At 63.9% G+C, this 56222-nt stretch carries 52 protein-coding genes (2 of these 52 running past the window's edge); 31 read left to right on the forward strand and 21 right to left on the reverse strand.

Features of this window, described 5'->3' with window-relative positions; genetic code table 11:
• A protein-coding gene (locus FJ418_RS15230) for a glutamine synthetase family protein (protein ID WP_140866838.1) crosses the window boundary here: on the forward strand, positions 1-1351 show its 3' portion. The gene continues 56 nt to the left of window position 1, outside the view; the window shows 1351 of its 1407 coding nt (coding positions 57-1407); its start codon lies off the left edge, out of view; the stop codon is at positions 1349-1351.
• Between the two features lie 48 nt (positions 1352-1399).
• Positions 1400-2173, forward strand: coding sequence for a UdgX family uracil-DNA binding protein (locus FJ418_RS15235; RefSeq protein WP_181166947.1), 774 nt, complete (start codon positions 1400-1402; stop codon positions 2171-2173).
• Here FJ418_RS15235 and FJ418_RS15240 read toward each other — a convergent pair.
• The 4 genes from FJ418_RS15240 to FJ418_RS15255 form a co-directional block, all read right to left on the reverse strand.
• Complete coding sequence (locus tag FJ418_RS15240; protein ID WP_140866844.1) at positions 2170-3444, reverse strand: glycerate kinase; 1275 nt, start codon at positions 3442-3444, stop codon at positions 2170-2172. The two genes, FJ418_RS15235 and FJ418_RS15240, sit on opposite strands and share 4 nt — an antisense overlap.
• The gene (locus tag FJ418_RS15245) at positions 3441-3944 is read right to left on the reverse strand and encodes a heme-degrading domain-containing protein (RefSeq protein ID WP_140650681.1); all 504 of its coding nucleotides are present in this window, start codon (positions 3942-3944) and stop codon (positions 3441-3443) included. The genes FJ418_RS15240 and FJ418_RS15245 overlap by 4 nt, the downstream gene beginning before the upstream one ends.
• 75 nt (positions 3945-4019) lie before the next feature.
• A complete protein-coding gene (guaD, locus tag FJ418_RS15250; RefSeq protein ID WP_140866847.1) occupies positions 4020-5333 on the reverse strand; it encodes a guanine deaminase in 1314 nt (437 codons plus the stop codon).
• 2 nt (positions 5334-5335) lie between these two features.
• Positions 5336-6562 (reverse strand): urate hydroxylase PuuD, encoded by a 1227-nt coding sequence (locus FJ418_RS15255; protein WP_140866850.1) that lies wholly within the window; start codon positions 6560-6562, stop codon positions 5336-5338.
• A gap of 155 nt (positions 6563-6717) precedes the next feature.
• Between FJ418_RS15255 and FJ418_RS15260 the strand changes: the two genes are divergently transcribed.
• The 3 genes from FJ418_RS15260 (at position 6718) to FJ418_RS15270 (ending at position 10238) form a co-directional block, all read left to right on the forward strand.
• Positions 6718-7638: a LysR family transcriptional regulator gene (locus tag FJ418_RS15260; protein ID WP_140545059.1), complete on the forward strand. Its 921-nt coding sequence runs from the start codon at positions 6718-6720 to the stop codon at positions 7636-7638.
• A gap of 390 nt (positions 7639-8028) precedes the next feature.
• Positions 8029-8991, forward strand: a complete 963-nt coding sequence (locus FJ418_RS15265; protein ID WP_140866853.1) for an LLM class flavin-dependent oxidoreductase — start codon at positions 8029-8031, stop codon at positions 8989-8991.
• Positions 8988-10238, forward strand: a complete 1251-nt coding sequence (locus tag FJ418_RS15270; protein ID WP_140866856.1) for an LLM class flavin-dependent oxidoreductase — start codon at positions 8988-8990, stop codon at positions 10236-10238. The genes FJ418_RS15265 and FJ418_RS15270 overlap by 4 nt, the downstream gene beginning before the upstream one ends.
• Positions 10239-10244: 6 nt before the next feature.
• Here the strand turns inward: FJ418_RS15270 and FJ418_RS15275 are convergent, their stop codons facing one another.
• Positions 10245-11075 (reverse strand): PhzF family phenazine biosynthesis protein, encoded by an 831-nt coding sequence (locus tag FJ418_RS15275; protein WP_140866859.1) that lies wholly within the window; start codon positions 11073-11075, stop codon positions 10245-10247.
• Positions 11076-11298: 223 nt separating this feature from the next.
• Between FJ418_RS15275 and dps the strand changes: the two genes are divergently transcribed.
• A complete protein-coding gene (gene dps / locus FJ418_RS15280; RefSeq protein ID WP_140866862.1) occupies positions 11299-11787 on the forward strand; it encodes a DNA starvation/stationary phase protection protein Dps in 489 nt (162 codons plus the stop codon).
• Between the two features lie 30 nt (positions 11788-11817).
• On the opposite strand, the gene xdhC is transcribed toward dps, so the two are convergent.
• The 4 genes from xdhC to uraH all read right to left on the reverse strand — a co-directional run bounded on the left by xdhC (position 11818) and on the right by uraH (position 17090).
• On the reverse strand, positions 11818-12720 hold the full coding sequence (xdhC, locus tag FJ418_RS15285; RefSeq protein ID WP_140866865.1) for a xanthine dehydrogenase accessory protein XdhC: 903 nt from the start codon (positions 12718-12720) through the stop codon (positions 11818-11820).
• A 153-nt stretch (positions 12721-12873) separates the two neighbouring features.
• A complete protein-coding gene (gene xdhB / locus FJ418_RS15290) occupies positions 12874-15237 on the reverse strand; it encodes a xanthine dehydrogenase molybdopterin binding subunit (RefSeq protein ID WP_140866868.1) in 2364 nt (787 codons plus the stop codon).
• Positions 15237-16712: a xanthine dehydrogenase small subunit gene (gene xdhA, locus FJ418_RS15295; protein WP_140866871.1), complete on the reverse strand. Its 1476-nt coding sequence runs from the start codon at positions 16710-16712 to the stop codon at positions 15237-15239. The genes xdhB and xdhA overlap by 1 nt, the downstream gene beginning before the upstream one ends.
• Positions 16713-16715: 3 nt before the next feature.
• Positions 16716-17090: a hydroxyisourate hydrolase gene (gene uraH / locus FJ418_RS15300; RefSeq protein WP_140866873.1), complete on the reverse strand. Its 375-nt coding sequence runs from the start codon at positions 17088-17090 to the stop codon at positions 16716-16718.
• 168 nt (positions 17091-17258) lie between these two features.
• Between uraH and puuE the strand changes: the two genes are divergently transcribed.
• From puuE to FJ418_RS15320, 4 genes are read left to right on the forward strand one after another with little or no spacing between them, the layout of a single operon-like run.
• A complete protein-coding gene (puuE, locus tag FJ418_RS15305; protein WP_140866876.1) occupies positions 17259-18683 on the forward strand; it encodes an allantoinase PuuE in 1425 nt (474 codons plus the stop codon).
• Between the two features lie 21 nt (positions 18684-18704).
• Positions 18705-19580 (forward strand): bifunctional allantoicase/(S)-ureidoglycine aminohydrolase, encoded by an 876-nt coding sequence (locus FJ418_RS15310; protein ID WP_140866879.1) that lies wholly within the window; start codon positions 18705-18707, stop codon positions 19578-19580.
• Positions 19577-20068 carry an ureidoglycolate lyase gene (locus tag FJ418_RS15315; RefSeq protein WP_140866882.1) on the forward strand — a complete coding sequence of 164 codons (492 nt, stop codon included), beginning with the start codon at positions 19577-19579 and terminating at the stop codon, positions 20066-20068. Before FJ418_RS15310 ends, FJ418_RS15315 begins: the two co-directional genes overlap by 4 nt.
• Before the next feature lie 15 nt (positions 20069-20083).
• Entirely contained in the window at positions 20084-20677 is a 594-nt protein-coding gene (locus tag FJ418_RS15320) for a nucleoside deaminase (protein ID WP_140650711.1), read from the forward strand.
• A 10-nt stretch (positions 20678-20687) separates the two neighbouring features.
• Here the strand turns inward: FJ418_RS15320 and FJ418_RS15325 are convergent, their stop codons facing one another.
• The gene (locus FJ418_RS15325) at positions 20688-20999 is read right to left on the reverse strand and encodes a BrnA antitoxin family protein (RefSeq protein ID WP_140647137.1); all 312 of its coding nucleotides are present in this window, start codon (positions 20997-20999) and stop codon (positions 20688-20690) included.
• The gene (locus FJ418_RS15330) at positions 20986-21240 is read right to left on the reverse strand and encodes a BrnT family toxin (RefSeq protein ID WP_140647138.1); all 255 of its coding nucleotides are present in this window, start codon (positions 21238-21240) and stop codon (positions 20986-20988) included. Before FJ418_RS15330 ends, FJ418_RS15325 begins: the two co-directional genes overlap by 14 nt.
• A 186-nt stretch (positions 21241-21426) precedes the next feature.
• Between FJ418_RS15330 and FJ418_RS15335 the strand changes: the two genes are divergently transcribed.
• The 10 genes from FJ418_RS15335 (at position 21427) to FJ418_RS15380 (ending at position 34473) form a co-directional block, all read left to right on the forward strand.
• A complete protein-coding gene (locus tag FJ418_RS15335) occupies positions 21427-23412 on the forward strand; it encodes a CocE/NonD family hydrolase (RefSeq protein ID WP_140866885.1) in 1986 nt (661 codons plus the stop codon).
• A gap of 147 nt (positions 23413-23559) precedes the next feature.
• Positions 23560-25149: an ABC transporter substrate-binding protein gene (locus FJ418_RS15340; RefSeq protein ID WP_140866888.1), complete on the forward strand. Its 1590-nt coding sequence runs from the start codon at positions 23560-23562 to the stop codon at positions 25147-25149.
• 100 nt (positions 25150-25249) lie between these two features.
• A complete protein-coding gene (locus FJ418_RS15345) occupies positions 25250-26209 on the forward strand; it encodes an ABC transporter permease (protein WP_140647141.1) in 960 nt (319 codons plus the stop codon).
• A gap of 40 nt (positions 26210-26249) precedes the next feature.
• Positions 26250-27071: an ABC transporter permease gene (locus tag FJ418_RS15350; protein ID WP_140647142.1), complete on the forward strand. Its 822-nt coding sequence runs from the start codon at positions 26250-26252 to the stop codon at positions 27069-27071.
• Positions 27071-28771, forward strand: a complete 1701-nt coding sequence (locus FJ418_RS15355) for an ABC transporter ATP-binding protein (protein ID WP_140866891.1) — start codon at positions 27071-27073, stop codon at positions 28769-28771. The genes FJ418_RS15350 and FJ418_RS15355 overlap by 1 nt, the downstream gene beginning before the upstream one ends.
• Before the next feature lie 115 nt (positions 28772-28886).
• On the forward strand, positions 28887-30476 hold the full coding sequence (locus FJ418_RS15360) for an ABC transporter substrate-binding protein (RefSeq protein WP_140866894.1): 1590 nt from the start codon (positions 28887-28889) through the stop codon (positions 30474-30476).
• Between the two features lie 80 nt (positions 30477-30556).
• The gene (locus FJ418_RS15365; RefSeq protein ID WP_140702219.1) at positions 30557-31396 is read left to right on the forward strand and encodes an alkaline phosphatase family protein; all 840 of its coding nucleotides are present in this window, start codon (positions 30557-30559) and stop codon (positions 31394-31396) included.
• A 395-nt stretch (positions 31397-31791) separates the two neighbouring features.
• Positions 31792-32358 (forward strand): sigma-70 family RNA polymerase sigma factor, encoded by a 567-nt coding sequence (locus FJ418_RS15370; RefSeq protein ID WP_140702217.1) that lies wholly within the window; start codon positions 31792-31794, stop codon positions 32356-32358.
• Positions 32355-33023 carry an anti-sigma factor gene (locus FJ418_RS15375; protein WP_140866897.1) on the forward strand — a complete coding sequence of 223 codons (669 nt, stop codon included), beginning with the start codon at positions 32355-32357 and terminating at the stop codon, positions 33021-33023. Before FJ418_RS15370 ends, FJ418_RS15375 begins: the two co-directional genes overlap by 4 nt.
• On the forward strand, positions 33013-34473 hold the full coding sequence (locus FJ418_RS15380) for a S8 family serine peptidase (protein ID WP_140866900.1): 1461 nt from the start codon (positions 33013-33015) through the stop codon (positions 34471-34473). Before FJ418_RS15375 ends, FJ418_RS15380 begins: the two co-directional genes overlap by 11 nt.
• Positions 34474-34516: 43 nt before the next feature.
• Here the strand turns inward: FJ418_RS15380 and FJ418_RS15385 are convergent, their stop codons facing one another.
• From FJ418_RS15385 to FJ418_RS15395, 3 genes are all read right to left on the reverse strand, one after another.
• The gene (locus FJ418_RS15385; RefSeq protein WP_140866903.1) at positions 34517-35863 is read right to left on the reverse strand and encodes an FAD-binding oxidoreductase; all 1347 of its coding nucleotides are present in this window, start codon (positions 35861-35863) and stop codon (positions 34517-34519) included.
• A gap of 236 nt (positions 35864-36099) precedes the next feature.
• Positions 36100-36594 carry a DUF417 family protein gene (locus FJ418_RS15390; protein ID WP_140784941.1) on the reverse strand — a complete coding sequence of 165 codons (495 nt, stop codon included), beginning with the start codon at positions 36592-36594 and terminating at the stop codon, positions 36100-36102.
• A gap of 347 nt (positions 36595-36941) precedes the next feature.
• A complete protein-coding gene (locus tag FJ418_RS15395; RefSeq protein ID WP_140784942.1) occupies positions 36942-37964 on the reverse strand; it encodes a substrate-binding domain-containing protein in 1023 nt (340 codons plus the stop codon).
• 358 nt (positions 37965-38322) lie between these two features.
• Here FJ418_RS15395 and FJ418_RS15400 point away from each other — a divergent pair, with 358 nt between their 5' ends.
• The 5 genes from FJ418_RS15400 (at position 38323) to ugpC (ending at position 44829) form a co-directional block, all read left to right on the forward strand.
• Entirely contained in the window at positions 38323-39678 is a 1356-nt protein-coding gene (locus tag FJ418_RS15400) for an ABC transporter substrate-binding protein (RefSeq protein WP_140650735.1), read from the forward strand.
• 166 nt (positions 39679-39844) lie between these two features.
• Complete coding sequence (locus tag FJ418_RS15405; protein ID WP_140647153.1) at positions 39845-40858, forward strand: sugar ABC transporter permease; 1014 nt, start codon at positions 39845-39847, stop codon at positions 40856-40858.
• A gap of 1 nt (position 40859) precedes the next feature.
• Positions 40860-42014: a carbohydrate ABC transporter permease gene (locus FJ418_RS15410; RefSeq protein ID WP_140650738.1), complete on the forward strand. Its 1155-nt coding sequence runs from the start codon at positions 40860-40862 to the stop codon at positions 42012-42014.
• A gap of 4 nt (positions 42015-42018) precedes the next feature.
• Positions 42019-43683 (forward strand): alpha-glucosidase, encoded by a 1665-nt coding sequence (locus tag FJ418_RS15415; protein WP_140866907.1) that lies wholly within the window; start codon positions 42019-42021, stop codon positions 43681-43683.
• A gap of 33 nt (positions 43684-43716) precedes the next feature.
• Positions 43717-44829 (forward strand): sn-glycerol-3-phosphate ABC transporter ATP-binding protein UgpC, encoded by a 1113-nt coding sequence (gene ugpC / locus FJ418_RS15420; RefSeq protein ID WP_140702207.1) that lies wholly within the window; start codon positions 43717-43719, stop codon positions 44827-44829.
• Positions 44830-44910: 81 nt separating this feature from the next.
• Here ugpC and FJ418_RS15425 read toward each other — a convergent pair whose 3' ends face one another.
• On the reverse strand, positions 44911-45144 hold the full coding sequence (locus FJ418_RS15425) for a DUF680 domain-containing protein (RefSeq protein WP_140866910.1): 234 nt from the start codon (positions 45142-45144) through the stop codon (positions 44911-44913).
• A gap of 70 nt (positions 45145-45214) precedes the next feature.
• Entirely contained in the window at positions 45215-45421 is a 207-nt protein-coding gene (locus tag FJ418_RS15430) for a DUF680 domain-containing protein (RefSeq protein WP_140866913.1), read from the reverse strand.
• Positions 45422-45956: 535 nt separating this feature from the next.
• On the opposite strand from FJ418_RS15430, the gene FJ418_RS15435 reads away from it, so the two are divergent.
• From FJ418_RS15435 to FJ418_RS15460, 6 genes are read left to right on the forward strand one after another with little or no spacing between them, the layout of a single operon-like run.
• Positions 45957-46466: a PqqD family protein gene (locus FJ418_RS15435; RefSeq protein WP_246680617.1), complete on the forward strand. Its 510-nt coding sequence runs from the start codon at positions 45957-45959 to the stop codon at positions 46464-46466.
• A gap of 38 nt (positions 46467-46504) precedes the next feature.
• Positions 46505-47581 (forward strand): serine kinase, encoded by a 1077-nt coding sequence (locus FJ418_RS15440; protein WP_140866916.1) that lies wholly within the window; start codon positions 46505-46507, stop codon positions 47579-47581.
• Positions 47550-48302 (forward strand): glycosyltransferase, encoded by a 753-nt coding sequence (locus FJ418_RS15445; RefSeq protein ID WP_181166949.1) that lies wholly within the window; start codon positions 47550-47552, stop codon positions 48300-48302. The genes FJ418_RS15440 and FJ418_RS15445 overlap by 32 nt, the downstream gene beginning before the upstream one ends.
• Before the next feature lie 46 nt (positions 48303-48348).
• Positions 48349-49101 (forward strand): glycosyltransferase family A protein, encoded by a 753-nt coding sequence (locus tag FJ418_RS15450; RefSeq protein ID WP_140866919.1) that lies wholly within the window; start codon positions 48349-48351, stop codon positions 49099-49101.
• Complete coding sequence (locus tag FJ418_RS15455; RefSeq protein ID WP_140866922.1) at positions 49101-49778, forward strand: glycosyltransferase family A protein; 678 nt, start codon at positions 49101-49103, stop codon at positions 49776-49778. Before FJ418_RS15450 ends, FJ418_RS15455 begins: the two co-directional genes overlap by 1 nt.
• Positions 49778-51277, forward strand: a complete 1500-nt coding sequence (locus FJ418_RS15460) for a nucleotidyltransferase family protein (RefSeq protein WP_140866925.1) — start codon at positions 49778-49780, stop codon at positions 51275-51277. The genes FJ418_RS15455 and FJ418_RS15460 overlap by 1 nt, the downstream gene beginning before the upstream one ends.
• Here the strand turns inward: FJ418_RS15460 and FJ418_RS15465 are convergent.
• The 5 genes from FJ418_RS15465 to FJ418_RS15485 form a co-directional block, all read right to left on the reverse strand.
• Positions 51265-52011, reverse strand: a complete 747-nt coding sequence (locus FJ418_RS15465) for a ferredoxin reductase (RefSeq protein ID WP_140866928.1) — start codon at positions 52009-52011, stop codon at positions 51265-51267. The two genes, FJ418_RS15460 and FJ418_RS15465, sit on opposite strands and share 13 nt — an antisense overlap.
• A 23-nt stretch (positions 52012-52034) precedes the next feature.
• Positions 52035-52646, reverse strand: a complete 612-nt coding sequence (locus FJ418_RS15470) for a molybdopterin-dependent oxidoreductase (protein ID WP_140866931.1) — start codon at positions 52644-52646, stop codon at positions 52035-52037.
• Between the two features lie 113 nt (positions 52647-52759).
• A complete protein-coding gene (locus FJ418_RS15475) occupies positions 52760-54298 on the reverse strand; it encodes a DegQ family serine endoprotease (RefSeq protein ID WP_140866934.1) in 1539 nt (512 codons plus the stop codon).
• A gap of 186 nt (positions 54299-54484) precedes the next feature.
• Positions 54485-55216, reverse strand: a complete 732-nt coding sequence (locus FJ418_RS15480; RefSeq protein WP_140866981.1) for an MBL fold metallo-hydrolase — start codon at positions 55214-55216, stop codon at positions 54485-54487.
• Between the two features lie 14 nt (positions 55217-55230).
• A protein-coding gene (locus tag FJ418_RS15485) for a diphosphate--fructose-6-phosphate 1-phosphotransferase (RefSeq protein ID WP_140784954.1) crosses the window boundary here: on the reverse strand, positions 55231-56222 show its 3' portion. 175 nt of this gene lie beyond the right edge of the window; only the last 992 of its 1167 coding nucleotides appear in the window; its start codon lies off the right edge, out of view; it ends in the stop codon at positions 55231-55233.

Below are 56222 nucleotides of genomic sequence, written 5' to 3' on the forward strand. Positions count from 1 at the left end.
GAAAGCCTTTCTCGACGCGCATCCCGAGATCGAGGCTTTCGACATCGTGCTTACCGACGCCAACGGCATCGGTCGCGGCAAGATCGTGCGCCGGCACGAGCTGATGGGCATTTTCGAGAGCGGCCGGCATCTTCCGATCTCGATCCTCGGCCTCGACATCACCGGCGAGGACGTGCACGAAACCGGGCTGGTCTGGGACACCGGCGACGGCGACCTGCGCGCATGGCCGATCCCAGGCACGTTGGCGCCGCTCTTCGGCACCAAACCGCCGCGCGGCCAGGTGCTGATGTCGATGCACCACCTCGACGGCGAGCCGATGACCTCAGACCCACGGCTGGTGCTGGCAAGGCAGGTGGAACTGCTGGCGGCACGCGGCCTGCATCCGGCCGGCGCCTTCGAACTCGAATTTTTTCTCCTTGCCAACGAACGCGACGCGGACGGCAAGGTGCAAGCCGCCCGCGCGGTGCTCGACGGCCGCCGTTCGGCCAAGACCGAGGTCTATTCGGTCGACCATCTGCATGGCATGGAGCCGCTGTTTTCCGACATCTACGCGGCCGCCGAGGCGCAAGGCATCCCGGCCGAAACCGTCATTTCCGAATACGCGCCCGGCCAGTACGAGTTGACGCTCAACTACCGCAAGGACGTGATGCGGGCAGCCGACGACCTCGTCATGCTGAAGCGGCTGGTGCGGGCACAGGCGCGCCGGCACGGCGTCACCGCCTGCTTCATGGCCAAGCCGATCGAGGCCTATGCCGGCTCGGGCATGCATTTCCATGTCTCGCTGCAGGACGATGCGGGCCGGAACGTCTTCACCGAGGCCGCCGGTGAAAAGTGGTCGCCAACACTGCTCAATGCGCTTGGCGGCCTCATCCACACCATGGCGGAATCGATGCTGGTGTTTGCCCCGCATGCCAATTCATGGCGGCGCTTCGTCGCTCAATCCTACGCGCCGGTAGCGCCGACATGGGGCGTCAACAACCGCTCGGTGGCGCTGCGCGTGCCGGCGGGCGACGCCAAGAACCGCCGCATCGAGCACCGGCCGTCGGGCGTCGACGCCAATCCTTACCTGATCGCCGCAACGGTGCTGGCCGGCATCGTCAAAGGCCTGGATGAGGGTCTGGACCCCGGCCCCGAGACGACCGGGAATGGCTACGAGCAGGCCCCGGAGAAGTCGACCATGCCGGCCGACTGGCGCGCCGCGATCGAGGCGGCCAGGGGCTCCGATTTCCTGAAATCAGCGCTCGGCGCCGACCTGCATCGCACCTTCGTGGCGATCAAGCAGGCGGAATATCTGCGTGTCGCCCGCACCGTCAGCGAGCTGGATTATCATCTCTATCTGCACGAGGTTTGAGCACAGGGCCTGACAGGCGCGGCGATCGCGCTTTGGCGACGGCAGGAGATGCCGAAGAAATATTGGCGGAACCTTCCCGTGGCCTCGCTCATTCCAGGTTTGATAGCAGGAGCAGACAGAGCCACGTCAGAGATGATCGCCCGGATGCCAACCACCCCAGCACCGCACCATGCCAAGGTGAAGGTCAAGCATTGGCCGACGCCCGAGCCGGCCGATGTGGTGGCGCCTGAAGCCGAAGACATTCCGGAGTTGCGCGAAGAGGCGAAAGGCTGCCGCCGCTGCCCGCTTTGGCATGACGCAACGCAGACCGTGTTCGGCGAAGGACCGGAAAGCGCGGACGTGGTCTTCGTCGGCGAACAGCCAGGCGATCAGGAGGATCTGGCCGGCAAGCCATTTGTCGGCCCGGCCGGCAGAATATTCGACAGCACCCTGGACGACGCCGAAATCGATCGCCGCAAGGTCTATGTGACCAATGCGGTGAAGCACTTCAAATTCGAACCGCGCGGCAAGAGGCGCATCCATTCGAAGCCCAATGCCGGCGAAATCCAGGCCTGCCGCTGGTGGCTGGACAAGGAGCTCGACCTCGTCAAGCCGAACCTCGTGGTGGCGCTCGGCGCGACGGCGGCGCAGTCGCTGCTCGGCAAGGCCGTGCCGATCACCAAGATGCGCGGCGATGTGATCGAGCGCGAGGATGGCTTGCGCGTGTTTGTGACCATCCACCCCTCCTTCATCCTGCGCATCCGCGATCGGGAGGACAAGGAGGCGGAGAGGGACCGGTTTTTGCAGGATATGCGGAAGGTGAAGCAGTTGATGGCTGCTTAGGCCTTCGCTATCTGACTGATCAGAATCGCCCTCAGATCATTCACGTTCGTTCCGGTCGGACCCGGGACAAACAAATCCCCGACCGCATTGAACGCCGTCCAGGCGTTGTTGGCGGCAAGCATTGCCTTGGCGTCGGCGCCTGCCGCCCGCATGCGCGCCACGGTCGAGCCGTCGGCGAAGGCGCCGGCATTGTTCTCGGAGCCGTCGATGCCGTCGGTGTCGGCGGCCAACGCATGTATGCCGTTCACGCCGTCGATGCCGATGGCGAAGGCAAGCAGGAATTCCGAGTTGCGGCCACCCTTGCCCTTGGCGCGCAAGGTCACAGTGGTCTCGCCACCGGAGAGGATGAGCACGGGCTTGGCGAAGGGGCGATTGCGGGTCGCCACCTCGCGCGCGATCGCGGCATGCACGCCGCCGACCTCACGCGCCTCGCCTTCGATCGAATCCGACAGGATGACGGCCTCGATGCCTTGCCGTTTCGCTTCGGCGGCAGCCGCTTCCAGCGACACGCCGGCCGAGGCGGTCAGGTGCACCTCGTTGCCGGCGAAGCGCGGATCGTCCGGGCGCGGCGCGGCCGCCGCCGACGACTGAATGTGCGCCATTACCGAAGCCGGCAGCTTCATGCCATAGGCGGCGATCGACGCCAGCGCATCCTCGCGGCTGCCTGTGTCGGGAATGGTCGGTCCCGAAGCAACCAGCGCCGGGTTGTCGCCGGGGATGTCGGAGACAACCAGCGACACCAAGCGCGCCGGATGAGCGGCCGCGGCCAGGCGTCCACCCTTGACGGTCGAGACATGCTTGCGGATAGTGTTCATCGCCGCGATCGGCGCGCCGGAGGCAAGCAGCGCCTCGTTGACAGCGATCTCGTCGGCGAGCGTCAATCCAGCAGCCGGCGATGGCAGCAGGGCCGAGCCGCCGCCGGAGATCAGCGCTACCACCAGATCGTCAGCGGTTAAGCCCTGTACCTTCTCAAGCAGCCGGCGCGAGGCTTCCAGGCCGGCGGCATCCGGCACCGGATGCGCCGCCTCGATGATTTCGATACGCTCGCATCTGGCACCGTAACCGTAGCGGGTGACGACAAGGCCGTCGATGGGACTGTCCCAGAGCTTCTCGAAGGCTGCCGCCATCTGCGCCGAGCCTTTTCCCGCGCCGATGACGATGGTGCGGCCTTTCGGCTTCGCCGGCAAATGACTGCGGATCGTCTTTTCCGGGTCGGCGGCGGCGACGGCGGCGTTGAAGATCGAGGTCAGGAAGCTTTTCGGGTCGGTCATTTTTCTTCCGGCGGCAGCGCGAGCCCGCTCGCATCGATGCCAAGATGAGCGCAAAGCGCGTCGACCACGACGCCATGATCCTCGCGTTCCGGCAGGCCCGAGACCGCGATGACACCGATGACGCCGGCACCTTTCACTGTGACCGGGAAGCCGCCGCCGGCCAACACATAGTCCGCGATATCCAGGCCTTCACCGATTTTGAAGGTGCGGTCCGGTCGCTGCTGCTCCAGCACCAGGCGATAGGTGCTTCTCAGATAGCGCTTCACGACGTTGATCTTGCGCCGTGCCCAGTCGGGATTGGAAGCATTCGAGCCCGGCATCGCGGCGTAGAAGAGCGGCCGGTCGAAGGTCCTGATGTCGACGATAACAGGCAGGTTTTCCTTCAGCGCCCGGTCCCTAATGGCAGAGCCGATCTTGAAAGCGACGGCCTCGTCGAAGGCCGGGAAGACCAGCGTGGCTTCCTGTTTCTTGATCAGAGCGATGTCGTCGGCGGTGGCCATGGCGTTCCCCTGTCAGCGTCGAGGCACGCTTTGGCCGATGACTGACGCCGGGTCAAGCCGAGAGCGCATCAAAGCTCACGCCGCAATGGCGCTCTTTGCCGACCGCCCCGCCACATAAACCTCGCGCACGGCGCGGTCGTCGCCCAGCGTCTGCAGCAGGAAGAGTTCTTCCGCCAGCGTTTCCACCGTCTCCATCCTGAGCCGCGTGCCCGGCGTGGCGTGAGCGTCGAGCACGACGAGATCGGCATCGGTGCCTTCGTCCAGCGTGCCGACCTTGTCGGCCACCGACAGCGCCTCGGCATTGCCGCGCGTCAGCTGCCAGAAGGACTGGAAAGGGTTGAGCTTCTCACCGTTCAGCGCGATGACCTTGTAGCCTTCATCCATGGTGCGCAGCATCGAATAGTTGGTGCCGCCGCCGACATCGGTGGCGGCCGCGATCCTGAGCGGTGCCTCGCGCCGACGATAACGCTGATAGTCGAACAGGCCGGAACCGAGGAAGAGATTGGAGGTCGGGCAGAACACCGCGACCGAGCCCGATCGCGACAGCGCATCCGCCTCGCGTTCCGACAGGTGGATGCAGTGGCCGAACAGGCTCTTCTTACCGAGCAGGCCGTAATGTTCATAGACGTCGGTGTAGTCGCGCGACCAGGGATAGAGCTCCTGGGTGAAGGCGATCTCGGCGTGGTTTTCCGACAGATGCGTCTGCATGTGGAGATCGGGATATTCGCGGCACAGCGCGCCGGCCATCTCCATCTGCTCGGGCGAGGAGGTGATGGCGAAGCGCGGCGTGATGGCATAGAGCTGGCGGCCCTTGCCGTGCCATTCGGCGATCAGCGCCTTGGTATCGTCATAGCCGGTCTGCGGCGTGTCGAGCACGCCGTCCGGCGCATTGCGGTCCATCATCACCTTGCCGGCGATGTTGAGCATGTTGCGTTCATGCGACTCGGCGAAGAAGGCTTCGGCGGAAGATTTGTGCACCGAGCAATAGGCAGCGACCGTCGTCGTGCCATGCCGCAACATCTCGTCGAGGAACAGCCTGGCGATGCGGCGCCCGTGCTGCGCGTTCTGGAATTTCGATTCTTCCGGAAACGTGTATTTGTTCAGCCAGTCGAGCAGCTCGGCGCCGTAAGAGGCGATGATCTGCATCTGCGGCACATGCACATGGGCGTCGAGGAAACCCGGCAGGATGAGATGCGGACGATGGTCGATCGTCTCGACACCGGCGCCCGCCTTCTTCAAGACCTCCGCATAGGAGCCGGCGGCAACGATCTTGCCGTTGTCGATCAGCAACCCGCCGTCCTCCTCGTAGCGCCAGGCGGAATGGTCGTCTATCGCTTCGGGCCAGCGCAGGAAAGACAGCGTGCGGCTGCGCAGAAGTTTCGATGTCATGCTCACTTTCCGGCGCCTTCGAACCAGGCGACCAGAAGGGCGCGTTCCTGGTCGGTTATATGGCTGACATTGGCGGGCGGCATGGCATGCGCCCGGCCAGCCTGGATATAGATCTCGCGCGCATGCTCGGCGATGCGCTCGTCGGTGTCGAGCAGCACGCCCTTCGGCGCATGGTAGATGCCTTCATAGACCGGCTCTTCCGTATGACACATGGAGCAGCGCCCGAGCACGGTGTCGCGCACGGCCGGGAAGTGGGCCGAAGCGATGTAGACCTGGGCGGCGGCCGACGCGGCGGAAGCCTTCGGCTCGCCGGTCAGCACTTTCGGCACGGTCGACAGCCAGATGATAATCATGAACAGCACAGCGGCGCCCAGCCAGGTCCAGGTCGGGTTGCCCTTTCGCGCATGCACCGTGTTGAAATAGTGCCGGATCAGCACGCCGATGATGAAGACCAGCGAGGCGATGACCCAGTTGAACTGGGTGCCGAAAGCCAGCGGATAATGATTCGACAGCATCAGGAACAGGACCGGCAAGGTCAGGTAGTTGTTGTGCAGCGAGCGCTGCTTGGCGATCTTGCCGTATTTCGGGTCTGGCTTGCGGCCGGCGATCAGGTCGGCGACGACGATCTTCTGGTTGGGGATGATGACCATGAAGACATTGGCCGACATGATCGTGGCGGTGATGGCGCCGAGATGCAGGAAGGCAGCGCGGCCGGTGAAGAGGTGTGTAAGCCCCCAGGCGATGAACACCAGCACGCAGTAGAGCACCAGCATCAGCCCGGTATCGCTTTTACCCAACGGTGAGCGGCAGAGCAGGTCGTAGACGATCCAGCCGACGCCGATGGTGGCCAGCGACAGAAGGATGCCGACCGGCACCGAGATGTTGAGCACATTGGGATCGATCAGGAAGAGATCGGCGCCGGCATAGTAGACCACGCAGAGCATGGCGAAGCCCGACAGCCAGGTGGCGTAGGATTCCCATTTGAACCAGGTGAGGTGTTCCGGCATCTCGGCCGGCGCCACCAGATATTTCTGGATGTGGTAGAAGCCGCCGCCATGCACCTGCCATTCCTCGCCGAAGGCGCCGGCAGGCAGGCTGGGACGCTGGCGGAGCCCAAGATCGAGGGCAACGAAATAGAAGGACGAGCCGATCCAGGCGATGCCAGTGATGACATGCAGCCAGCGGACCGCAAAACTCAGCCAGTCCCAGAAAATCGCGAAATCCGTCATCGAGTGGCCCCTGGGAACTCGTCCTTGCCGATGAGAGGGACTTTACGGGCTGGCGCGCAAACGAAAAGAGGCGAGGTGCGCGATGACTTTCAAAAAAAAATAAAAAATACTAGGGTTGCTTTGCCCAGCCTTTTCAGAGCCACGGAAGCCGCCGCATGGCCTATCTCGACAACATTGCCGTCTTCGTCCGTGTCGTCGAGCTCGGCAATCTGTCGGCGGCGGGGCGCGACATGCGCATTTCGCCGGCGGTCGCCTCCAACCGCATCAAGGAGTTGGAAAAGCATCTCGGGGTCAGGCTGTTCAACCGCACCACAAGGCAGTTGATGCCGACCGAGCACGGCACGGTGTTCTACACCGGCGCCAAGCAGGTGCTGGACGCGATCACCGAAGCGGAAGCCGCGGTCGCGGCACTTTCCGGCCAGCCGCGCGGCACCATCAGGGTCACGGCGCCGCTCGGCCTCGGCCGGCGGCTGATCGCTTCCGGCATTCCGGATTTCCACGACAAATACCCCGATATCGAGGTGCGGCTCAGGCTCTCCGACCACAATGTCGATATCATGAAGGAAGGCATCGACGTCGCCTTCCGGCTCGGCATCATCGAGGATTCGAGCCTCAGGATGCGCGGCATCATGGAATGCGAGCGCGTGCTGGTGGCGGCGCCGAAATATCTGGAAGCGCGCGGCGAGCCGGCCGAGGCGCAGGAACTGATCGGCAAGAAGCACGACTGCCTGATGCTGCGTTATGCCGGCGCGCGCGAATATGTCTGGACGCTGCAGACGCCGAACGGACCGCAAAAATTCGAGGTGCACGGTCCCTACGACACCGACGACGGCGACGTGCTGACCGGCTGGGCCTTGTCGGGGCGCGGCATCATCAACAAGCCGCGTTTCGAGGTCGAGCCGTTCATCCGCGACCGGCGCTTGAAGGTGATCCTGCCCCAGGCGCCGCCGACGCCGGTGCAGTTCGCCGCCGTCTATCCGCACAAGAAGCTGCAAGACCCGAAGGTGCGGCTGTTGCTCGACTTCATGGCCGAGCGTTGCCAGCGGCTGATCAAGGACCTCTTGGCCGGAAAGTAAGGGCTGGTAGCGTTGTGTCGCGATTGGCCGAAGCATCCGTGACGTCGTCATCCACGGGCGGAGCGACGCGAAGCGGAGCACGGACCCGAGAATCCATCCGTGACTTTGATCGTAGGGTGCGGAGCAGAATTCTGCACCGTCGCAACGCTTCGAAGTCACGGAATAGATTCTATGGTCTGCGCCGCGTCTGCTCCGCCATAGAATGACGACGTGATGGGCGTTCAGGCTAATCGTCTTCGGGCCGTCAAGACCTCCATCTCGACACACGTGAAGGCTGGCTGGCAAGTGACAGTCCGGTGGCCCACTTGCTCCCGTTGCCTTGCGCGAAAGCGAGCCTAGGTTGGTAGCGAAAACGGCTGCCGATTTTCAAGGCGACCGAAGGACCGCACCATGCATCTCGCCATTTCGCTCAACATCGCCGCCGCCGACGGACAAGACGTCCTCGACTTCGGCCAGATCACCGCCTTGGTGCGGAACGCGGAGGCGGCGGGCGTGGACATGGTCATCATTTCCGACTCCGCCGATAAGCCATCGAGCAGCCCGTTCGAAGCGACCACGCTGCTGGCCGCCCTGGCGACGGTGACCGACAAGATCGGGCTCGTCGCCAGCGCCTCGACGCTCGCGCATCAGCCCTACAACCTGGCGCGCCGCTTTGCCTCGCTCGACATCATCGGCCATGGCCGCATCGGCTGGAACGCCACGACGGCGCAGACCCCGCGCGAAGCTGCGAATTTCAGCCGGCCGGAAGGTTTCTCCGACGATGATTTTCGCCGCCGCGCCTGGGAGTTCATCAACATTGTGCGGCTCTTGTGGATCGGCTGGGAGCATGACGCCTTGTTGTTCGACAAGGCATCAGGCCGCTTCCACGATCCGGACAAGATGCACCCGGCGAACTTCACCGGGGAATTCTTCTCGGTGCGCGGGCCGCTCAATGTCGCCCGTTCGCCGCAAGACGTGCCAGTGCTGGTGATGTCCGGCTTGGCAGGGACCGAGCTCGATTTCGCCAGCCGCCGCGCCGATGTCGTGCTGCTGGACAAGCTTGAACCGTCGGGCGCGATAGCGACCCGCGATGAGATCAAACGCAGGGCGCACGAAGCAGGGCGCGACCCGGTGACGATCAAGGTGCTGGCGATGGCCGATGCGGGGCCGGAACACGATGGCCGTAGTCTGGAGGACCTATGCCTGTCATCCGGCTGCGACGGTATCGTTCTGACTGTACAGCCTCGGGCTGCCGCCCTGGAGGCTTTTGTCGAGCGATTGCTGCCGGAACTCAAGCGACACGAATTTGCCAAGGCACAGCCGGGCAAGACGCTGCGCGATCGCCTTGGGTTGAGTGAGGATAGCGAGCCATGAGCGCGCGTCAGATGAAGCTCGGCCTGTTTTTGTGGGCGACCGGCCATCACATCGCCGCCTGGCGTCATCCGGACGCGCATGTGAGAGCCGGCATCGACATCGACCATTACATAAAGCTGGCGCAGACGGCCGAAGCGGCGAAGTTCGACATGGTGTTCTGCGAGGACGCCGCCGGCCTGCGCGAGGCCAATATCAACATCGCCAGCCAGACCTCGCGCTCGATCGGCTTCGAGCCGATCAGCCTGCTTTCGGCGCTGGCCGCGCAGACCGAGCGCATCGGCCTCGTGTCCACGGCGTCGACCAGCTACAACGAGCCCTACGGCCTGGCGCGGACTTTTGCCTCGCTCGACAATCTGAGTGGCGGTCGGGCCGGTTGGAACCTCGTCACCTCGGCCAGCCCGATCGAGGCCGCGAATTTCGGCGCGACGGGCTTGCGGCCGCATGCCGACCGTTATGCGCGGGCGCGGGAATTCGCCACGGTGATCACCGGGTTGTGGAACCGGCGCGTCGCCGGCCATGACCGCGAGAGCTTTTCGGTGCGCGATCCACTCGACATCCCGCCCTCGCCGCAAGGCGCGCCGGTGATGGTGCAGGCGGGCGCCTCCGACGACGGCAAGGATCTTGCCGCGCGCACCGCCGATGTCGTGTTCTCGGCGGCGCAGACTTTCGAGGAAGCCAAGGCCTTTTACGACGACCTCAAGGGACGGCTCGCCGCCTATGGACGACAGCCGGACGACGTGAAGATCATGCCTGGCGTCGCGCCGGTCGTGGCCGCCACGAAAGCCGAGGCGCAGGCCAAATACGACGCGCTGCAGGAATTGATCCCCGACGATGTCGGCGTGGCGCTGCTCTCCAGCTACCTCAGCATTTCCGACCTCGGTCGCTATCCGATCGATGGGCCGCTGCCCGAACTGCCGGAAGGCGAAGGCATGAAGAGCCGGCAGGCGCTGGTCATCGAGCAGGCGCGTCGCGATGGCCTGTCGATCCGCCAGCTCGCGCGCTATTTTGCCGGCGCGCGCGGCCATTGGCGGATCGTCGGCACGGCAGAGCAGATCGCCGACGAGTTGCAGGCCCGCTTCGAAGGCGGCGCCGCTGACGGTTTCAACGTCATGCCGTCCTGGTTCCCGGGCGAGCTCGACGCCTTCGCGACGCTGGTCGTGCCGGAATTGCAGCGGCGCGGGCTGTTCCGCAGGGACTATGAAGGCCGCACGCTGCGCGAACATCTCGGCCTCAAGCGGCCGATCTAAGTTTGCTCAATCCATCAGCCGGGCTGCTCCGGACACCCTGATCGAGCTGCCGGCGGCCGGCGGAATATCGGCATGGAGGCGCGAACGCATGCCCATGTCCTCGCCCTGGACGATGTCGATCGAGCCGCCATGCGGCCAGCCGAGATCGCGCAGATAGCCGGCAAAGGCCGCGGTCGCCGCCCCTGTCGCCGGATCCTCATAGACGCCGCCGGAAGCGAATGGATTGCGCGTGTGGAAGAGGCGCGGCGTCTCGGCGTGGGCGAGCAGGATCGTGACCAGGCCCTCGCGCCGCATGAAGGACTGGCCTTGCCTCAGATCATAGGCCATGGCGGCCAACGCCTCGCGCGACTTCAGCGCCAGCACGAGATGATCGGCGCCGCCATGGATGAGCGCCGGCGGAATGGCGGGATCGAGATCGCCCGGCTCATAGCCGAACAAGGCGAGCGCCTCGCCGGCCAGTTCCGAGGGAGCCGCCCGGCTGTGCGTCGGCGGCGACTGCAGGGCTGCGGCAAAGTTGGCGCCATCGCGAAAACCTTCGACGGTGATGTTGGCCTGGTTGAGGGTCAGCCTGAAAGTGCCGTCGCCGAACTTTCCGACCAGCGCGGCGCCGAGCGCGATGGTGGCGTGGCCGCAGAACGGTACTTCCGACTCCGGCGAAAAGTAGCGGACGCGCCATTGATCGCCTTCGGGCGCGGCAAAGGCGGTTTCCGAAAAGCCGACTTCGGCCGCGACGCGCTGCATGTCGGCCGCATCGGGCAAGGCTTCGCCAATCACCACGCCGGCCGGATTACCGCCGGTGTTGCCGTCTGAAAATGCTGCGATCTTCAATACATCCATGTTCCTGGCCTCGTTGTGCGTGGGCGCAACAAACACGTTTCGGGCCGTCTTGGGAAATGAAGAAAGCGGCGAGCAGCGGTGAGCGCCAGTCACATCTGCGATCGGAGCCAGCGCTTCAATCCAATGCGGAACGAAATTCGACCCATCGCCGTTTTGACGATTGGCGGTCGTTCGGGCCGTCCTTCAGTTCCCAGCCATCGATGCAGCGCGACAGGAGCCAACCATGGACGCCATCGTCACCAAGAACGACCTCAAAGCCGATGCCAAGAAGGAATCGATCGACCTGCTCAACGCCAGGCTTGCCGACGCCATCGACCTGGCCCTGATCACCAAGCAAGCGCACTGGAACGTCAAAGGCCCGCAATTCATCGCCATCCATGAGATGCTCGATGAATTCCGCGAGGAGATCGACGGCCATGTCGACATCGTCGCCGAGCGCGCCGTCCAGCTCGGCGGCACCGCGCATGGCACCTCGCAGGACGTGTCGAAGGCGACCAGGCTAAAACCCTATCCGACCGACATCCACAAAACCAAGGATCATCTGGCGGCGCTGATCGACCGCTATGCGGCGGCGGCCAAGCTGACCCGCGAAGCGATCGACGAGGCAGACGACGCCGGCGATGCCGACACCGCCGATATCTTCACCGCCTATTCTCGCTCGCTCGATAAATTGCTGTGGTTCCTGGAGGCGCACACGCAGGAAAAGGAATAACCGGGAACTGTTCTTGCTTGGCCGGCCGGATCAGCCGGCCATCGCCTTTTCAGCACTGGCCGCGCTTGGCGTATCCGAGGCACGCGACACCAGCGCGGTCATGATCTCGGCGGCGGCAAGCGCGGCGATCACCGGCGGCCGCTTGTCCTTCACCGCATTGCCGCCGATCGGCGAGATGAGGCGATTGAATTCGGCCTCGCTGCCCTCGGCCGACTTCAGGAACCAGCTCTTGAAAGTGGCCTTCTTTGTCTTCGAGCCGATCATGCCGACATAGGCGGTATCTCCGCGCTTCAATGCTTCGGCGACGATCAGGAAATCCAAGGCATGGTCATGCGTTAGGGTGGCGAAGGCCGACCCAGCCGGCGCCTCGCGCACTACTGCTTCGGGCATCGGCGTCAGCCGGGTCTCCACCGTTTCCGGCATGCCTTCCAGCGCGTCGGCGCGGGTTTCGACGACGACGACGTGGATCGGCAGCAGCGCCAGCGACGCTGCCAGCGCCTGGCCGACATGGCCGCCGCCAAAGAGATAGACATGCGGAAGATGCGCCTCTTCGGCTTCCGCGTTGGCGATCAGCCTTTCTTCGATTGTCCTATCGACCAATCTTATCAGCACCTCGACACGCCCGCCACAGCATTGGCCGATTTCCGGCCCGAGCGGCACGTCGAGCGTGGCGCAGACCTCATCGACCTCTATGCGGGCATGTTCACCCTCCCCGTTGTCGCGAGGCGAGGAGCGCAGCATCTGCCGCGCCTTGTCGATCGCCATATATTCGAGCTGACCGCCCCCGATCGTACCGAAGATCGATGACGAAGAGACAAGCATAAAGGCGCCGGCCTCGCGCGGTGTCGAGCCTTTGGTGGCCGCCACCTCGACGAGAGCGACCCGGCCAGCTTGGCCGAAAAACGTCTTCAGGCTTTGCACTTTCGAGTTCATCGTCTGCATTCCTAGATCGTGATGGCGTTTCGTTGAACCGCCCTCACGATCTAACGCTTCGTTGGAGCATGATCTTTCTCCGAAAACCGGTTCCCACTTTTCGGATCATGCCCTAGCGCCGAAATATAGTATTTTTCGGCCGAATTGCACGTTTTAGGCCGGCTTTTCGGCTTCCCGCTTCAACCGCTCGATCGCCGTCAGCACCCGCTCCGGCGTCGCCGGCGCGTCGAGGCGCGGACAGATCTTGTGGTCGGCCACGCTCGCGACCGCGTCCGACAGCGCATGCAGCACCGACATGCCGTGCGGCAGCGGCGGCTCGCCGACCGCCTTGGAGCGATGGATGGTCGGCTCATAGGCCGACGACCAGTCGGTCAGCTTGACGTTGAAGATCTTTGGACGGTCGGAAGCGAGCGGGATCTTGTAGGTCGACGGCGCATGCGTCCGCAGCCGGCCGCTATCGTCCCACCACAATTCCTCCGTCGTCAGCCAGCCCATGCCCTGGATAAACCCGCCCTCGATCTGGCCGAGGTCGATCGCCCGGTTCAGCGAGCGGCCGGCGTCGTGCAGGATATCGGTGCGCTCGACGACATACTCGCCGGTGAGCGTGTCGACCGACACCTCCGAGCAGGCCGCGCCATAGGCGTAATAGTAAAAGGCATGGCCGCGGCCCTTGCTACGGTCCCAATGGATCTTCGGCGTCTTGTAGAAACCGGCCGCCGAGAGCTGGATGCGGTTGACATAGGCCTGCTTGACCAGATCGTTGAAGGCCACTTCCTGATTGCCGATGCGCACCCGGTTGGGCAGGAACACGACCTGGTCGTGCGGCACCTGATATTTGTCCGCGGCGAAGTCGGTCAGCCGCTTGCGGATCTGGCGGGCGGCGTCCTGCGCCGCCATGCCGTTGAGGTCGGCGCCGGAAGACGCGGCCGTCGGCGAGGTGTTCGGCACCTTGGCGGTGGTGGTCGCGGTGATCTTGACCCGGTCGAGATCGATCTGGAATTCTTCCGCCACGACCTGGGCCACCTTGAGATGCAGGCCCTGGCCCATCTCGGTGCCGCCATGGTTCATGTGGACCGAACCGTCGGCATAGACATGCACCAGCGCGCCGGCCTGGTTGGCCTCCGTCTTGGTGAAGGAGATGCCGAACTTCACCGGGGTCATTGCCAGCCCGCGCTTGACGAACCGGCTGTTGTTGTTGAAGGCGCTGATCTCGCGGCGGCGCCGCGCATAGTTCGCGCTTTCCTCCAGCTCGGCGACGATGCGCTGGATGATGCAATCCTCGACCTTCTGGTGGTAGGGCGTGACGCTGCGCTCGCCGATCGCCTCCATGGGATCGTAAAAGTTCAGCTTGCGGATTTCGAGCGAGTCCTTGCCGACGGCGAAGGCCACCTCGTCGATGACGCGCTCGGCGCCGACCATGCCTTGCGGGCCGCCAAAGCCGCGGAAGGCGGTGTTGGAGACGGTATTGGTGTAGAGCGGCGCCGACTTGGCGTGCACCGCCGGATAGAAATAGGCGTTGTCGCAGTGGAACAGCGCGCGGTCGCCGACCGGACCGGACAGATCGGCGGAAAAGCCGCAACGCAGCGCATAGGTGAAGTCGACGCCGAGGATGTTGCCTTCGTCGTCGAAGCCGACTTCATAATCGATGGCGAAATCATGCCGCTTGCCGGTGGCGGTCATGTCCTCGTCGCGGTCGAGCCTGATCTTGACCGCACGCTTCAATTTCTTGGCGGCAATGGCGGCGATCGCCGCGCACTGGTTGGCTTGGGTTTCCTTGCCGCCGAAGCCGCCGCCCATGCGGCGCACTTCGACCGTGACAGCATGGCTCGGCACGCCGAGCGCATGCGCGACCAGATGCTGCGTCTCGCTCGGGCCCTGCGTCGAGCAATAGACGATCACCTCGTCGTCCTCGCCAGGGATTGCCAGCGAAACCTGGCCCTCGAGATAGAAGTGGTCCTGGCCGCCGAGCCACATGCGGTTCTTGATGCGGCGGGGAGCCGCCGCGATCGCCGCGGCGGCATCGCCGCGCTTCAGGACCAGCGGCGTGGTGACCTGCCTGTCCTTGACCGGATCGAGGTTCCAGATGTCGATGACGGCCGGAAGCTCGTCATACTCGATTTTTGCGAGACGCGCGGCGCGGCGCGCTTCCTCGCGTGTCTCGGCAACCACTGCGAAGATCGGCTGCCCGTAAAACTGCACGTTGGCTTCGGCGAGCACCGGATCGTCATGCATGTTGCTCGGCGAGACATCGTTCTCGCCGGGGACATCGGCATACGTCAGCACATCGATCACGCCGGGCGCCGAGCGCACAGCCGACAGGTCGACGCTCTTCAACGCGCCGTGCGCGACCTTGGAGAGGCCGAGGCCGACATGCAGCGTGCCGGCGGGCTCCGGCATGTCGTCGATATAGACGGCGGTGCCGCTGACATGCTTGTGCGCGGAATCGTGCCGCTGGTCGGTGGCGACGCCGCCGACGATCTTTTCAGCCTTGAGGCAGGGTGTGGCGTGCTTGTTCATCAGGCCGCCTCGTCGCGCGAGACCTGGAACGGCGCCTTCGTTCCGGTCGTCTCGATATAAAACCGTAGCAAAAGGTTCTTCGCTGCCAGCGCCCGGTATTCGGCGGTCGCCCGCATGTCGGTGAGCGGCGAAAAATCCTTGGTGTATTCGGCCATCGCGGCCCCCACGGTCGCTTCGGTCCAGGGCTTGCCGGCGAGCGCCTTCTCGACCGTGCCGGCGCGCTTCGGTGTCGCCGCCATGCCGCCATAGGCGATGCGGATGTCGGCCACCGTGCCATCCTTGGCCAAGGTCAGGTAGAAAGCCCCGAGCGTCGCCGTGATATCCTCGTCGCGCCGCTTGGTGACCTTGTAGACGGCAAACTTCGTTCCTTTTGCCGGCACGGGCACATGGACTGCTTCGACGAACTCGCCGGGCTGACGGTCCTGCTTGCCATAGGCGATGAAGAAGGTTTCGAGCGGTATCGTGCGACGCGCCTTGCCCTTGCGGAGCGTCAGCTGCGCGCCGAGCGCGATCAAGGGCGGCGGCGTGTCGCCGATCGGAGAGCCGTTGGCGATGTTGCCGCCGATCGTGCCCATGTTGCGCACCTGCGCGCCGCCGATGCGGTCGACCAGCGGTCCCAGTGCCGGGATGCGCTTCGACAGCGCCTCGAAGGCTTCGGTGTAGGTGACGCCGGCGCCGATGGTGATGACGCCATCCTTCTCCGACGTCGTACGCAAGCCGTCGAGGCCACCGATGAAGATCGCCGGCGAGATGTCGCGCATGTGCTTGGTGACCCACAGGCCGACATCGGTCGAACCGGCGACGATGGTGGCGCCCGGTTCCTTTTCGAGCAAAGCGGCGAAATCGTCGACGCTGGCCGGCACGATCAATCGCGCCTTGCCCGACCCGATCTCGACCCTGGCGCCATCACGCAACACGCTCAGACGCGCGGTGATGTCCTTGCGCTCCACCGCCAGCGGGTCCTTCGACGCCTTGCCGTAGCTCGAAATGGCGTGCGCGGCGCGCATGATGGCCTCGTAGCCGGTGCAGCGGCAGAGATTGCCCTGCAGCGCCTTTTCGATCGCGGCGTTGGACGGATCGGGGGTCTTCATCCAGAGGCCATAGAGCGACATGATGAAGCCCGGCGTGCAGAAGCCGCATTGCGATCCGTGGAAATCGACCATCGCCTGCTGCACCGGATGCAGTTTCTCACCGTCACCGCGCAGGTGCTCCACTGTCACGACATGCGTGCCGTCGAGCGAGCCCATGAAGCGGATGCAGGCATTCACGCTTTCGTAGACGAGACCTTCGGCGGAGAGCTTGCCGACCAACACCGTGCAGGCGCCGCAGTCGCCCTCGGCGCAACCTTCCTTGGTGCCGCGCAGCGAGCGGCTGAGCCGCAGCCAGTCGAGCAGCGTCGCATCGGGCGCGACATCCTTCAGAGCCACGTCGCTGCCGTTCAGGATAAAGCGTATTTGATTGCGGGTCTCAGCCATGTCTCAGCTCCCCCGATAGGTCGAGTAGCCATAGGGCGAAATCAAGAGCGGGACGTGATAATGCCGCTGCTCTGCCATGCCGAAGCGGATCGGCACGATATCGAGAAAGGCGGGTTGGGGCAGGTCGATACCCTGGCCGCGCAGATAGTCGCCGGCGGCGAAGACCAGCTCATATTCGCCGGTAAGGAAATCGGCGTCGGTCAGCAGCGGCGCATCGCAGCGGCCGTCGTCATTGGTGGTCACGGTCTTGAGACGCGTGCGGCTCTGGCCTTCGATGCGGAAAAGCTCGATCGACAGTCCTTTTGCCGGCCGGCCGGTCGCGGTGTCAAGCACATGGGTCGTCAGACGCCCGCCATCGGCTTTCGACGTTTCTGCCACTGGCCGCCTCCCATCCCGGTACGTTTCAGGTCGATTGTGCGCCAATTAAAGGCGATGCATAAGCCCCGGTCGAGCGGAGCGCGGCAAAAAGCACTTTCAAAATTTTTCGGGGGAATGCATGCGCACTCCTTTCGATATCTTCATCTCAACCATCGGGCAGGAGTGGCAATGCGTTACGATCGGGACATGCGCGGTTATGGGGCCAATCCGCCGGACCCGAAATGGCCCGCCGGCGCGCATGTCGCGGTGCAGTTCGTCGTCAACTATGAAGAAGGCGGCGAGAACTGCATGCTGCATGGCGACAAGGCTTCGGAGGCCTTCCTTTCGGAGATCGTTGGGGCGGCTCCCTGGGTCGGCCAGCGCCACTGGAACATGGAATCGATCTACGAGTATGGCGCGCGGGCGGGCTTCTGGCGGCTCTACCGGCTGCTCACCGAAGCGCAGGTGCCGGTGACCTGCTACGGCGTCGCCACGGCGTTGGCGCGCTCGCCCGACCAAGTGGCCGCCATGCAGGAGGCTGGTTGGGAGATCGCTTCGCACGGGCTGAAATGGATCGACTATCGCGACCATGCGGCCGAGGACGAGCGGCGCGATCTCGAAGAGGCGATCAAGCTGCATTACGAGGTCACCGGCGCGCGCCCGACCGGCTGGTACACCGGCCGGACCTCGGTCAACACGGTGCGGCTCGTCGCCGAGGAAGGTGGCTTCGACTATGTCTCCGACACCTATGACGACGAACTGCCCTATTGGTTCGACCGCGACGGGCTGGAGAAACCGCAACTCATCATCCCCTACACGCTCGACGCCAACGACATGCGTTTTGCGACGCCGCAGGGCTTCAACTCGGGCGACCAGTTCTTCGCCTATCTGAAGGACAGTTTCGACACGCTCTATGCCGAGGGCAAGGCAGGCCGGCCGCGCATGATGAATATCGGCCTGCACTGCCGGCTGGTCGGCCGTCCCGGGCGGGTGGCGGCATTGAAGCGCTTCGTCGACTATGTGAAGTCGCACGACAAGGTATGGCTGACGCGGCGCATCGACATCGCCAAACACTGGCGCGAAACGCACCCCTACGAGGCGCCGGCGCTGCGTCCGTCGCGGATGGAATTCGAGGAATTCGTGCATGCCTTCGGCGGCGTGTTCGAGCATTCGCCCTGGATCGCGGAGCGCGCCTACGAATTGGAGCTCGGCCCGGCGCATGACAGCGCCGGCGGCCTGCACAACGCGCTCTGCCGCGTCTTCCGCGCGGCGAGCGAAGCCGAACGACTTTCCGTGCTGAACGCCCACCCGGACCTCGCCGGCAAGCTGGCCAAGGCCAGGCGCCTGACGCCGGAATCGGCCAAGGAGCAGGCCTCAGCCGGGCTCGATGCGCTGACCGACAAGGAGCGCGAGCTGTTCTCGAAACTCAACGCCGCCTACGTCACCACCTTCGGCTTCCCCTTCATCATCGCGGTCAAGGGCAAGACCAAGGACGAAATCCTGGCGGAGTTCGAGGCGCGGATCGGCAACAGCCGCGGCACCGAGTTCGAAACCGCCTGCACACAGGTCGAACGCATCGCCCTGCTTCGGCTGAAAGACATGCTTCCATTGTAATGTTTTGAGGGCCAGGACCCCATGGATATGATCAAGACTGCCGAGCGAACCTATTACGCCCCGCATGGCGGCCATCCCGGCCAGAACGAGCTTTTGACCGGCCGCGCCGTCTTCACCGAGGCCTATGCGGTCATCCCCAGGGGGGTGATGCAGGACATCGTCACCAGTCCGCTGCCGTTCTGGGACAAGACGAGGGCCTGGATCATCGCAAGGCCACTGTCGGGCTTCGCCGAGACCTTTTCGCAATACATCGTCGAGGTTCTGCCCGGCGGCGGCAGCGAGCGGCCGGAACTCGATGCCGCCGCCGAGGGCGTGCTGTTCGTCGTCGAGGGCGAACTCACCGTATCGCTTGCCGGCAAAGGACACGTGCTTGCCCCCGGCGGCTTCGCCTTCCTGCCGCCATCCAGTGGCTGGACGGTGCGCAACAAAAGCGGCGCTGCTGCCCGCTTCCACTGGATCCGCAAGGCCTATGAGGCTGTCGACGGCCTCGACGCGCCGGAAGCCTTCTTCTCGAGCGACCAGGATGTGGCGCCGAGCCCGATGCCGGGCACGGAGGGGCGCTGGGCAACGACCCGCTTCGTCGACCCGGCCGACATGCGCCACGACATGCACGTCACCATCGTGACGCTGAAGCCGGGCGCGGTCATCCCCTTCGCCGAGACGCATGTCATGGAGCATGGGCTCTATGTGCTCGAAGGCAAGGCGGTCTACCGCCTCAACCAGGACTGGGTGGAGGTCGAAGCCGGCGACTTCATGTGGCTGCGCGCCTTTTGCCCGCAGGCCTGCTATGCCGGCGGCCCCGGTAATTTCCGTTATCTGCTGTACAAGGACGTCAACCGTCATGCCAGGCTTGGCGGCTATTTTGGGGGCGGCTATCTTGGGGGCAAGGCGCGGTGAGCCGCATCGTCGCCCGACCGCTGACCCGCGAGAACTTCGCGCCCTTCGGCGACGTCATCGACATGGGTGGCGACAACCGCTACCCGATCAATGGCGGCCGGGCGATGCGCTATCACGACCTCGCCACCGCGGAGGCGGCCGGACCGAACGCGCGGGTGCTGATTTCGATGGTGCGCGGCACGCCTTATGAGATGCCGCTGAAACTGACCATGGTCGAGCGCCATCCGTTCGGCAGCCAGGCCTTCATCCCGCTGTCGCCACGCCCGTTCCTGGTCGTCGTCTGCCACGACACCAAGGATGGGCCAGGTGAGCCGCATGCCTTTCTCGCCGGCCCCGGACAGGGCATCAACTACCGCCGCAACCTGTGGCACGGCGTGCTCACCCCGATCGGCGAGGAACAGGATTTCCTCATCGTCGACCGCGGCGGCGAGGGCTCCAATCTTGAAGAATTTTATTTCTCGCATCCATACGAGATTCACCTCTCCTGAAAGCTCGCGATTTCCATGACCGACATTTCGCTGATCGACCGCCTGCTCGACGTGATCGAGCACGACATCGTGCCCAAGACCGCCGAAGGCGTCGCCCATGGCAACAAGCTGTTCGGCGCCGCGATCCTGCGGAAAGACGACCGCTCGCTGATGCTGGCCGAGACCAACAACGAGATCGAAAACCCGCTCTGGCATGGCGAGGTGCATTGCCTGAAGCGCTTCTACGAAATGCCCAAGGCCGAGCGCGTCGACACGAAGGATGCGATCTTCCTGACAACGCATGAGCCCTGCTCGCTCTGCCTATCGGCAATCACCTGGACTGGCTTCGACAATTTCTACTACCTGTTCAGCCATGAGGATTCACGCGACAATTTTGCAATCCCGCACGACCTCAAGATCCTGAAAGAGGTCTTCACCCTCGACCCAGGCGGCTACAATGCCGAGAACGCCTATTGGAAAAGTTTCTCCATCCGCAGGCTGGTGCGGGCTTTGCCCGAGGCCGAACGCAACCGTCTGGAAGCGCGCATCGGCAGGATTTCGACGCTTTATGACGAGCTGTCAGGCGCCTATCAGGCCAGCAAGACCGAGAACGACATTCCGCTGAACTGACGCGTATAGCCTACCTTACCTTCGCGTTTTTCAGCACTTCATTTATCCTTGCCTGCCAGCCCTTGCCGGTCGCCTTGAATTTTCTGACGACATCCTGGTCCAGGCGGATGGAGACGACTTGCTTTGGTTTCTCCAGGGTCGGTCGGCCACGGGAACGCCTTATGCTCTCGAAAAGCTCCGGGAGCACTTCCGCGAAAGGCTTGGCTTGTGTCAGCTGTTCGTCGGTCGCCTCCCCGTCCTCGGGATCAGCAGCAATCTGTCTTTGAATTTCGGCTTCCTCGGCATCGGTAAGCCGCCGAATGTGTGACTTAGTGTTGCTCATACACGGACCTTTCCTTTCGGCTGGCATGACGCATCGAGATCACCGAGATCGCTTCGGAACCAAGCGGCTTGAAGATCACGGCGAGAATGATCCCTCCAAATTCTCCAATCGCCTTCAGCCGACCGGCCTTGGCCGGGAGGACGATTGACGTGGCAAAAAACTCGATATCGAGATCGGAGAAGTCGAGGCCCCGGTTTGCGAGGTTCGTCACCCGTTTTGGCTCATCCCAAACGATTTTCAGGCGAGATCATCCAGTGTGTCTGCGTCAGGCCACGTGAATAAACGTAATACACAAATTAATCGAGAGACACAAGAATAAGCTGGATGATCGGAGGGTGCGTTCGCTAACGACCCAGGTCGCATATTTCGCTGCTCCAGTCGCGAATGGCGATTGAAAGTCGCAGCGCAGCGGGGCGTTATGCGCCCCATGAAAACCGTCACCGAATTCCCCCGAAAAGTCGTCGAATTTCCCGATATGGGCATCGCCATGCCGGACGGTTGCCGGCTGTCGGCGCGCATCTGGATGCCCGAGGACGCGGCCGACAAACCGGTGCCGGCGATCCTCGAGCACCTGCCCTACCGCAAGCGCGACGGCACCATTTTTCGCGACCAGCTCACCCATCCCTATTTCGCCGGCCACGGCTACGCCTCGATCCGCGTCGACATGCGCGGCAATGGCGATTCCGAAGGGCTGATGGACGACGAATATTCCGAGCAGGAACTGCAGGATGCCTGCGACGTCATCGCCTGGGCGGCGGCGCAGCCCTGGTGCAACGGCAATGTCGGCATGATGGGCATTTCCTGGGGCGGCTTCAACTGCCTGCAGGTGGCCGCGAAACAGCCGCCGGCGCTGAAGGCGGTGATCAGCCTGTGCTCGACCGTCGACCGCTATGCCGACGACATCCATTACAAGGGCGGCTGCCTGCTCTTGGAAAATTTCGGCTGGGCCTCGACGATGCTGTCCTATTCGTCGCGGCCGCCGGACCCGGCGATCGCCGGCGGCAATCGCTGGCGCGACCTGTGGCTCAGCCGGCTGGAGAACCAGTCTTTTCTCCTGCCGCTCTGGTTCAGCCACCAGCATCGCGACGCCTATTGGAAGCGCGGCTCGATCTGCGAGGATTTTTCGGCGGTGAAAGCGGCCGTGCTGTCGATCGGCGGCTGGCATGACGGCTACCGCAACACCATCTCCAATCTCGTCACCGGCATCCAATCGCCGGTCAAAGGCATCGTCGGCCCCTGGATCCACAAATACCCGCATTACGCCGGGCCCAATCCGGCCATCGGCTTCCTACAGGAGGCGTTGCGCTGGTGGGACCGCTGGCTGAAGGGTGCTGAGACCGGCGTCGAGGCCGATCCGGACTATCGCGCCTATGTCATGGACAGTGTGCGGCCGGCGCGCTGGCATCCCGAGCGGCCGGGCCGCTGGGTCGCGGAACAGGAATGGCCGTCCTCCAACATCAAGGTCGAGGCGATCGAACTCATTTCCGCGGGCGCAAAGCCGTCGATCGTCGCGTCGCCGCAGACCTGCGGGCTTGCCGGCGGCGAGTATTTTCCCTTCACCTTCGGACCGGAATTGCCGGGCGACCAGCGTCCCGATGACGCGCTTTCGGTTTGTTTCGACCAGCCTGAACTCGGCGAGGCGATCGACATCGTCGGGGCGCCGGAGCTCGAGGTCCGGGTTGCTTCCGATCGACCCCAGGCCAACATCGCGGTGCGCCTCTGCGACGTGCATCCCGATGGGGCCTCGGAGCTGATCTCCTATGGTGTGCTCAATCTCACGCACCGAAACTCGCATGAATTTCCGCAAGCGCTAATTCCCGGCGAGACGGTTTCGGCGCGCGTCGTGCTCGACCAATGCGCCTACCGGGTGCCGGCCGGCCACAAATTGCGCATCGCCGTTTCGACCGCCTATTGGCCGATGATCTGGCCCTCGCCGGAGTCGGTGCGGCTCGATCTCGCGAAGGCGACGCTGAAGCTGCCGTTGCGCCCGCTGGCGAAAGGCAATGAGGTTTCGTTTCCAGAGCCGGAAGGCGCGACACCCTGGGCGACCGAGACGATCCGGCCGGCGAATTCCGAACGCCATGTCGGCCGCGACGAGAAGACCGGTCTTGTCACGCTTTCCATAACCGACGATTTCGGCGAGGTGCGCGACCTCGACCATGGGCTGGTCAATGGCAGCATCGTGCGCGAGACATGGACGATCCATCCCGATGACCCGCTGTCGGCCACCGGAGCCACGCATTGGACGCAGACATTGTCGCGCAATGAATGGTCGGTGCGGACCGAAACTTTTGCCGAGATGCGATCGGACGCCGGCAACTTCATCGTCAGCGCCAGAATCGAAGCCTATGAGGGTGAAAAACTGGTCTTCGAGCGCGGCTTCGAGCAGGCGATTCCCCGCGTCCTGGTTTAAGCCAGGGCAGATTGGGCCAAATGCGACATGCGATTTACGCCACGGTATGTCGCATTCGGTCTTGCCTGCCGCTTTCCCTTACGGTCATTATCTCCTCCAATAGCAAGAAACGACCCTAAGGTCGGATATCCAGAGTGAGGAACCGTAATGTCCAACGAACTCGACTATCTCAGCCGGCGAGTCGCGGCCGGAAAACTTAGCCGTCGCGATTTTCTCGGTCGCGCCGCGGCGCTCGGCGTCGCCGCCACCGTTGCAAACTCGCTACTCTCCAACGCCGCTCGTGCGGCCGGTCCGGTCAAAGGCGGCACGTTGAAGGCCGGCCTGCAGGGCGGTGAATCCACCAACAGTCTCGATCCGGCGACCTTCCTTAGCCAGGTTCCGTTCGCCTTCGGCAAATGCTGGGGCGAAACGCTGGTCGAGCTCGCGCCGGGCGGCGGCGTCGAATACCTGATCGCCGAAGAAATCGGCTCTTCGGACGACGCCAAGACCTGGACGATGAAGATCCGCAAGGGCGTCCAGTTCCACAACGGCAAGGAGGTAACGCCGGACGACGTGGTGGCGACGCTGAAGCGCCACAGCGACGAGAAGTCAAAATCCGGCGCGCTCGGCGTCCTGAAGAGCATCGACACCATCAAGGTCGATGGCGGCAATGTCGTGGTCACGCTGAAGGACCCGAATGCCGACATGCCTTACCTGATGGCGGACTATCACCTGATCATCCAGCCGAATGGCGGCATGGACAAGCCGGACGCCGGCATCGGCACCGGGCCGTACAAGATCACCGGCAACCAGCCCGGCGTGAAGCACACCGCCGCGCGTTTCGACCACTACTGGCAGCCCGACAAATACGGCCATGCCGATCAGGTCGAGATCGTCGTCGTCAACGATCCGACGGCGCGCATGGCGGCGCTCCAGGGCGGCCAGGTCAACATGATCAACCGCGTCGAGCCGAAGATCGTCGACCTGGTCAAGCGGCTGCCGGGCGTCACCATCCGCGCCGCCTCGGGCCGCGGCTTCTATCCCTTCAACATGTTCTGCGACACCGCGCCCTTCGACAACAACGATCTCAGGATGGCGCTGAAGCTCGCCATGGACCGCGAGGAGATGCTGACCAAAATCCTGCGCGGCTACGGCGAGGTTGGCAACGACATGCCGGTCAACAAGGCCTACCCGCTGTTCGCAGGCGATTTCGAGCAGCGTAAGTTCGACCCCGAAAAGGCGGCCGCGGCTTACAAGAAGTCGGGCCATAGCGGCTCGATCCTGCTGCGCACCTCCGACGTCGCTTTCCCGGGCGCGGTCGATGCGGCCCAGCTTTACCAGCAGAGCGCGGCCAAGGCCGGCATCAAGATCGAGATCAAGCGCGAGCCGGGCGACGGTTACTGGACCGAAGTCTGGAACAAGCAGCCTTTCTCGCTGTCCTACTGGGGCGGCCGTCCGACCCAGGACCAGATGTATTCGACCGCCTATCTGTCGACCGCCGACTGGAACGACACCCGCTGGAAGCGCCCGGACTTCGACAAGATGGTGCTTGCGGCGCGCGGCGAGCTCGACGAAGCCAAGCGCAAGAAGATCTACCGCGACATGGGCGAGGTCATGCGCGACGAAGGTGGCCTGATCGTGCCATTCTTCAACCAGTTCGTCGACGCGACCGGCAAGGGCGTCGAAGGCTGGATCGATAACCCGGCGCAGGAACTCAGCAACGGCCATGCCCTGATCGAGTGCTGGCTGCAGGCCTGATGAAGGATAAGGGAAGGGCTGGCCCAGGCCGGCCCTTCCCCGTTTTCATGACCCGCCCGAAAGGCGGGCGTCGTCCCTTCTTCACCGTTGCAGGTAGCCGATGTCGTCTCCGATCCTGAGATTGGTCGCTCAGCGCGTCTTGCTGGGCCTGGTTCTTCTTTTGGCCGTTTCGGTGCTTATCTTCGCCGGCACGCAGATTCTGCCGGGCGACGTCGCCCAGGCGATCCTCGGCCAGTCGGCGACGCCGGAGGCGCTGGCGAACCTGCGCGAACAGCTCGGGCTGAACGATCCGGCGTGGCTGCGCTACGTGCACTGGCTGTGGGGCATCCTGCATGGCGACTTCGGCACGGCGCAGTCGAGCGGACTGGACATCGCGACCTCGATCAGCACCCGGCTGAAGAACACACTGTTCCTGGCGGCTTGCGCCGCGATCGTCGCCGTGCCGCTGGCGATCGTCCTCGGTCTGATCGCGGTGCGCTACCGCAACGGCTTCGTCGACAAGCTGATCTCCGGGCTGGCGCTGGCCTCGACCTCCTTCCCGGAATTCTTCATCGGCTATGTGCTGATCTATTTCTTCGCCGTGAAATGGCAGATCTTCCCCAGCATCTCGACGGTGGATGACTCAACTCCCTTCCTCGAACGGTTGCAGGCCGTCGTGCTGCCCGCGACCGCGCTGACGCTGGTGGTGCTCGCCCATATGATGCGCATGACGCGCGCGGCGATCCTCAACGTCATGCAGTCGGCCTATATCGAGACGGCAGAATTGAAGGGGCTGAAGGCCTTCGACATCATCCGCAAGCATGCTTTCCCGAACGCGATAGCGCCGGTCGTCAACGTCGTCATGCTCAACCTCGCCTATCTTATCGTCGGCGTCGTGGTGGTGGAGGTGATCTTCGTCTATCCGGGCATGGGACAGTATCTGGTCGACCATGTCGCCAAGCGCGACGTGCCGGTGGTGCAGGCGGTCGGCCTGATCTTCGCCGCGGTCTACATCACGCTCAATATCGTCGCCGATATCGCCGCCATCGTGGCCAATCCGCGGCTTAGGCATCCGAAATGACGGGCCGGATGCAAGACGACCAAAGGGGGAACTGAGGCGAATGGCGCTACGACAAATCCCGTTCACCGCCTGGGTCGGGCTTATCCTGACCGGCTTCTTTGCGTTCTGCGCCATCTTCGCGCCCTGGGTCGCGCCGCACGGCAATGGCGAGATCGTCGGCGACGTCTGGGAGCCGATGTCGGCCGCCCATTGGCTGGGCACCGACAATCTCGGCCGCGACCTTATCTCGCGCATGATCTACGGCGCGCGTATCACCATGGAGATCGCGGTGGCGGCGACTGCGCTGTCCTTCTCCCTGGGCTCGATCCTCGGCTTCACGGCCGCTGTCTTCGGCGGCTGGTTCGACACGCTGCTGTCACGCTTCGTCGACCTATTGATGTCGATCCCGACGCTGATCTTCGGCCTCGTCGTGCTATCGGTGCTGCCGACGACCACGCTGACGCTGATCCTGGTCATGGGCATTCTGGACTCCACCCGCGTCTATCGCCTGTCACGCGCCGTCGCCGTCGACATCAACGTCATGGACTTCGTCGAGGCGGCCAAACTGCGCGGCGAAGGCAAGGCCTGGATCATCTTCCGTGAGATCCTGCCCAATGCGCTGTCGCCGCTGGTGGCGGAGCTTGGCGTGCGCTTCATCTTCGCCGTGCTCTTCCTTTCGGCGCTGTCCTTCCTCGGGCTTGGCGTGCAGCCGCCGGATTCGGACTGGGGCGGCATGGTCAAGGAAAACAAGGACGGCATCGTGTTCGGCATTCCGGCGGCGCTGATCCCGGCCGCGGCGATCGCGGTGCTGGCGATCTCGGTCAACCTCGTCGCCGACTGGGTGCTCAACCGCACGACGAGCCTGAAGGGAGGACGTGGCTGATGGCTGGCAACCAAGCAAAGTCTGGGCAAGCAAAGTCCGGGCAGGCGAAGTCCGGGCAGGCAAGCTCGGGCAAGCTCCTCGACATCCGCAACCTGCGCATCGAGGCGACCGTCTATCCGCCGGGCGAGACGCCGAAGACCATCACGCTGGTCCACGATGTCTCGCTGACGCTCGAAAAGGGCAAGGTGCTCGGCCTGATCGGCGAATCCGGCGCCGGCAAATCGACCATCGGCCTGTCGTCCATGGCTTATGGCCGCGGCGGCGTGCGCATCACCGGCGGCGAGGTGATCCTCAACGGCCGCGACATCATGAAGGCCGGACCAAGAGGCGTGCGGGCGCTGCGCGGACGCGAGGTATGCTATGTCGCGCAGTCAGCGGCGGCGGCGTTCAATCCGGCGCACAAGCTGATCGACCAAGTGGTCGAGGCGGCCCTTCTGCATGGTACCGCGAACCGCGCCGAGGCCGAGAAGCGGGCCGTTGCGCTGTTCAAGAAGCTTAGCCTGCCCAACCCCGAGACGATCGGCGAGCGCTACCCGCACCAGGTCTCCGGCGGCCAATTGCAGCGCGTGATGACAGCGATGGCGCTCTGCTCGGAGCCCGACCTCATCGTCTTCGACGAGCCGACCACGGCGCTCGACGTGACGACCCAGATCGACGTGCTTGCGGCGATCAAGGACGCCATCCGCGACACCCATGTGGCCGCGCTCTACATCACCCACGACCTTGCCGTCGTCGCCCAGGTCTCGGACGAGATCATGGTGCTGCGCCACGGCCGGCTGGTGGAGTGGGGCGGCACGCAGCAGATCATCAAGGAGCCGCGGCAGGAATATACCAACGCGCTGGTTTCGGTGCATGAGATCGAGCACCAGGAACAGCAGCCCGGCGCAACGCCGTTCCTGTCGGTGAAGAATGTCACCGCCGCCTATGGCGGCGGCCATGTGAAGGTCCTGAAGAACGTCTCGGTCGACATCTATCCCGGCCAGACTCTGGCCGTCGTCGGCGAGAGCGGCTCCGGCAAGTCGACGCTGGCGCGCGCCATCACCGGGCTTCTGCCGCCCGAGCAAGGCACGGTGACCTTCGATGGGCGCCCGCTGGCCAACCGGCTTTCCGACCGGCCGAAGGAGGATCTGCGTCAATTGCAGATGATCTACCAGATGGCCGACGTGGCGATGAACCCGCGCCAGACGGTGGGCACCATCATCGGCAGGCCGCTGGAATTCTATTTCGGCATGAAGGGACGCGAGCGCGACAAGCGCGTCGCCGACCTGCTCGACGAGATCGAGATGGGCAAGGGGTTCGTCGACCGCTACCCGGCCGAGCTGTCCGGCGGCCAGAAGCAGCGCGTCTGCATCGCCCGCTCGCTCGCCGCCAAGCCGAAGCTGATCATCTGCGACGAGGTGACATCGGCGCTCGACCCGCTGGTCGCCAACGGCATCCTGAAGCTGCTTCTTAACCTGCAGCAGCACGAAAAGGTCGCCTATTTGTTCATCACGCATGACCTGGCGACGGTGAAGTCGATCGCCGATTCCATCGCGGTGATGTATCGCGGCGAGGTCGTGCGCTACGGCTCCAGGAGCAAGGTGCTGACGCCGCCCTTCGACGCCTATACGGACCTGCTGCTCTCCTCCGTGCCGGAAATGGAGATCGGCTGGCTGGAGAAGGCGATCAAGGGCCGGCGCATGGCGAGCGCCGGAAATTAGCCCACGAAAGTCAGCCCGGACCAGAAGCTGTCATGCGGCTGCAATGCGCAGCGGGAAAGATCGGCCGCGGGCGGTTAGAGCCCGCAGCAAACCAATCTCAAAAAGGGGGCAGGACATGCAGACCGAACTCGACCATCTCGCCGCACTCGCCGGCAAGGGCAGGATCTCGCGGCGCGATTTCCTCGGCCGCGCGGCGGCGCTCGGCGCCTCGGCGGCGCTGGCTGCGACGCTGGCTGGCAAGGCTTTTGCCGCGACGCCGGTGAAGGGCGGTATCATCAAGGCCGGCCTGCAGGGCGGCGAATCGACCAACAGCCTCGATCCGGCGCTGAACCTCAGCCAGGTGACCTACAATTTTTGCAAGCAGTGGGGCGAATTCCTCGTGCGGCTGACGCCCGAGGGCGGCGTCGAGAACCTGATTGCCGAGGAGATCGGCGCCTCGGCCGACGCCAAGACCTGGACGATGAAGATCCGCGACGGCATCGAATTCCACAACGGCAAGACGGTAACGGCGGAAGACGTTGTCGCGACGCTCGAGCGCCACGCCGACGAGAAGTCGAAATCCGGCGCGCTCGGCGTTCTGAAGAACATCAAGACCATCAAGGCCGATGGCAAGGATGTGGTGGTGACGCTCGGCGACGCCGATGCCGACTTCCCCTATCTGATGGCCGACTACCATCTGGTCATCCAGCCGAATGGCGGCAAGGACAACCCGAATGCCGGTATCAGCGCCGGCCCGTACAAGGTCAGCGTCAACCAGCCCGGCGTGAAGCATGGCGGCGAGCGCTTCGCCAATTACTGGCGCGGCGACAAGGCCGGCCATGCCGACCAGATCGAGATCGTCGTCATCAACGATCCGACGGCCCGGCTTGCGGCGCTGCAGGGCGGCCAGGTGCATCTCATCAATCGGGTCGAGCCCAAGGTGGTCGACCTGGTGAAGCGCATGCCGGGCGTCAGCATCGAGAACGTCGCCGGGCGCGGCTACTACCCGTTCAACATGTTCTGCGACACCGCGCCCTTCGACAACAGTGACCTCAGGATGGCGTTGAAGCTGGCGATGGACCGCGAGGAGATGCTGGACAAGATCCTGCGCGGCTATGGCTCGGTCGGCAATGACTTCCCGATCAACGAGGCCTATCCGCTGTTTTCCTCCGACATCGAGCAGCGCAAGTTCGATCCCGAAAAGGCGGCCGCGGCCTACAAGAAGTCGGGCCATAGCGGCTCGGTCCTGCTGCGCACTTCCGATGTCGCCTTCCCCGGGGCGGTCGATGCGGCCCAGCTCTACCAGCAGAACTGCGCCAAGGCCGGCATCAAGATAGAGATCAAGCGCGAGCCGGGCGACGGCTACTGGTCGGAAGTGTGGAACAAGCAGCCGTTCTCGCTCTCCTACTGGGGCGGCCGGCCGACGCAGGGCCAGATGTATTCCACCGGCTATCTGTCGACCGCCGACTGGAACGACACGCGCTTCAAGCGGCCTGAATTCGACAAGATGCTCTACACGGCCCGCGCCGAGCTGGACCAGGCCAAGCGCAAGGCGATCTATCGCGACATGGCTATGCTGATGCGCGACGAAGGCGGCCTGATCGTGCCGTTCTTCAACCAGTTCGTCGACGCCGCCAACACCAAGAAGGTCAGCGGCTGGGTGAAGAACCCGAATGGCGAGATGATGGACGGTTATGCGCTCAACGAGTGCTGGCTGAACGCCTGATATCGGGCTATCCAAAGAGCGCCGCGTGTCCGCGCGACACGCGGCGCTTCTGTTTTCGATGCATGATCATGGGAACCGCCGTGGCGCTCAAATCCAAACTGCTGCTCATCATCCTCGACGGCGTGCCCTACCGGAACTGGCGCCGGCTGATGGGCAACCTCGAGGGCTGGGCGCAGTCGGGCGAGGCGCAGGTCTGGAAGATGCGCTCGGTGCTGCCGTCGACCTCGGCCTGCTGCTACGCCTCGATCCACACCGGTGTCACGCCGCAGGTGCACGGTATCCTTTCCAACGAGAACCGCTTTCGCGTCACGCAGCCGGATATCTTCTCGGAAGTCAGCAAGGCCGGCGGCAGGACGGGCGCCGTGACCCATTCCTACTGGTCGGAATTCTTCCGCTCGTACCCGTTCGACCTGGTCGAGGACATGGAATTCGACGAGCCCGATGGGCCGATCACGCATGGCCGCTTCCACACCATGACCGGCTACAATCTCAAGAACCAGATGACGCCGAGCGACGTCGACCTGTTCGCGACGCTGACCATGCTGGCGAAGCGCCACGGCATCGATTACGGCATCCTCCACACCTGCACGCTGGACTCGATGGGCCATCGCTTCGGCCATGACTGTCACGAGATGGACCATGCCTGCTACGCGATGGACGCGATGCTGGCAGCCTTCCTGCCGCAATGGCGCGCAGCCGGCTATGAAGTGATCGTGACGGCCGACCATGGCCAGACGGACCGCGGCCATCATGGCGGCCATGACGACGAGATGCAGGATTTCGCGCTCTATTATTTCGGCCCGGCGAAGGGGCCGCAAGCCGACACGCTGCTCGATCAGCTGCAGCTCGCGCCGACGGTGCTGAGCCGGCTTGGGGTGGCGATACCCGAGACGATGAAGGCGAAGGTGTTCTTGGTTTAGTTCCCCCTTCTCCCGTTGCAACGTTGGAGATCGGCGAAGGCCAAGCAACTTCGTCATCCACGGGCGGAGCGGGAGCGAAGCGGACGCGCAGACCCGAGGATCCATTCCATGATCTCGCGCGACGGGTGCAACTGAGAAAGTTCTGCAACGGGATCAATGCCTTGACGTCACGGAATGGATCCTAGGGTCTGCGCCGCGTCGCTTCGCTCCTTGCTTCGCCCTAGGATGACGAAGCAATAGGCGTCTCGGCCTATCGCCGGGAAGGAGTAGGAGAAGCGCCCCCTCTGGCAACCTCCCCTCTCTTCGGTTAGCCTCCGAAAATTCCTTGGCGGAGGATGAACCTTTTTGGACCGATCAGCGACAGAGCTTCGAGGAGCCAGGCGGCTCGACCGGCCATGAACGCGGCGACGGAAACCGATCGCGCGCTTGTTGACCGGGTCGCGAAGGGCGACCGGGCCGCCGTCCGGCTCCTGTTCATGCGTCACCACGCGCGGATCTACCGCTTCGTGGCGCGCCAGACGGGATCGGAAATGATGGCCGACGATATCGCGAACGAGGTGTTTCTGGAGCTGTGGAAACAGGCGCCCGGCTTCGAGGGGCGTTCTGAAGTTTCCACATGGCTGCTCGGCATCGCCCGCTTCAAGGGGCTGTCCATGCTGCGCAAGAAGAAGGAAGACTGGATCGACGACGACGACGCGGCGCAAGTTCCCGACGGCGCCGACACGCCGGAAGTCGTGACCATGAAGGAAGACAAAGCCGCCGCCTTGCGCCGCTTCATCGATGCCTTGCCGGAAGAACACCGCACGGTGATCGACCTTGCCTATTACCATGGCCAGTCGGTGACCGAGATCGGCGAGGTGCTCGACATCCCGGTCGCGACCGTCAAGACCAGGATGTTCTACGCCCGCAAGAAACTCGGCGAAGCCCTCAAGGCCGCCGGTTACGACAGGGGTTGGCCATGAGCGCCGCAGAAAAGATGTCGCGCCGCGACGAGATGGAAACGCTGCTGCCGTTCTACCTGAACGGCTCGCTGGAAGGCGCCGAGCTGGAGGCCGTCGAGGAATGGCTGGCCACCGATCCGGCAGCGATGAATGCGCTTGGCGAAGCGGAGGCCGAGTTCTCCGGTGCCGCCGCCGCCAACGAGGCGATCCGGCCGCCCGCCGACGCGCTCAGCCGGTTCGCCAAGGCGCTCGACGCCGAGGCCGGCCCGGCGCGCGCGCCGGCCGGCCAATCGTGGCTCGCCAAGGTTTTCGGCCGGGTGACGGCAATGCCTGCCGGCATCGCCTGGGCCGCGGCCGCGGCGCTGCTTGCGCTGGTCATCGTGCAATCGTTCGAACAGCCGGGCGGCAAGGGCAGCGATTTCGAAGTGGCCGGCGCTCAGGACGATCTCGCCAAGCTGCCTTTTGCGCTGGTCAAGTTCAAGCCGGATGCCAAGATGGCCGATATCGCCGCCTTCCTCGGCCAGAACGGGTTGAAGATCGCCGGCGGGCCGACCGCCGACGGCGTCTTTCACCTGACCATTCCGGCGAGCAGCGTGGCCGATTACGACAAGCTCGTCGGCCTTATTGCGGCCCAGCCTTTCGTCGATACGGTGATCCAGGGAAGGAAACCGGCCGATGGCGGCTAAGGCGGTCATTCTGCATGCGGCACTCCTCGCGGCGGCGGCCCTTGCCGCCGCACCTGCGTTTGCGCAGACCAACGATCCGAATCTTTCGCAGACCCAGGTCGACTGCCTGAACCGAACGACAGCGGCGGGCGCCGGCTGCGACAAGAACGGCGGCACCGCGAATAATGGCGAGAAACCGGGAGCTGGCGGCGCCACAGGCGGCGCGGTGTTCCTGCCGGCGCTGATCGTCGACCTGTTCCCGAACACGCCCGCCGGCCCGGCTCCGCAAACGCCCGCGCCGTCCAATGGAACATCGTCGTCGAACGGTTCCGGCAACACGCCGCCGCCAGCGCCGACGCCGAACGGACCCGTCACGGTGCCGAACAGCCTCAATGTGGCCGAGCCGCCGCGTGCGATTGCCGGCGAATTCGTGCCCGACGAGGTGCTGGTGACCGTCGACGGTGATGCCGGCGTGGTGCAGCAGATCGCCAATTCCTTCGGCCTGCAGGTGCGCTCGCAGCGCCAGTCGCGGCTGCTCGGCACCACGCTGGTGCGCTTCGGCATCCCCGACGGGCGGCCCGTCGGCGTGGTGCTGGCGCAGCTTGCCGCGGACGGGCGCACGCAGCGCCGCGAACCGAACCACATCTACACGCTGCAGCAGGCGGCCGGCGTCGTGAATTACGCCTTCGACCGCATCGCGCTCGATTCAAAACAGGCGAGCGGCGAGAATGTGCGCGTCGCCGTCATCGACACCGGCATCGACGACACCAATCCGGCGCTCGCCGGCGTCATCGCCGAGCAATACGACGCGATGCCCAACGTGCCGATCGAGAAGCGCGACCACGGCACCTCGGTCGACGGGCTGATCGCCGGCGTCGGCCCGTTGGAAGGCATGGCGCCGGGCGCCAGGATCTATCACGCGCGCGCCTTCGAAGGCGGCAAGTCGACCATGGATGTCATCCTGTCGGCGCTGGACTGGGCCGCCGAACAGGACGCACGCATCATCAATATGAGCTTCGTCGGGCCGAAGAACGACCTGCTCGGCACCGCCTGCCGTAACGCCCGGGCGCTCGGCATCGTGCTGGTCGCGGCCGCCGGCAACAACGGGCCGAAGGCGCCCTATGGCTATCCGGCCGCCTTCGACGGCGTCATCGCCGTCACCGCCACCGACGCCAAGGACGGGCTGATGCCGCAGGCCAATCGCGGCGCCTATGTGTTCATCTCGGCGCCGGGCGTCGAGATGGTGGCGCCGAGCGGCGCCGGCTCCGACGTGGTGACCGGCACCTCCTTCGCCGCCGCGATCGTGTCCGGCGCCATCGCCAATTTGATCCACGCCGCGCCCGACCGCTCGGCCGACGAGATCGAGAAGGCGCTGGCGGCAACGGCCAAGGATCTCGGGCCCAAGGGGCGGGACAATGATTTTGGCTATGGGCTGATCGATACGAAAGCGGCTGAGACGGCGAAGGAGTGAATCCGGGCAGTCGACCGACTGTTGCCGACTGCGCGCGACCGGTTCAAAGCGCTGGACCCAGCCGGACGGGGCTTCCATCGTAGAAACGCGACAGCCGAAAACGGCTGAGGTCGTGGCCGGTTTCATTTCCCTGGATCATGTCGCAGACGACGCGACCGATGCCAGGTCCGATGCCGAATCCGTGGCCGCTCATTCCCGTCGCGACGAAAAGACCGCCGACTGCCTGGACCCGATCGACAACGGGGACGACGTCGGGCATGGCGTCGATCATACCGCCCCAGCCGGCCTTCAGGCGAACCGTCTCGAACCGGGGGAAAAGCTGTTTGAAATTGCGCTCGATCGAGCGAAGCTTTGCCGGCTCAGGGGCTGGGTTGAGCACGCGCATTCTTTCGAAAGGGCTTGCGGAATCCGGCGCCCAATCGCGCGGGGTCGACCAGCCATCGGGGTAGCCCGATGGAGCGAACGGGAAATAGCGCGTTCCGAACGGATTGTCCCTGAGGGCGGGAAGATATTGGGTGGCGTGCCGGAATGCGTCAGGCCCCAGGTAAAGCAAGTGGCTGCCGCCTGCGGCGAGCGTGTATCCGCCATCCTGCCTGCGCCGGAAAGCGATGTGGTCGTCGGCCGCCGCACCTGAATAGACCTCAGGCATGGGTTCTGTGGCAGCTGTGGTCACCCTGACGCTGAGCTGGGGGATGGCCACGCCGTGTCTTCGCAAGAAGAGGGATGACCAGGCGCCGCCCGCGACCAACACGGTGGAGGCCCCGATATATCCCGCCTCGGTCCACACGCCTTTGACCCTGCCGGCCGAGAGTTCGAGGGTCCGCGCGGCGCAATTCTCGACGATCCTGGCGCCTTTTCGAACGGCAAGCCGCGCTAACGCCGGCACCGCCAACCAAGGTTCCGCGCGCATGTCGGAGGGCGTCGTCATCGCGCCCTTGAACCTGCGCGACATGCCGCTGATGAGTTTTGCGGTTTCGTCGGCGTCCAGAAGGCGCGTGTCGAGCTCATGGATCGCGGCGATCCTCGTGAATTTTTCGAACTTGGCCATGTCCTTGTCGGCATTCGCCAGGTAGGTCACGCCTGTCTGGTTCAACCCGATGTCTTCGCCGCATTCCTCGGCCAGTTGCCGCCACAGGCGGGAAGCCTCGATGACAATCGGCAGTTCATCCGCGTCTCGTCCCTGCTTTCTGATCCACCCCCAGTTTCGCGAGGACTGTTCAGCCGCGACGCGGCCTTTTTCCAGCAGCGTCACCGGAATGTTCCGGGCCGCGAGGAAAAGGGCCGTCGTTACGCCGATAATACCGCCACCGACGATCACCACTTCTGAGGTGTTCGGCGGAGGACCAGGGTATTGGATTGGATCCGCTTCGGTGAACGGGAATGTGGGCAATGGCGCACTCTGGAGGACTGGTTGACGGTTCTGGCTTACCGGTTGTCGCCGTCCAAGATCAGGAGCAGCCGAGGGCGGACCGTTGTCCCACAACGGTAAAAACAGTCCAGAAGGAGGCGGTCAGCGAAATCTCGGATCATGACCCACATCGGCGCCCAAGTGGCTTATCTCGCGAATGTCGCAGAGCGCTCACCCCTAAGCGCAACCTCGATGTTAGGCTCCAATGAGTATAACATCTATTGTTGTTTCCCACGTAGGCGGGCCAAAGACGTTGGAAGAGAGTTTATAAATAAAACCAGACAAACACAGAGAAGTACTATGTCTTTGTAGAGAAACTCTCCCGCTAGATTCCACGCAATGGGATCGGTGGAGATGCTCCATACTACAACACCAGGTGTTGTAAAGAAAAATGACCAAGTGATAAAAAACGTGCCGACCCCGATCAATGCGCCCAGGGCAGACAAGACGGGCACAAAAGCCCCCAAGGCGAGAAGAACGGCTGTCGCCAACTCGATGCAACCCAGAAGATAGGCCTCGCCTCTAATTCCAAAAATCTGTAGCCAAGAAACGAACGGACTGTGTGAGATGTATAGAGCGATTCCTTGCGCTGACTGCGGTGTGAACTTCTGGATCCCGAACGACACGAAAATCAGCACCATTACCCATCTGAGGATGGCGAGCGGCCAATAAGAGCCGAAGCCTGTCTCAGCGATATTGAACTCTCTGTGCATGCCGTGTCCTTTGCCGGAAGCGATATGTCATACCAAGGAGCGGCAGCCGGCCGTGAGTTTGGCAAGCTGCCGGCTCTTGAGGGGCCGTCCAGCTTACTTCGTCGGTAGAGAAATTTCGTTACATCCCAAACTCGAAGAAATGGGGTCCGCCCTTATCGGCACTATAGGCCATCCCGGTGACTGCTCGTTTGAGAGCTGATTGGCATTTCGGATAGTTCTGCTCTCGCGAAATTGAGAGAACGAGAATCACGAAAGCGACCCGATGACTGAAATGAGGTGCAAAGCTGCCGCTCAGCTCGGGGCGGACGTCGGCTCACTTGCGTCATTCGAGCGTTTGAATTCGCTCCCTATACCGGCGCCCCCGCCACCGATCCCCGCACCACTAGGTCCACTGGCCAGACCTCGCCGCGAGCCCCTTCCTCCAGCCCTGATATCCGCGCCGCCAGGCGCTCGGCGACACGCGCGCCGGCAAGCCGGATCGAGGAGCGCGTGGTCGACAGCGGCACCGGGAAGTTCTCCGGCCGCAGCCAGGGGAAGACGTCGTCATGGGCGACCAGCGACAGGTCGCCCGGAATTGTGAGACCCAGATCGCGCACGGCGCGCACGACGCCGAGCGCCATGATGAGACTGGAGCAGACGATCGCCGTCGGCGGCTCGTTTTCCTCGAGCAGGCGGCGGGCGGCGCGGTAGCCGTTCTCCTCGGTCATCGCCACCGAACGGATGTGGCGCTCGCCGAGTGTGAGCCCGCTTGCGGCAAGCGCCCGGCGCACGCCTCGCTCGCGGTGGATGGCGAAGGTCTCGCGGTCGTTGCCATTGATCAGCGCCAGGCGCTTGTGGCCGAGTTGGATCAGCAGTCTCGACGCTTCGTGGAAGGCGCCCTCATTGTCGATGTCGAGATAGGGATAGTCGAAGTCGAAGCCTTCGCTGCGGCCATGGACGAGGAAAGGGATGCCCAGCGTGTTGACCAGAGCCAGCCGCTTGTCGGCTGGCCGCGGCGAGGACAGGTAGACGGCGTCGACCTGGCGGTTGGCGACGATGCGCCGGTAGGTCGTTTCTTCGTCGTCGGCATCGGCAGGCGAAAGCACGAGGTCGAGCTCGTGCGCGCGGGCATAGTCGCCAAGGCCGGAGAGGAATTCGACGAAGTGCGGATCGATGTCGACGGCGGCCCCCGTCGGCAGCACATAGCCGATCATCCCCGATTTGCCGGTGGCGAGCCGGCGCGCGCTGGGGTTCGGCCGGTAGCCATGGCGCTTGGCCGCGTCCATCACCCGGCGCCGGGTTTCCTCATTCACCTCGGGATAGCCGTTCAGCGCCCGGCTCACCGTGGTCTGCGAGAGTGACAGCATATGCGAGAGTTGCTTGAGGTTCATCGGAGGCCTCCAGCCTCAAAGCGCTTTCAAATTGAATCGATCCGATGATTGTTGGCGAGATCGCCAAGCATGATGACCTTAGAGGGCCCTAGGCGCCGTTTGAAGCAAAAATTGCTGCTGCGGCCCAAAAAACTATGCTGCAGTGCACTTTTCTCACTTTATCCCGGGAGATTTAAATCGATTTATAAACTCTCCCACTTGACTCTCGAGCAATTCAATGGCGAGATCAAAATAGCCAAAGCGCTTTGGAAGTCTCTTCGAAAGGTTGCGGTTGCCCTTTCGCTGAGTCACAGTTCCGCGGGCGTCGGCGGACGAAATGGAGGTTTCGTCCTGTTTGTGACCACTGGGAGGACTTGCGATGAAGAAAATGCTTCTCTTGGGTGCGGCGTTTGCGGCACTCACCCTTAGCCTGCCGGCGCAAGCCGAACTGAAGTTCAAGCCGGGCGAGGATCCGAAGTTTCACTGGGCGAACTACGACGACCTCAAAAAGGTCGATCTCAAGGGCGAGACGCTGACGATCTTCGGGCCGTGGCGCGGCGAGGACGAGACGCTCGTGCGTTCGGTCCTCGACTATTTCGCCGAGGCCACCGGCGCGGAGGTGAAATATTCCTCGTCCGAGAACTATGAGCAGCAGATCGTCATCGACACCCAGGCCGGCAGCCCGCCCAACATCGCCGTCCTGCCGCAGCCCGGCCTGATACAGGATCTTGCTTCCAAGGGCGTGCTGACCCCGCTGGGCGACGACGTCGCCGCCTGGATCAAGGAAAATTACGCCGCCGGCGACTCCTGGGCCAAGCTCGGCACCTATAATGGCAAGGACGGCAAGCCCGGCTTCTACGCCTTCCCCTACAAGATCGACGTGAAGGGGCTGGTCTGGTACTCGCCCGACAATTTCGACGAGGCCGGCTACAAGGTGCCGAAAACCCAGGAAGAACTCGCCGACCTCGAAAAGAAGATCATCGCCGACGGCGGCAAGCCCTGGTGCATCGGGCTCGGTTCCGGCGGCGCCACCGGCTGGCCGGCGACCGACTGGGTCGAGGACATCATGCTGAGAACCCAGCCGCCGGAAGTCTACGACAAGTGGGTGAAGAACGAGATCCCGTTCACCGACCCGGCCGTGGTCAACGCCATCGACATCTTCGGCAAGATCGCCACCGACGACAAGATGGTGGACGGCGGCGCCAAGGCGGTCGCGGCGACCGACTTCCGCGACAGCCCGAAGGGCCTCTTCACCGTGCCACCCAAGTGCTACATGCACCATCAGGCATCGTTCATCCCCTCCTTCTTCCCGGAAAATGTGAAGCTCGGCCAGGACGCGGACTTCTTCCCCTACCCGCCTTACGCCTCCAAGCCGGAACTGGGCACGCCGCTGGAAGTGGCCGGCACGCTGGTGATGATCACCAAGGATTCCAAGGCCTCGCGCGAGTTCATCAAATTCCTCGAGATGCCGCTCGCGCATGAATTGTGGATGGCGCAAAAGAGCTTCGTCACCCCCTTCAAGTCAGCCAACAAGGATGCCTATGGCAGCGACGCGCTGAAGAAGCAGGGCGAGATCCTGGTCGGCGCCACGACTGTCCGCTTCGACGGGTCCGACCTGATGCCCGGCAAGGTCGGCGCGGGCTCGTTCTGGACCGGCATGATCGACCTGGTCGGCGGCAAGTCCGCGCAGGACGTCGCCGCCGACATCCAGAAAAGCTGGGATGCCATCAAGTAAGCATCCTGAAATCCTCCTAATCCTCCATCTGGATCCGGGCCACGGCCCGGATCCGACCGGCGGTCAACGCCGGAAGCCTTCGCGTTTCGATTGTTCCGAATAACCGAAAGTCGGTGCATCCGATCGCCAGCCCTGGCTGGCCGGTCATGCGCAGGGAGAGGGACCCATGGCGACTCAGATTTTCTCGGCCATATTCGTCATCATCATCGGCGTCGGCGGCTGTGTCGCCTATTTCTGGGGCGCCAACAAACTGCTCGATCTCGTCTTCCCGTCACGCGGCGTCTCGGGCACCGCCGCCGTCGACAATTTGCGCCGGCAGGGACTGGTGCGGCCCTGGCTGTTCGTCGGCCCGGCGATGATCATCCTTACCATCTATCTGATCTACCCGGTCATCGAGACGCTGAGGCTCTCCTTTCTCGATCGCGGCGGCGAGAATTTCGTCGGCCTCGCCAATTATGAATGGGCGCTCGGCGATCACGATTTCCGCAATTCGATCCTGAACAATGTGCTTTGGCTGGCGGTGGTGCCGGCGGCCTGCACCTTCCTTGGGCTGATCATCGCCGTGCTCACCGACAAGATCTGGTGGGGCACGATCGCCAAGAGCCTGATCTTCCTGCCTCTCGCCATTTCCTTCGTCGGCGCCAGCGTGATCTGGAAGTTCATCTACGAGTATCGCGGCGAGGGCCAGGTGCAGATCGGCCTGCTCAACGCCATCATCCAATATTTCGGCGGCCAGCCGCAGGTGTGGATATCGCTGCCGTTCTGGAACAATTTCTTCCTGATGATCATCCTGGTCTGGATCCAGACCGGCTTTGCGATGGTCATCCTGTCGTCGGCGCTGCGCGGCATTCCGGAAGAGACGCTGGAAGCGGCCGTGATCGACGGCGCCAACCCGTTCCAGATCTTCTGGAAGATCATGGTGCCGCAAATCTGGGGCACGATCGCAGTGGTGTGGACTACCATCACCATCCTGGTGCTGAAAGTGTTCGACATCGTGCTGACCATGACCAACGGCCAATGGAACAGCCAGGTGCTCGCCAATCTGATGTTCGACTGGATGTTCCGCGGCGGCGGCGACTTCGGCCGCGGCGCGACGATCGCCATCATCATCATGATCGCGGTCATCCCGATCATGGTCTGGAACATCCGCCAGGCCAACAAAGAGACGGGAGGGCACTGAGATGGCCGCCAAGACCGGAAAATCCTTCGCCGGCCGCTTCGGCGTCCACATCGCCGTGCTCGTCTTCGTGGTGATCTGGACCATTCCCACGCTCGGCATTCTCGTCTCGTCGCTGCGCGACAAGGACCAGATCGTCGCCGCCGGCTGGTGGAACTCCTTTGCCAGTTCCAGCCAGAGCGAGGCCGGGCGGCTTCCCGCGGCGTCGGCGCAAACCCAGAAGGACGGCAAATACGTCATCGAGGGCAACATCTTCGGCGACGGGCCCAAGCGTGAGATCAGCGCCTTCGGCGTGAAGTCGTCCGCGCCGACGCAATACAAGGCCGGGACGGTTGCCGAGCTCAATGATGGCGCCACCTTGCAGATGAACGCCGACGGCACGTTTATCCTGTCCTCGGTGAAAGCCTTCGAGGGCGACCGCGGCCAACGCGTCTATTTCGCCTCCTCCGCGCCGCCGAAATTCACCACGGACAACTACGATGCCGTGCTGTTTTCCGAAGGCATCGGCCGCTCGTTCATGAACTCGCTGACGGTGACCATCCCGGCAACGATCATCCCCATCCTCATCGCAGCCTTCGCGGCCTATGCATTGGCCTGGATGCGCTTTCCGGGCCGGGCGCTGCTGATTGCCGTCATCATCGGCCTGCTGGTCGTGCCGCTGCAGATGTCGCTGATCCCGCTGCTCAAGCTCTACAACGGCGTCGGCACCTTCTTCGGCGTGCCATCCAAGACCTATCTCGGCATCTGGCTGGCGCATACCGGCTTCGGCCTGCCCTTCGCCATCTACCTGCTCAGGAGCTACATTGCCGGCCTGCCGCGCGAGATCATGGAATCGGCGCGCATCGACGGCGCCAGCGACTTCGAGATCTTCGTCAAGATCGTGCTGCCGCTGTCCTTCCCGGTGCTTGCCTCCTTCGCCATCTTCCAGTTCCTGTGGGTATGGAACGATCTCCTGGTGGCGATGGTTTTCCTCGGCACGGCGCCCGATCAGATCGTGCTGACGGCCAAGCTCAACGCGCTGCTCGGCTCGCGCGGCGGCAACTGGGAGATCCTGACGACATCGGCGTTCATCACCATCATCGTGCCGCTGATCGTGTTCTTCTCGCTGCAGCGCTATTTCGTCCGCGGGCTGCTTGCCGGCTCGGTGAAAGGAGGTTGAAGACATGCAATCGGCTTTGAAGGCGACTTCGAGACCAGACCCCGCCGTCGACCGCGACTGGTGGCGGGGCGCGGTGATCTACCAGATCTATCCGCGCTCCTACCAGGACTCCAACGACGACGGCATCGGCGACCTGAAGGGCATCGTGCGGCGCCTGCCCTACATCGCTTCGCTCGGCGTCGATGCCATCTGGATCTCGCCCTTCTTCAAATCGCCGATGAAGGATTTCGGCTACGACGTGTCGGATTATTGCGCCGTCGACCCGATGTTCGGAACGCTCGCCGATTTCGACGCGCTGGTGACGGAAGCCCATCGGCTTGGCCTCAAGGTGATGATCGACGAGGTGCTGTCGCACACCGCCGACATCCACCCCTGGTTCAAGGAAAGCCGCTCCAGCCGTAACAATCCGAAAGCCGACTGGTATGTGTGGGCGGACGCAAAACCCGACGGCACGCCGCCCAACAACTGGCTGTCGATCTTCGGCGGCTCGGCCTGGCAGTGGGACACCAGCCGCCAGCAATATTACATGCACAATTTCCTGGCCGAGCAGCCGGACCTCAACTTCCACAACCGGCAAGTCCAGGACGCGCTGCTCGATATCACCCGCTTCTGGCTGGAACGCGGCGTCGACGGCTTTCGGCTGGACACGATCAATTTCTACTTCCACAGCCAGGGGCTGGAGGACAATCCGCCGCTGCCGCCGGAACAGCGCAACGACCAGACGGCGCCGGCGGTCAATCCCTACAACTACCAGGACCATCTCTACGACAAGAGCCGACCGGAGAACCTCGGCTTCCTGGAGCGCTTCCGCGCGCTTCTCGACGAATATCCGGCGCAGGCCGCCGTCGGCGAGGTGGGCGATTCCCAGCGCGGCCTGGAAGTGGTCGCCGCCTACACCGCCGACGGCAAGCGCGTGCATATGTGCTATTCCTTCGACTTCCTGGCGCCGGAGAAGATCAGCGCGGCGAAAGTGCGCGCGGTGCTGGAGGCCTTCGGCACGGTCGCCAGCGACGGCTGGTCGTGCTGGGCCTTCTCCAATCATGACGTGATGCGGGTCGCCTCGCGCTGGGCCGCCAACGAGGCGGATCCGCCCGGCTATCTGAAGGTGATCTCGGCGCTTCTGATGTCGCTGCGCGGCTCGGTGTGCATCTATCAAGGCGAAGAGCTCGGCCTTGGCGAAGCGGAGCTGAAGTTCGAAGACCTGCAAGATCCCTACGGCATCCGGTTCTGGCCGGAGTTCAAGGGCCGCGACGGCTGCCGCACGCCGATGGTGTGGGACGCGGCCGCCAAGAATGGCGGTTTCTCGACCGCCAAGCCGTGGCTGCCGGTGCCGGGCAAGCACCTGTCGCAGGCCGTCAACGTGCAACAGGGCGACGCAAGCTCGCTGCTCGAACATTACCGCCGCTTCCTCGCCTTCCGGCGCCAGCATCCGGCACTGGCCAAGGGCGACATCGACTTCATCGAAAGCGATGGCGACACCGTCGCCTTCACGCGCCGCGAGGGCAACGAGCGGATCGTCTGCGTCTTCAACCTCGGCGGCAAGCCCGCCGAGGTCGATCTCGGCCGTGGCTCGCTGCAGCCCTTGCCGGGGCACGGCTTTTCGGGACAGACTGGCACCGGGCCGGTCCGCCTCGGCGGCTACGGCGCCTGGTTCGGGCGTGTCGACTGAACATTGCAACGGAAATCATTGGGAGGAGAAAACATGGCCGATGTCACGCTGAACCAGGTGAAGAAATCATACGGCAACCTCAACATTCTCCATGGCATCGACCTCGACATCAAATCGGGCGAGTTCATCGTCTTCGTCGGGCCGTCGGGTTGCGGCAAATCCACCTTGCTGCGGTCGATCGCCGGCCTCGAGGAGATCACCTCGGGCGAGCTGAAGATCGACGGCGAGGTGGTGAACGACGTGCCGCCGTCGAAGCGGGGCATCGCCATGGTGTTCCAGTCCTATGCGCTCTATCCGCATATGACGGTCTACGACAACATGGCCTTCTCGATGAAGATCGGCAAGGAAAGCAAGGCCGAGATCGACAAGCGCGTGCGCCAGGCGGCGGAGATCCTGCAGCTGACCAAATATCTCGACCGCCTGCCCAAGGCGATGTCGGGCGGCCAGCGCCAGCGCGTCGCCATCGGCCGCGCCATCGTGCGCAACCCGAAGGTGTTCCTGTTCGACGAGCCGCTGTCGAACCTCGACGCCGCGCTTCGCGTCGCCACCCGCATCGAGATCGCCAAGCTCAAGGAATCGATGCCGAACACCACCATGATCTACGTCACGCACGACCAGGTCGAGGCGATGACGCTGGCGGACCGCATCGTTGTGCTGAAGGAAGGTTATATCGAACAGGTCGGCACGCCGATGGAACTCTACAAGCGTCCGGGCAATTTGTTCGTCGCCCAGTTCATCGGCTCGCCGGCAATGAACATATTGCCGGCAAAGATCGAGAAGGCCGGCAATCCGACCGTGGTCAGCCATGTCGGCGGCCGCAAGGCGACGGTGCCGATCGCGACGCCGGCCTCGGCGAATGGCGCCGCGGTCAGCTTCGGCGTGCGGCCGGAGGATCTCGCGATCGCGACCGGCGCGGACTATCTGTTCGAAGGCAAGGTCGACTATATCGAGCAGCTTGGCGAGGTTCAGCTCGTCTATGTCGATATCGGCCGCACCGACCTGCCGCTGGTGGCCAAGCTGCCGGGCAATGTCGAGGTCAAGCGCGGCGAGACCCTGCGGCTCAACGCCAGCGGCGGCGATCTGCACATCTTCGACGCCGACGGCCATTCCTTCACGCTGCATCGCGAGGAAGCAAAGGCTGCCTGACGCCGCCGGAAGGCCGGCTTCCCAACAAAAAAGAGCGGCAGGCCAAGCCCGCCGCTCTCTCCTTCAAATCACAGTCGGCCGTCAGTGGTTGCCGAAGTGGTCGTGGTCGCTGCCCTGAGGGGCCGACTTCTGGACGTCGCGCGACGAGTTCAGCAGCTTGTAGACAGGCGAGTCGGTGCTGATCGACGACGTGCGGGTGGTGTCGACTGCCGGGGCCGGCTGGTTGACGCCACTGTTGCCATAATTGTCGCTGCCCGCAAAAGCGGCACCCGAAACGGCCAACAGGGTGGCCGTGGCAAGAACGATCTTCTTCATTTCAGTGCTCCTGAATCTTGTGATCCGACCGATGCGGCGGGCTAGCCCGCCGCCGGTTCAAGGTCGGTTGTTAGTTGTTGCCGAACAGGTTGTGGTCGGCGCCCGTCGTGGCAGGCTGCTGAGTGGCTGGCGCAGGCTGGTGGACCGAAGCCGTGTAGGAAGAGTCGACCTTGACGGCCGCCTGATTGGCTTCGTTCGGGTTGTAATGGTCGCTACCAGCGAAGGCGCTGCCAGAAATTGCCAGAAGGGCTGCGGCAGTGAGAACAATCTTTTTCATTTTTACTACTCCAGTATCTTAAGTCAGTCCGTCTAGCGGCGTGTCTTGGGAATGAAATCGCGTCGTTCGGACAACGCTGATTTGGGTGAACCGACTGCCGGATTCCAATCACGAAGTTTTTCCGTCTGGACCATGAATCCGCATCTTGAAGTTTTCATAAGCATGCCTATGACTTTATTTTCATTGAATAAAATCAATACGTTATTTCAATTTGGCGGTTGGCTCACCAAATGTATCGGAGCACCGACGTTCACACCGTCCTGCACGCACCGTCAACAGAAACGAACCGTTCAGTTCGATTTTAGAATCTCCTAATAGTCACTTTTCGATACTATTAACCATCCTACCCCCGTTCCAAAGGCCGATTCGGCCCGCATCGGGCCCGTATTTCCGACCGAAGGCCAAAAGCGGCGTTCGTGCCGAAAGCGCCGCGGCTGCCCCTTGTCGACGCTCGAGTTCGAGACTCGAACCGCGAACCAAACCCAAGATGGTCGAGATGGCGCCGGCACGCCTTGCCTTGCCAAGCAAGGACCGAGTGTTTACAGGCGTTGTCCAGGGGTCAGGCAACGATACGACCGGCGCAGCCGCCGGCTGGAATTGCAGCGGGGTCAACGACATGCCTCTTTCCGACATCTATGCCGTTGCGAGCAAGGACATTGTCTTCGAATCCTTCGACGGCGAGGCTGTCGTGCTCGACCTCTCCAACGGCAAGTATTTCGGCTTCTCCGATTCCGGCAGCAAGGTATGGCAGGCGCTGGCCTCGGGTGTCGGTACCGAGGCGCTGATCCGATCGGCGGCGGGCGCTGCGAGGATCGACGCCGCCGCGCTCGAGTCCTTCATTGGGCAGTTGGTCGAGTTTGGGCTGCTGACGCCTTCCGGCGCAACGCCGCTGCCCTCTTCCGACGATTTGCCGGCGGCGCTGGCGGCGGCGCGCGAGCCGCTCAATGTCAGCGTCCATGACGATCTTGCCGACCTCATCACCGTCGATCCGATCCACGAAGTCGAGGAGCCGCTCGGCTGGCCGGCCGTCAAGCAGGTTTCCTGAGCGACCGGCGAAGGGCGAGGTCAGGGCTGGAACAGACCATGCCACGCGTCACGCTCGAGACCCTGCCGGACTACGCCCGCTTCCTCCTCGCCGCCGCCGAGAGCGCGGCCGGGCAATTCCCGGTCCAGCGGATTGTCCGCCTGCCAGGGCTGGAATTGATCGCGCATCTCGAGCCCGGCGCGCTCGCGGATGCCCTTGGCCAGGCTTTCATCGAAGCCGGCGGCGATCCGCGGGACTCCCGTCAATGCCATGTCTTCATCGGCCATCCAGGCGTCGGCGGCATGCCGGTGCCGGCACGCTGGGGCGATGCGCATTTCACCGAACACGGCTTTGCCCAGAAACTCGCCGAGGCGGGGCTGCGCGGCCATCATTACCATGATCTGGATTTCTGGCAGGTCTACGACCCCGACCGACGGATCGGCGTCCAGCTGATGCGGTCCCCCGACGCGTTTCCGCCCTGGGAGCAAGGGGCGCCACTGCGCGCCTTCCTGCATTGGGAGTACGCCGCAGGCGGCATGCGCCTTGCCCATGCCGGCACGCTGGGCCTTGATGGCAAGGGCGTGCTGCTGGCCGGCGCCGGGGGCGCGGGAAAATCCGGAACCGTCGTTGCGGGACTGCTCAACGGGCTGGACAGCGTCGGCGACGACTATGTGCTGATCGACCTTTCCGGCGGCGTGACCGCGCGACCGCTGTTTTCGATCCTGAAACAGGATCCGCAGGGTTTCGCCCGGCTCGGGCTGGGAAGGCGGCTGGGAACCGGCCGACCGCTCAACTGGCAAGGCAAGCATGCCTTTCACATTAACGAGATCGCGCCTCGGCCAGTACGCGCGAGTCTGGACATTTCTGCGTTGATGGTGCCACATGTCAGTGGCGGAAAGACGAGTTCGATCGCACCGATTTCGCGCAAGGATGCGCTCATCGCGCTGGCGCCCTCCGGCATTGCCCAGATGCCTGGCGAGCGGGAAAGCGGGTTTCGCTTCTTCAGCGATCTCACACGCTTGCTGCCATGCTACCGGCTTTACCTCGGGAGGCATCCTGAGGAGATCGCCGGCACGATTGCGGATTTCCTTGCGCGGGCGCCCGATGAAGCTGAGCGTGATCATGCCGGTCTATAATCGCGAGCGCTTCGTCGTCCCGGCCCTGCGCTCGCTGCTGCGACAGCGCGACGCCGTCGACCTCGACATCATCGTGATCGACGACGGCTCGACGGACGGGTCGGCCGAGGCGGTTCGCGCGATGATGGACGAGAACGCCTGCATACGCCTGTTCCAACAAGCTCATATGGGTGTTGCCCGAGCCCGCAATGCCGGTCTGCGGCAATTGCCGGCGGACGCCGGCTTCGTGTCCTTCCTCGATTCCGACGATATTTCCCTTCCCGGCCGTTTCGAGGCCGACCTCGCTCATTTCGAAACGCATCCCGGCCTCGATCTGACCTACTCGCTGATGACGCTGGTCGACCGGATCGACGACGAGACGTTGGAGCCGGCCGCGAACAGCCGTATCTTGACGCTTCGCGGGCTCTCGCTGTGCACCGCCCTGTTCGGCCGGGCGCTTGTCGATCGCATCGGCTGGTTCGACGAGGAGTTCGAGTTGTCAGAGGACACAGACTATCTGCTGCGCGTCTTCGAAACGGGTCCCCGTTACGAGCTGCTGGACAACGTCGCGATCTACTACCGGCGTCATGCAGGGAACGCGACACGGCAAAATGACGGCAGGCTCCGCGACCATCTGCGAGCGATCCACAAAGCGATGAGACGGCGCAGGGCGGATCCGTCGCTGCGCGAGGCTCCGGGCATTTTCGAGTATAAGAGCCCACCCAGCTGGCAGGGTATGTGATGGACGCCGGGGGGCTGGACCACACAAGACAGTTCGGGGATCACGGATGAAGCTCTCCGTGATCATGCCGGTTCACAACCGCGAGACTTACGTCGGCGCAGCACTCCGCTCGCTGCTCAGGCAGCGCGACGCCGCCGATCTCGATATCGTCGTGATCGACGACGGCTCGACCGACGGTTCGGCTCAAGCCGTGCGCGCGATGATGGACGAAGCATCCTGCATCCGACTGTTTCAGCAGGAGAACATGGGCGTGACCCGGGCGCGCAACAGCGGACTGAGACAGCTCGAGCCGGAGGCGGTGCTGGTGTCCTTTCTGGATTCCGACGACATCTCGCCAGCCGGGCGCTTCGCCGCCGACATAGAGCTTTTCCGGAAGGATCCCGCTCTCGATCTTACCTATTCCAGGATGATGCTGGTCGACAGGATCGATGACCAGACGCTGGAGCCGGCAGAAGACTGCAACAGCATCACCATTCGCGGCATTCATCTGTCGGCCGCGATCTTCTCGCGCCGTTTGGTCGACCGGCTCGGCGGTTTCGACGAGGACTTCGTCCAGGCCGAAGATACGGACTTTCTGCTGCGCAGCTTCGAGGTCGGCCCCCGATACCTTCTCCCGGACACGCTGGCGCTTTATTACCGGCGGCATGCCGGCAACATGACGAGGCAGGAAGACGTCCAGTCGCGCGAGTTCATGCGCGCGATCTACAAATCGATGAAGCGCCGCAGGGCCAACCCGTCGCTCAAGCCGATCGAAGGCATTTTCGAACTGAAGAAACTCGCGGACTGGCGGTTCATGTGATGAGCGGATACGGCGTCGTCATTCCGGCCTACAACGCCAGCGCCACGATCGCCGAGACGCTGCGATCGGTGGCGGCGCAGACGGCGCGGCCCGAGCTGGTCGTGGTGGTCGATGACGGCTCGACCGATGATATTGCCACTGCTGTCGACGGCATCGACCTGCCGCTCAAGCTTTTGCGCCAGGACAATGCCGGGCCGGGCAGCGCGACCACCCGCGGCATCGCCGCGCTGTCGACGCCCTTCATCGCCACGCTCGACGCCGACGACCTTTGGCTGCCCGGAAAGATCGCGGCGCAGCTTGCCCATCTCGAACGGCTTCCCGGGACATCGGGGGTCTTCACCCATATACGCAGTTTTCGCGACGGAGAGCCCGATGCGATGGCCCCGACCGCAACGCCCGGCTGGTCGCGCTCGACGATGCTGATGCGCCGAGCGGCTGCGGAGAGCGTCGGACCGATGATCGACCCGCCGGGCGGCCGTGGCGAGATGATCGACTGGATCGCCCGGGCGCGGGAAAGCGGTTTTGTCCTCGACATGATGCCTGACATCCTGGCGCTGCGACGCATCAGGCCGGGAAGCCTGTCCTACGGGCGCGATACGGCACGCGACCGCGGCTACCTGGAAGTGGCACGGCTGGCCATGCTGCGACGGGCGCAAAGCAAGGCCAGCTCCAGCTGATGGCGAATATCCGTCACATCGGCAAGCGTTTTCCAGACTATGGCTGGTCCTGGCCGACCGGCTCGCTCGACCAATTGCTCAAGGCAGCGCTTCTGCCCGACGAAGAGGCGGCGCGCCTTTGCGCCGAAAGGTGGCTGGACGAGAACGACATCGACCGTGTCTCCTTCCGGGAGCACCGGCTGCTTGCCGCTATTTCCGACAGGTTCGGGCGCAAGCTTGCCGGCCACGCCGCCTATCCGCGCCTCGTCGGCCTGCAGAAGATGCTTTGGACCAAGTCGCGCATGGCCATGCGCGAGGCGGAGCCGGCGTTGAAGGGGATGGTCGATGCCGGCTGCGCGGTTATGCTGATCAAGGGCGCCAGCCGCATCGCGCTCGACGCCGCCGCGCAGCGCGGGCGCGTGGCGCATGACATCGACATACTGGTGCGGCCGGGCGATATGCAGCCGGCTTTCGATGTGCTGCGCGACCGCGGCTGGCAGATCGCCACCGGCGTTTCCCCGCAATATCTGCGCACAAGGCTGGCATCGCTGCGCTCGATGAATTTCTTCAAGGGCAATTATGGCGACATCGACCTGCATCAGCTCGCCTATGACGGCTCGCAGCAGAACGCCGAGGACGACCTCGCGATCTGGCGCCGCGCGATTGCCGCCAGGTTCAGCGACGTCAGCGTGATCGTCCCCTCGCCCGCCGACCGCATCGCGCTCGCCATCGCGCATGGCGGCCTCGACGCGCATACGCATAGCGACTGGCTGGTCGACTGCACCGTGGCCATCGAAGGCGGCGATGTCGACTGGGCGCTATTCCTCGACGTCATCGCCAGGCGTGGTCTCGCCGTCGCCGCGGCGGTCGCGCTTTCCTACCTCGCGCTGGAGATCGGCATCGCGGTGCCGGAAGCCGTCCTGGCGCAGGTGGTGGGCATGGCCGACCGGCGCGGTGCGGCGCGCCTGTCGTCCGTCCTGCAGGCCAAGCCGCGTACCGATTTCGGCGCGCTGACCTGGCTGTCGCGGGGGTTTGCGAAGCAGCTGCGCCTGCGGCGCAAGAAAGGCCGGCTGAAGCAGACCGAGCCGGACATCGTGTGGCGCGGCAAATCCATGGCGGCGAAGGCAGCCGGCGGGCCGGCGCCGTTCGTGCTTTCGCAGGCGTTGGGTGAGCCGCAGGGGGAAGCCGGCGAGATGATGCTCGATCTCGTCGTGCGCATCGTCGTTCCGCCGGTCAGGCGACGCATCGAAATGGAGATCAATGCGGGCGACCGGCACGTGGCTCGGCTGCGCTCGATGGCGATCAGCCGTTCCGGCGGGGAGCGGATGCTGCGCTTTCGCGGCAAGGTGAAGCTTGACAGAACGGGACGGGCCCTGGTGCTGGAGGCGCGGCCGTCACGGCAGTTTCGCGTCTGGGACAACGAGCAGGCCGTCGCCACCTATGGCGCGCTGCCTTTCCAGCTCGTTTCGGCAAGATTCTCCCGACCCCGGCTGAGACGAGGCTCGCCTCAGACGCCATAACGCTCGGTGCGGATCAACCCCGCCGGAACGCCGGCGCCGATCAGCGCGTCGGCGGCGGCCGATACGAATGCATTCGAGCCGCAGACATAGGCGAGCCTCGGCGTCTTCGGCAGACGCTCGATGGCCTGAGCCATCATGCGGGCGTCGACACGCCGGGAATAGTCGGAGGGCCGCCTGGCCGGCTCGCGGGTCAGCGTCAGCACCAGATCGAATCCGTCGCGACGATCGTCGAGGCCGACCAGCTCGTCACGGAAAATCACCTCGTCCCAGACCCGCGCCGAGAACACCAGCGCGACGGGCACCGCATTGTTGCGCAGCGTGCGATGGCGCAGCATCGCCATCAGCGGCACGACGCCTGAGCCGCCGCCGACCAGAAGGATCGGCCCGCCGTCGCTCTCCTCCCATATGAAATGGCCGCCCAGCGGCCCGCGCAGCTCGATCTCGTCGCCGACCGCCGCCACGTCGTGGAAGAAGGGCGAGACCTCGCCGTCGTCGAGCCGTTCGATCGCGAGCTCGATGCCGCCACCTGCTTCCGGCGCCGAAGCGATGGAATAGGAGCGGCGCGCCTGATAGCCGTCCGGCGCCGTCAGCCTGATGTCGACATGCTGCCCTGCAAGATGGGCGAAGGGCCGCGACGGCTGGAACCAGAAGCTGGTGACGCGCGGCGTGCGCTTTTCGATGCGGGCGATCGTGGCTGACTGCCAGGGCGATTGCGGCGACGGCTCGGCGGTCATCGATTGCTGCTCACAGATCGCCCTCACGGGTCACTGGAATAGCGCTGCTCGCGCCAGGGATCGCCATACATGTGATAGCCGCGCAGCTCCCAGAAGCCCGGCTCGTCGCGTTCGGTGAACTGCAGCCCGTTCACCCATTTGGCCGATTTCCAGAAATAGAGATGCGGCACCAGGAGCCGCGCCGGCCCGCCATGATCTGATGTGATCGGCTTGCCCTCATAGAGCAGCGCCACCATCGCCTTGCCGGTGACGAGGTCCTTGGTCGGGACATTGGTGGAATAGCCGTCGAAGGACAGCGCCAGCGTATAGGCGGTCGGTGGCTCGATGCCGGCATCGGCAAGGATGTCGTCGATCATCACGCCTTGCCATGGCGTGTTGAACTTGGTCCATGCCGTCACGCAATGGATGTCGCGCGTCATCTTGCTCTGCGGCAGTGCGTTGAATTCGGCCCAGTTCCATTTCTTGATCGGCCGTGGCCCCTGCTTGAGGGTGAAGGACCAGTCCTCGGAGCGCACCCGCGGCGTCGGCCCGGCCGACAGAACCGGGAAACCCTGCTCCAGATACTGGCCGGGCGGAATGCGCGCGTCGGTGTCGGAAGGAGGACGCCGTCCGGAAAAGAAACCACGGGTCACCATAGAGACATCTCCTGCGCCGGCAGAACCGATCGGCGCAGTGTTCTCGAAGATATCGCCATGGGCAACAGGAATCTCGGCGACCTGCCGGTTTCCGGCAGGCCGCCATGCGTTCGTCAGCCGGCGGCGAAGGGCACGGCCACGAAGATCTGCGCGTCGCCGCGATCGATCAGCAAAAGCACCGACCTCTTGCCGGACTTGCCTGCCTCGGCGATCGCCTGGTTGGCCTGCCTGGCGGTCTTCACCGGCATCTGGTCGACGCCGACGATGACATCGCCGGGCTGGATGCCGGCGACCGAAGCCGCCTTGTCCGGATTGACCCGCTCGACCACCGCGCCGCGCTGGTTGCCGGCAAGGTTGAGCTGGTCGCGAATATCGGGCGTGAGGTCGGTCAGGCCGAGGCCAAGCGAGGGAACGCGCAAGCCCTGTTCGGCCGACGGGCTGCGGCCTTGGTTGCCGTTCGACGCCGTCTTCTGATCGTCAGCGTTGCGGCCGACATCGGCGGAAATCTGCATCGCCTTGCCCTTGCGCCAGACATCGAGCGTTTCCTTGGCGCCCGGCGACACGTCGGCGACGGCGCGCGACAGATCCTTCGGATCCTTGATCTCCTGGCCGCCGAAGCCGGTGATGACGTCGCCGGTCTCGATGCCCGCCTTGGCAGCCGGCGACCCGTCGGTGACCTGGGAAACCAGCGCGCCGCCCGGATGATCGAGGCCGATGGCGCTGGCGACATCCTGAGTGACCGGCTGGATCTGCACGCCGAGATAGCCATACTCGATGTCACCGCCCTTCATCAGCTTGGCGACGACCTTCTCAGCTTGGTCGGACGGGATGGCAAAGCCGACCCCGACACTGCCGCCATTGGGCGAATAGATCGCCGTGTTGATGCCGATGACATTGCCGTTGACGTCGACCAGCGGGCCACCGGAATTGCCGTGGTTGATCGGCGCGTCGATCTGGATGAAGTCGTCGAACGGCCCGCTATGCAGGTCGCGGCCGCGCGCCGAAACGATGCCGGCGGTGACGGTGGTGCCGATGCCGAACGGGTTGCCGATCGCCAAAACCTGGTCACCGGTCATCAGCTTATTGGAATCGCCCCATTTGACGGTCGGCAGAGGCTTGTCGGCCTTGATCTTGAGCACCGCCAGATCGTTCTTGGCGTCGTGACCGACGAGCTTGGCGGGAAGCTCGGTACCGTCGTCGAGCGTCACCTTGATCGAGCTTGCGCCGTCGATCACGTGGTTGTTGGTGACGATGGTGCCGTCCGCGCCGACGATGAAGCCGGAGCCAAGCGCCTCGGCGCGCTGCCCCTGCTGCTGCGGCGGCGACTTCGGCATCGGCATGCCCTGGTCACCGAAGAACTGCTGGAAGAACTGGTCGAAAGGCGCATTGCCGCCGAGCGGCGAGCCCTCGTCCTGTGGCTGTGCCTTCATCACCGAAGTGATGGTGACAACGGCCGGCTTGGTGACGGCGATGATCGGCGCGAAGGAGCCGTTCGGAGCCGTGATGCCGGCGACGGGCGTCTGCGTGGTCGCGGCCACGGTGCTGAGGCCGGCATTGCTCTGGGCGAAGGAGACGATGACGGGCGAAATGATCAGCGCGGCGCCCAACAGGGCGGCGACGCGATGTCTGCGAAGAATGCTTGAGGGTGACATGGTCGTTCTGTCCGGGCGAGCGTTGATCCGGCGTCGCGGGCGCTCCCACGGGGTCGTCCGTCGACGTGCCGATGACCGGATTTGCCTGTCTCGCCGTGCATGGCAGCCGGCCGTCTCGACAGACACGCATCTAGGACGCCTAGTTGCCATAATTAGGGTTTTGAGGCGACCTTACGAAGATTTAATTCAGAGCGCGCTTACGAACCGCTCCCGGCGGCGCAGGTAGGACGAGGCCATTTCGCGCATGCGGGCGGCATCGAAGCTCGGTCCGTGGCCGCCATGGCCGATGCGGATCGGCAGGTCGAGCAGGCGCTGCATGGTGCGGCAATAGGCCGTGCGGTCCGAATCCGGCAGGTCGTCGATCAGCATGCCGTCATAGATGGCGTCGCCGGCGAAGAACAGGCCGTCGGTCTCGTCGAAAAGCGCGATCGAGTCCGGCGAGTGTCCAGGCAGATGCAGCACGCGGAATTTCCGGTCGCCGAGATCGACGATATCGCCCTCGTCGAGCGCGCGGGTCAGCGGGGCGGGAGGAATGCGATAGTCAGCCGCCTTCCAGTCCGGCGCCGGCAGCTTTGAGACGGCGCCGTCGAGATTGTGGAACATATACGCGTAGGTGACGGCATCATCCATGCTTTCGAATTGCGCAGCGCTCATCTTCGGCCCCATGCGCAGCGGGAACTCATGCAGCGAGCCGACATGGTCGAGATGGATGTGGGTGGCGACGACGATGAGCGGCTTGCCGGCCGGCGTGTCGATCTCGGACGCCAGGCGGCAAATACCCATGCCGGTGTCGACCAGCAGGTCCGCGTCGCGACCCTTCAAATGCCACATGTTGGCGCGCACGAAATCATGCACGAAGGGCTCGGTCAGCATCGTCGTGCCGGCATCGACTTTCGCCGTGCCGAACCAGTCGCCCATCTCAAGCTCGCTCATCAGACGAACGGCTTCCCGACCTTGTATTTTTCCGGCACCAGCCGCTTCAGGTAGGCCATGCCGGCTTCCGAAAGCTGGTTCAAGTCCGGCTGCATGAAATCGTCGGGCATGTGGCGCGTCTTGCCGGCCACCGCCTTCAGCGGCACCTTCTTCAGCACGCTCTTCGACCCGTCATACTGGATCGCGACCGAGCCACCACCTTCCCCGGCGACGGCAACCGCGAAGGCGCCGGCGTCGAAGGCTTCCTTGGCGTCGACGGCGCTGATCGCGCCGATATAGCCGCGCGGCATGTAGCCCAGCGCATCGACTCGCGCGCGCTTGCCCGGCAGGCCTTCGGCCAGAGCGCGTTCGAGCGCCGCCGGCAGATCGCTGCCCGACAGTTTGACGTTGCCGTGCTGGTCGCGCTCGAGCTTTTCCGGCGGTACCAGGCTTTCGACCAGCGCCTTGCCGTCGGCGGTGCTGACGCCTTCCGAGACGGCGACGATGCAGCGCTTGTGACGATCGAGCTTTTCGCGCACTTCATCGATGAAGCGCTTTGCCGAGAAGGCGCGCTCGGGCACGTAGATCAAATGCGGGCCGCTGTCGGGATCGAGCTGCCAGGCGGCCGCGGCAGCTGTGAGAAAGCCGGCATGCCGGCCCATGACGATGCCGACATAGATGCCGGGCAGGGCGCGGAAATCGAGATCGACCGACAGGAACGCGCCGGCGACGAATTCGGCGGCCGAGATGAAGCCCGGCGTGTGGTCGTTCTCCTCGAGGTCGTTGTCGATGGTTTTCGGCGCGTGCACGAAGGCGATCGAGCCGCCGGCGGCATCGGTCAGGATCTGCTGGGTGCCCGACGTGTCGTTGCCGCCGATATAGATGAAGGCGTCGGCGCCGGCCTTCTTCAAGCCGTTGAGGATGACCTCGCAATAGGCGGCGTCGGGCTTGTCGCGGGTCGAGCCGAGGGCTGCGCTCGGTGTGCCGGCAATCAGCCTGAGCCGATCCTCGG

Origin of the sequence: Mesorhizobium sp. B2-8-3, from assembly GCF_006440815.1 — a bacterium.
Classification (GTDB): Bacteria; Pseudomonadota; Alphaproteobacteria; order Rhizobiales; family Rhizobiaceae; genus Mesorhizobium.

Excerpts from the sequence above, each read along its gene's own strand:
- FJ418_RS15255 (WP_140866850.1), bottom strand. The coding sequence starts at position 6,562 with ATGACGGATTTCGCGATTTTCTGGGACTGGCTGAGTTTTGCGGTCCGC.
- ugpC (WP_140702207.1), top strand. The coding sequence starts at position 43,717 with ATGGCCGATGTCACGCTGAACCAGGTGAAGAAATCATACGGCAACCTC.
- dps (WP_140866862.1), top strand. The coding sequence starts at position 11,299 with ATGGACGCCATCGTCACCAAGAACGACCTCAAAGCCGATGCCAAGAAG.
- FJ418_RS15410 (WP_140650738.1), top strand. The coding sequence starts at position 40,860 with ATGGCCGCCAAGACCGGAAAATCCTTCGCCGGCCGCTTCGGCGTCCAC.
- FJ418_RS15480 (WP_140866981.1), bottom strand. The coding sequence starts at position 55,216 with ATGGGCGACTGGTTCGGCACGGCGAAAGTCGATGCCGGCACGACGATG.
- FJ418_RS15375 (WP_140866897.1), top strand. The coding sequence starts at position 32,355 with ATGAGCGCCGCAGAAAAGATGTCGCGCCGCGACGAGATGGAAACGCTG.
- FJ418_RS15270 (WP_140866856.1), top strand. The coding sequence starts at position 8,988 with ATGAGCGCGCGTCAGATGAAGCTCGGCCTGTTTTTGTGGGCGACCGGC.
- puuE (WP_140866876.1), top strand. The coding sequence starts at position 17,259 with ATGCGTTACGATCGGGACATGCGCGGTTATGGGGCCAATCCGCCGGAC.
- FJ418_RS15470 (WP_140866931.1), bottom strand. The coding sequence starts at position 52,646 with ATGGTGACCCGTGGTTTCTTTTCCGGACGGCGTCCTCCTTCCGACACC.
- FJ418_RS15260 (WP_140545059.1), top strand. The coding sequence starts at position 6,718 with ATGGCCTATCTCGACAACATTGCCGTCTTCGTCCGTGTCGTCGAGCTC.
- FJ418_RS15360 (WP_140866894.1), top strand. The coding sequence starts at position 28,887 with ATGCAGACCGAACTCGACCATCTCGCCGCACTCGCCGGCAAGGGCAGG.
- FJ418_RS15465 (WP_140866928.1), bottom strand. The coding sequence starts at position 52,011 with ATGACCGCCGAGCCGTCGCCGCAATCGCCCTGGCAGTCAGCCACGATC.
- FJ418_RS15400 (WP_140650735.1), top strand. The coding sequence starts at position 38,323 with ATGAAGAAAATGCTTCTCTTGGGTGCGGCGTTTGCGGCACTCACCCTT.
- FJ418_RS15245 (WP_140650681.1), bottom strand. The coding sequence starts at position 3,944 with ATGGCCACCGCCGACGACATCGCTCTGATCAAGAAACAGGAAGCCACG.
- FJ418_RS15380 (WP_140866900.1), top strand. The coding sequence starts at position 33,013 with ATGGCGGCTAAGGCGGTCATTCTGCATGCGGCACTCCTCGCGGCGGCG.
- FJ418_RS15325 (WP_140647137.1), bottom strand. The coding sequence starts at position 20,999 with ATGAGCAACACTAAGTCACACATTCGGCGGCTTACCGATGCCGAGGAA.
- FJ418_RS15440 (WP_140866916.1), top strand. The coding sequence starts at position 46,505 with ATGCCACGCGTCACGCTCGAGACCCTGCCGGACTACGCCCGCTTCCTC.
- FJ418_RS15275 (WP_140866859.1), bottom strand. The coding sequence starts at position 11,075 with ATGGATGTATTGAAGATCGCAGCATTTTCAGACGGCAACACCGGCGGT.
- FJ418_RS15455 (WP_140866922.1), top strand. The coding sequence starts at position 49,101 with ATGAGCGGATACGGCGTCGTCATTCCGGCCTACAACGCCAGCGCCACG.
- FJ418_RS15395 (WP_140784942.1), bottom strand. The coding sequence starts at position 37,964 with ATGAACCTCAAGCAACTCTCGCATATGCTGTCACTCTCGCAGACCACG.
- FJ418_RS15430 (WP_140866913.1), bottom strand. The coding sequence starts at position 45,421 with ATGAAAAAGATTGTTCTCACTGCCGCAGCCCTTCTGGCAATTTCTGGC.
- guaD (WP_140866847.1), bottom strand. The coding sequence starts at position 5,333 with ATGACATCGAAACTTCTGCGCAGCCGCACGCTGTCTTTCCTGCGCTGG.
- FJ418_RS15240 (WP_140866844.1), bottom strand. The coding sequence starts at position 3,444 with ATGACCGACCCGAAAAGCTTCCTGACCTCGATCTTCAACGCCGCCGTC.
- xdhA (WP_140866871.1), bottom strand. The coding sequence starts at position 16,712 with ATGGCTGAGACCCGCAATCAAATACGCTTTATCCTGAACGGCAGCGAC.
- FJ418_RS15310 (WP_140866879.1), top strand. The coding sequence starts at position 18,705 with ATGGATATGATCAAGACTGCCGAGCGAACCTATTACGCCCCGCATGGC.
- FJ418_RS15235 (WP_181166947.1), top strand. The coding sequence starts at position 1,400 with ATGCCGAAGAAATATTGGCGGAACCTTCCCGTGGCCTCGCTCATTCCA.
- FJ418_RS15460 (WP_140866925.1), top strand. The coding sequence starts at position 49,778 with ATGGCGAATATCCGTCACATCGGCAAGCGTTTTCCAGACTATGGCTGG.
- FJ418_RS15425 (WP_140866910.1), bottom strand. The coding sequence starts at position 45,144 with ATGAAGAAGATCGTTCTTGCCACGGCCACCCTGTTGGCCGTTTCGGGT.
- FJ418_RS15350 (WP_140647142.1), top strand. The coding sequence starts at position 26,250 with ATGGCGCTACGACAAATCCCGTTCACCGCCTGGGTCGGGCTTATCCTG.
- FJ418_RS15335 (WP_140866885.1), top strand. The coding sequence starts at position 21,427 with ATGAAAACCGTCACCGAATTCCCCCGAAAAGTCGTCGAATTTCCCGAT.
- FJ418_RS15345 (WP_140647141.1), top strand. The coding sequence starts at position 25,250 with ATGTCGTCTCCGATCCTGAGATTGGTCGCTCAGCGCGTCTTGCTGGGC.
- FJ418_RS15320 (WP_140650711.1), top strand. The coding sequence starts at position 20,084 with ATGACCGACATTTCGCTGATCGACCGCCTGCTCGACGTGATCGAGCAC.
- FJ418_RS15370 (WP_140702217.1), top strand. The coding sequence starts at position 31,792 with ATGAACGCGGCGACGGAAACCGATCGCGCGCTTGTTGACCGGGTCGCG.
- xdhC (WP_140866865.1), bottom strand. The coding sequence starts at position 12,720 with ATGAACTCGAAAGTGCAAAGCCTGAAGACGTTTTTCGGCCAAGCTGGC.
- FJ418_RS15265 (WP_140866853.1), top strand. The coding sequence starts at position 8,029 with ATGCATCTCGCCATTTCGCTCAACATCGCCGCCGCCGACGGACAAGAC.
- xdhB (WP_140866868.1), bottom strand. The coding sequence starts at position 15,237 with ATGAACAAGCACGCCACACCCTGCCTCAAGGCTGAAAAGATCGTCGGC.
- FJ418_RS15390 (WP_140784941.1), bottom strand. The coding sequence starts at position 36,594 with ATGCACAGAGAGTTCAATATCGCTGAGACAGGCTTCGGCTCTTATTGG.
- FJ418_RS15445 (WP_181166949.1), top strand. The coding sequence starts at position 47,550 with ATGAAGCTGAGCGTGATCATGCCGGTCTATAATCGCGAGCGCTTCGTC.
- FJ418_RS15355 (WP_140866891.1), top strand. The coding sequence starts at position 27,071 with ATGGCTGGCAACCAAGCAAAGTCTGGGCAAGCAAAGTCCGGGCAGGCG.
- FJ418_RS15415 (WP_140866907.1), top strand. The coding sequence starts at position 42,019 with ATGCAATCGGCTTTGAAGGCGACTTCGAGACCAGACCCCGCCGTCGAC.
- FJ418_RS15340 (WP_140866888.1), top strand. The coding sequence starts at position 23,560 with ATGTCCAACGAACTCGACTATCTCAGCCGGCGAGTCGCGGCCGGAAAA.
- FJ418_RS15450 (WP_140866919.1), top strand. The coding sequence starts at position 48,349 with ATGAAGCTCTCCGTGATCATGCCGGTTCACAACCGCGAGACTTACGTC.
- FJ418_RS15475 (WP_140866934.1), bottom strand. The coding sequence starts at position 54,298 with ATGTCACCCTCAAGCATTCTTCGCAGACATCGCGTCGCCGCCCTGTTG.
- FJ418_RS15405 (WP_140647153.1), top strand. The coding sequence starts at position 39,845 with ATGGCGACTCAGATTTTCTCGGCCATATTCGTCATCATCATCGGCGTC.